Source organism: Neptunicella marina, assembly GCF_014270035.1.
In the GTDB taxonomy this organism is placed as follows: domain Bacteria; phylum Pseudomonadota; class Gammaproteobacteria; order Enterobacterales; family Alteromonadaceae; genus Neptunicella; species Neptunicella marina.
The window spans coordinates 54,906-95,602 of the sequence record NZ_JACNEP010000013.1 but is presented as its reverse complement, the minus strand read 5'-3'; the positions used below and the strand labels follow the sequence as shown (position 1 = coordinate 95,602).

Here is a 40,697-nt window from a genome sequence, read left to right as displayed (position 1 = left end):
TTGAGATGAAGAAAACAAACGGCTCAGTCTTGTGGGTTCGCGATAAAAAGAAAGCAAAGCAACTTAACAAGTCAAGGTAATGGACGCAGCAAAGCTGCGCCCCTGCTTGAAGCGTTAGACAAATATGATTCAAAGTCCCGAGTTATTGCGCAGATTATTGCGAGCGAAAGATTGTATTGACGGTGCGCCCCATGAAGATTGGTCAATAAAGCGGTTGGCTCAAGTAAGTTTTGTTTCGGTCGCTCATTTTGCGCGACAGTTCAAAAAAGCTTTCGGTTCACCTCCGCACCGTTACGTGCTCACCCGTCGTATAGAACGGGCGATGGCTCTACTCCGCGACACTGAACTACCCATTACTGAAATCGCACTGCAAACTGGCTGGAATAGTATTGGCACCTTTGGGCGCATATTCAGTGATATTACTGGTGAAAGTCCCGGGGAGTTTCGAGCACGAGAATGCTCGGTATCACATGCGCGGCAGGATATCCCCGAATGCGTTATTCGTGCAGTTGATCGTCCAAATCTCAATATAGCAGTTTCGGAGAAGCGCCGACTGGAGGTTGCTGGCAAGCTAAAACTCCAATCTAAATGAGGAAGTTTTATGACTACAGGTATTAATACGGCTGGATTGTATGTGCGAGATCAAGATGAGGCACTCTCATTCTATGTCGAGAAGTTAGGGTTTGTTGTTCATACAGATGTACGTAATGGCGACTATCGTTGGCTGACTGTACAGCATCCAGATCAGCCTTCGTTCCAACTTGGCTTATTCAAACCGGGTCCTCCAGTGCATGACATCGCGACAGCGCAGACCTTGCATGAGGTAGTAGCAAAGGGAGCCATGCCTCCTTTAGTTTTATTGGTGGATAACTGTCGTGCTGCTTATGAACGTATGAGTAAATGTGGCGTGGAATTTACTCAGGAGCCCATGGAACGATATGGTACGGTGGATGCCGGTTTTCGGGATCCGTCTGGCAACGGATGGAAAATGATCGAAGTTGCACCCAATTCACAATCAGGGAGCTCTAAATGAACTGGAATTTATGGGTCCGACAAAGCCACCGTTGGTTATCGATTGTTTTTACGGTCACCGTAGTTGCTAATTTCGTAGCCAGAGCTGAAGATTCCGCTGAGCCTTCGTGGTGGATAACTTACTCGCCATTACCCCCGCTCCTTTTAATGCTATTAACTGGTCTATATCTGTTTGTGCTACCGTACATCACTAAACGAAAAGGTAGAACCATTGCCTAACAAATAACTCCAGCGGAAAATCAAAAGTGTCGCTTCACTCTGCTTTTGATTTTCCGGTGAGTAAAGCGTTAGGGCAATAAGGGAAATTATGCTAGGTAGCTGTCTATGTGGTTCAATTCAATATCGAGTAAATGAATTTGAGCCAAATATCGCAAATTGTCATTGCTCTATGTGTAGAAAGAGTAGCGGCGCTGCATTTGCCACTTTTGCTGGGGTAAAGCCTGAAAACTTCACATGGCTAAAAGGTGAGTCACACATAAAGGTGTATGAGTCATCTGAAGTTGCAGAGAGAGGTTTTTGCGAGAAGTGTGGTTCAAGTTTATTTTATAAGGTAAAAGGTAATAATACCGGTTATGAAATTGCGCTTGGCACATTAGATGAAGAGCCAAATCATAAACCTAATGCAAATATATATTGTTCTTATAAAGCCCAATGGCCTACTAATAGTGAGCAACTAAAAGAATATAAAGAGGGGCGGGGTTAGCCCTAACAAGGCTGTCAAGTTGACAACTTTTTCGTTCCGGCTTTTGTGGATTGACGCTACGCTACCACAAACCCTCCACTACAAAGTCAAAACTTACAGCGGCGTTATAAATTTATCTATTCCGTCTTTCGCCTTTGTACTAACATGTAATACAAATGGTTACAGTTGGATGAGAATATGAGTATTACAAGTGTTCGCCTTAATGACGATGTGGATAAGCCTTTAGATTATCTCGCGAAGAAGCTCGATAGGAGTAAAAATTACCTTATAAATCAGGCGGTAAGGGAATTTTTGGCAAGGCAGTCACTTGAAGAAACCAGATGGCAAGATACGCTGGAAGCTCTGGAGTCTATAAAATCAGGTCAGTCTGTAGACGAGGCAGACGTTAATGCTTGGCTTAATAGCTGGGGTACTGGCGCGAGAACCTCTGCTCCTAAACCATGAATGTCAAATATTCACCAGAATCGATTGGGGATCTCCAGCGAGTTGTTGAATTCTTAGAAAACAAGAATCCATTTGCTGCTCGCAGAATTGCCATAGACCTTCAAGAGGGCGTTCAGAAACTTAAACAATTCTCTCAGATTGGCTTGCCCGTTTTAAAAGCTTCTGATCCAGAAAGAATTCGTGATCTCTATGTTGGTCAATATACGGTTCGTTATCTAATTACCGATGAGATTATTTATATTTTAAGAATTTGGCACGGAAAAGAGAATGACAAAAATGTATAACAAACAGCTCAAATTGACGCCAAAAAGGCGGCGGAATGTAGCGTAGCGTTATACACAAAGGAGTGTGATTTGAATTGCCCAGTTTGCGGAGAAAATGGAGTTTCATTATCTCAAAGATTTCAGCTTATTTTTAAAGTTAAGCCTCGATGTACTCTGTGCGGATCTGAGCTAAAACCTACAGCCGGGTCACAGCTTATTGCTACGATATTATTCGCTTTATTTTTTGCTTTGGCTTGTATGATCTATCCAATAACAAATTCAGTTTCTTTGGGGTTGAGTACCTTTCTACTTTCTTTCTTGCCTCATGCTTTTGTGAGCTTGGAATGTAAATCACAAACTGGTATTGGAAGACGGAAAGGGCGGCACAATAATCTTGTATAACAAGTTAAACGATCGAAAAACCACTCGCTGCGCTCGCGTTTTCCGTCGTTAAAAGGGGTATGCTTATTGAAAGTGTTGCGCAACATGCTACACTTTGGCGATGATAAAATCGTTTAAGCATAAAGGCCTTCAGCTGTTTTTCGAAAGCGGTAGTAAAAAAGGTATACAAGCCAAACATGCGAGTAAGCTTCGCATGCAGCTGGCCGCTTTGGATACTGCGCATGTCATTGAAGATATTGATATCCCTGGCTTCAGGCTGCATCAGCTCAAGGGCCAAAGAAAGGAAACTTGGTCAATTACCGTCAATGGAAACTGGCGCATAACCTTTGAGTTCGAAAATGGTGATGCTTATATCGTAAATTACGAGGATTACCACTAATGACTATGTATAACCCACCACATCCAGGAGAGTTTATCTCTGCAACTTATATGGAGCCATTTGGCGTCAGTTGTCGAAACCTGGCAAAGCACTTGGATGTTGCAGCCTCCACCCTAAATCGTATTCTCAGAACTCAGAGTGGCGTCAGTCCAGAAATGGCACTGAGGCTTGCCAAAGTTCTTGGCCGAACCCCGGAAAGCTGGTTAACCATGCAAGACAATTATGATCTTTGGCAGGCAAAAAGGACGGCTAAGTTAGGCAATCTACACAAGTTAGATCTAACTGCAGCATAACAAGTTAAATCATCGGAAAGCCACTCGCTACGCTCACATTTGCCCCTTCGCAGAGCGTTAGTTGCCAAGTGAAAAATATGAGTAAAACTGAAATAAAGAAAGCTGAACCTGGCCATGCCAGTGAAGCGTTAAAACTACTTTCGCAGCTTGGCTATGACAGTACGTTGGAAGATTTAAAGCGAGTATTAGCTCAAACCGACAGAAGAGATGAAATTTACATTGCCAAAAGAAGCGATAAGGTTGTCGGGTTAATGAGCGTCATTTATTTCGATTACTTTCCGTCTCAAGAAAAAATTTGCAGAATTACGGCAATCGTTGTTGATCAAAATTCCCGAGGCGCTGGGGTGGGAAGCCAGTTAATTGATTTTGCAAAAGGTTTGAGTAAGAAACGACTTTGTTCAAAACTAGAAGTAACGACATCTTTAGCTCGTCAAGCCACACAGCAATATTATGAAAAAATAGGCTTTACTAAAACGTCCTATAGATATGTCCAAGAAATCGGCAACTAACAAGTGCCTGAACCAGAGGACGCAAAAAAGCAGGTTGCGCTCCTTCATCGCTAATTTTTGCCTGCTATTTTACGCCGGTTAGGCAAGTGTTAGTTTCTATGAAGCTCCAGTTGATAAAAGAGAACGCTAGAAAACTCAAGGCACAAACTCTGGCAATTTACTATGCAGCCAGGGATCCGCGTATGCCTTTCCTGGTTCGGGTTTTAGCAATCCTCGTAGCTGCTTATGCATTAAGTCCAATAGATTTAATCCCTGATTTCATTCCTATCATCGGCCTCCTGGATGACATCATAATTATTCCTGCTGGCCTGGCTCTTATCATGTGTTTAACCCCACCTTCAGTAATGGAGTCCGCCCGGCTTCAGGCACAAGAGGTAGCCGGAAAACCTGTCAGTTATTCTGCGGCAGTAATTATCATTATTATATGGCTTGTCCTGCTTTGGGTGTTTGCCCGGTGGGTATTGACTGCACTTAACTCCTCACAATTTGTTCAAGTGCACCCCGGGCCTTTGGCTCTTATTAGGTCGTTAGGCCAGCGTAAGATTTAAGCCTGTTTACATATTCATTTACGTGCTGTAATGGAAAAGGACTGGGACATGCGAGGACAATCCATAATGGTTCAGGCAATAAGAATATCCATACTCTATTTCTTATGTGTTTTTGCAGCCGGTTTTGTGCTTGGCACGGTAAGAGTTTTGTTTGTGGTAGATTTTATAGGTGAGCGCAATGCGGAGCTAATGGAAACGCCAGTTATGATGATTGTTTGCTGGGTTGTAGCGCGCCATCTGGTAGCTAAAAATAAAAACGTGTTAAATCCATCTGGCGCTTGGTTAGTTGGTATTGTTGCGCTGCTTTTACTGTTGTCGGTCGAATTTACTGTAGTGTTAACGTTAAGAGGGCTGTCATTAAATGAGTATTTTGCTAACCGTGATGTGATTGCCGGAGCCGCATATCTGGTTGCACTGGTTTGGTATGCTTTAGCTCCGGTTGTCTTCTATAAGGCTGGATCTCATTCTACACGTTAAGTCATGATGTGAATTTTTGTTCCGGATGCAAGCTAGCACCAAAATTGGCGGGTGTCTGGCGGGCGATGGCGGCAAACTGACGTAGATAATTGCAGAAAATTTTTCGATAGTAAGTTCCTCTGCTAAAACTTAGGGGAATTGAAAATGGAAAAGGAATTAATGGTTAATTCAGATGTTGTGAAAACGCTCAGGAAAAGATCTGGTTGGTCTCAGGAGCAGCTAGCGAAGGCGTGTGGATTAGGTTTACGCACAATACAACGTGTCGAATCAGAAGGGAGAGCATCACTGGAAACAAAAGTATGTCTGGCCGCGGCGTTACAAGTACCTTTAGAGAAATTAGACACGCCTTCATCAGTGTTATCCAGTAGAAGTCTTAAATACAGTAAACCATTTTTAGCTTTACTTGTTTTGTCCGTGTTTTTATCGGTTGTGGGATTATTTATTAACGGTCCTAAACCTATTTTCTTCGTTTCAAATATTGTCACAGTGTTCGGTGTTATTTACTGCGCATTTAATTGGTATTTTTCTACCAACTCACCGCGGCCGCTCACAGTTAAGTCGCAGGTTGGCGCAGGGTTTATTTACGTTGGTATCTTTTCACTTTTCGCCATATTCGGAAATTTGGGAACCGCAATAATTATTCCCATGCTGGTCTCGCTAGTTCTGTTTAGTTTCATTTTCAACCTGGTTAGTAAAAAGGTAAATTGAAATCGGCGGCTAAAAATGCGCTATTGTCAGTTATGTCGTTTGCTGGAATGTATACATGCGGCTGCCTCGCGTATGCGCCGTAAGGCATAGCAGGATGCAGTATCAATTTGGTTTACAGGGAGATTTAAAAATGAAACATGACTCATCAGAACATCCTCAGTCGAAAGTGCGATATCTGGCTTTACTTGGCTTATTTGGCCTTCTGGGATTTTACGATCCTGCTTTTTCCGGGTTCGGAGCGTTTGGTGCTTTCTCAGTTTGGGGCAGTACAAATACATATCTTAAGCTGGCGTCTTACTTGGGGTTTCTTGGTTTTTTTGGTTTTTCAGGTTTCTTAAACCTGTTTGTCTAGGCTAGGTTTGTATGCTAACCACAAACCAATCAAAGCTGTGACAGTTTTTCCATCGAGCATTATGTCGTGATTAAAATTAAAGGCTCCACATTCAAATGGTCGCCTGTTGGCGGCGTTAGCTTTACTGAGAATTAGCCATGGAATATGTAAATTTTGCTTTAGATAACTGGTTCTTTATTCTTTCGAGCGTAATTATGGTCCCTGTCTTGTTAAAGCATTTGATTGGATACCATATAAATTGGCATTCATGGAAGCTGATTTCGGAACGGGACTGGGATGGAATAAAAAAGCAAGAATATGAGTGTAGTAAATGTAAGATAATTCAACGAAAGGAAACCTGGTAGTGTGCAGCTAACAAGGTGTTGAGTTTTGCCCATTAACAGGGCGTTATGTGTCAAAAAAGAGAGGAACATGGATCAAATATTATTAATAATTGGGGTTTCAATATTTGGTGTGCTTGGCACTGTTCACTTGATCTATACCTTTTTCACAGAAAGGTTTAGTCCTTATGATCCTGCAGTCGCCCAAGCTATGGAAAGTACGTCTCCACAACTTACAAGAGAAACAACGATGTGGCGCGCGTGGGTAGGATTCAATGCCAGCCACAGTTTAGGAACAATGTTGTTGGCCGCTATTTATATTCCGTTGGCTGTCTACCATTTTGAATTGATACAAAATTCGCTGTGGTTTTCTGTTCTTCCAGTCGCTGTTGGTATTGCGTATTTAGTTTTAGCTAAAAAATACTGGTTTAAAATACCGTTTATTGGTGTCCTAATTTCCTTAGTGTGTTTTATAGGGTCAGCATGGATAACCAACACATAATAATCACAACCACGATAGCCCCCGGGGCTGAAACTCCGTTCTCGCACTTCCATTCCGGCTTGTTGTGGGCGTTATGGTAAGTACCCGACTATCAACATAGAGCAGACAGATTTTGAATTTTAGAGAAGCAAATATTAATGATATTGCGCAGTTTCCTGAGCTTGAACAGTGTGTTATTGAAGCTGAAGGGCCCTATTTCTCCAACTTGGGAAACAGGGACGAATAGTCGAAAATGGTTATCGAAATTCCCGGGCCAGTATTTAAGTGCAGTGAAGATGAAAACATCTTTTTTGAGCGTATTTATGCTCTTCCAGGATATGAAATGGTTGTTAGCAGAGGACTGAATCTGTATCTAACCATTAAGGACATGTCAGGCAAAGTCGCTGCCGAGGAGCTTCAGGAAATTTGTAATATATGGAACACCACATTTACTGTCATTGGCGATTGAAGCGGTATCAAAAATAATAATTTTTAAGTGCCAAATCTAAATCAATCTGTGCATGATGTTTTATAAATATCGGGGCAGTCAACAAGCAGGGCAAATTAACTACGTCAGCAAAAAAATCGCTACCTGCGTGCGACTTATTACATGTTTTGACTCCTTTGCCGGGGTATTAAATGTAAGGAGAAATAAAATAAACCTGGAAAATCCATCAACCTTATTAGTTGTATATAACCTTCAAATTTCAAAAGACTTTTATGTCAATGTACTCGGTCTGGAAGTAATTGAAGAATTTGCAGGTGGAGTAAAATTAAACATTGGCAACCACGAAGTATATATGTTCCAGGGGGGCATGGAGTCAATCGAATATGAGCATGGATATAATGCAAATTCAACATTGGTGTTCACTGTTGAGGATCTGGATAAACAAATTGAAGAGCTGAAGTCTAAAGGTGTTGTTTTTGTGCATAAGTCGCCAAATCAGAATAAGTGGGGGCGCTATGCAGCCTTTAAAGACCCGTCTGGCATTGTTCATGAACTCATGGAGTTCTTTACCCGACAGGTTGTTTAAACGAACTAAATACAGCTGGTTTTGTTCGCTTCACTCGACATTCTTACCAGTCACATTCTGCCCATAACTGGGTATTAGCAGTACGGGATAAATCGGAGTATGCATGAACATTGAAGTACTGGAAAATCCACAACAAGAACTTATTGACTATCTTAGTCACAAAATTAGTGAATTCAATTGGGCTAATTGGGAAGTCAGTGAGAGGTTACCTTTAGCAGTACAAATCAAAAATGATCAGGGTGAAGTCGTTGCTGGTGCTGCAGCCCGTTCATTTGGTGATTGGTTATTATTAGATACTTTGTGGGTTTCAGATGAACTGCGCGGTCAAAATATAGGCAGTAAAATCCTGACAGAAATTGAAGCATCCGGTAGAGAGCGCGGTTGTATTAAGTGTCTTTTAGACACATTAAACTTTCAGGCAATGCCTTTTTATCAAAAACATGGTTATAAAATTGAATGGGTGCAACAGGGGTATCCTAAAACAGGCTGTAAATATTTTATGGTCAAAGAGCTATAGCTGATATTTGTGTTTTGGAATGCTTACCGTATGTTCGGTTTCGCGTCGCTGCACATACATAATAAATACGACCAGGCCGATTAAAGCGACGTTATATGAGAAGGGTAAATTGGGATCGATGAAGACTCAAAAAATGACGTTTCATCATGTGGGTATTCCTGTTAACGAGAAGCTGCATGGTGGTGTTTATAACGAGGCATTGAAAATGAGTGCCCAGGGCTATTTTGATACGCCTTATGCTGTTGAGTGGATGCAGTTTGATGATGACAATGATTTGCCAGAAATAATAAAAACGCAGCCCCATGTCGCATATGTTGTTGACGATTTACTGGCCGCATTAAAAGGAAGGGAGATTATTTTGCAACCAAACAGTCCTTGTGATGGCGTTAAAACGGCATTTATAAAAGACGGTGCAAATTTAATTGAATTAATGCAGTTTGATAAGCCTGAACAGCAAGTCTGGCCTCATCCCAATAAATTCCTGCTGGAATGCAAATAGCGATCAGGCAGATAGTGTAGCCAGATTTTATTTGCCCGTTATAGAGATAAACATGATGGCCGGTCGGAAACCGGAAACGCAAAAAAATCTCATTAAAGCGCTATTTCAAAACATTGGATCGCAGCTTTTAATATCTCCGGTAGACGTTGAAATTACCATCAAAGAGCAAGCTCCCTATCAATGGGGGTTCCGTGGTATGACGGGTGATGAGGCAAATGATCTTAAATACAAGATCAAGGTGTAACATGTTGCTCAAACCCGTTGCGGCCATAAAAATGATGTTGGCAATGTTCGCTAATATTCACCCTTTAACAAGGCACTAGGTAAATATGAACACAACAGCACTCATGGTTGGTGTTTTAGTTGCGTGGTTAATCATATATCGGTTTAACAAGGCAGGTTATGAGAAACGACAATGGGCGTATTCTCTGCTGTTGGCTACTTTTCCTGTTTATTATTGGGTTTTTGCTGTCTACGCGAAAGATGGCAGTGCTCTGTTAAATGAAATTCTTACCGGTGTGTTTTTCATTGCTACCGCTGTGGTAGCCTGTAAAGCTAGTCGTGTTTCAGGTCTGTTATTACTGGCTTTAGGTTTTATAGGCCATGGTGTTTACGATGTAATACATCTCAGCTTATATCGTGATTCTGTTGCCCCTTCCTGGTGGCCGGAGTTTTGTGGCTCTATCGACGTTTTACTCGGAGTATATATGTTGTATCTGCTGCATAAATACACACCCAAGACCAACACATCCTGATGATCACAATTGTGATTTTGCCTGTCTCTGGCGTTATTTGTAGGGAGATAAAATGGAGCTTATTCAGTTACAAAACACAGATTCACTTTATAAAGATGCATTAGATTTGCGTTATGAACTGTTTTTTCGGGAGCCAGATTTACCAAGAGAGGTACTGTTTGATGATCTCGAAAAAAATAGCCTGCATTTTGCAATAAAGGAGAGAAATTCTCTTTACGCATACGGGCGATTAAGTGAGGAAAGTCCGGGAGTATTTAAAATCTCTCAAATGGTTGTTCGTCCCGATATGCAAGGACAGGGACTGGGGACACGAATTCTTGCGAAGCTTACTCACACGGCTTGTGAAAATGGTGCACAAGTGATTTATTTAAACGCCAGATTGCACGCCGTCACCATGTATCAAAAACTCGGTTTTAAAACCTCAGGTGAATCCTATGTAGCCGGGCGTACAGGTGTTCCACATATTAAGATGATTAGATGCGTTTAAGTTAGCCATTATTATTCGGTGCTTATTGACTCACCCCAACGCCGAAAATCTCATAATAAAAACCGATATTTCGCTAACTCTCTCACACTTGCTGGTTTTAATGTTGTTAACATCAGATTAACGTTAAAGTTAATGGTAAAGGAGATTTTCCGTGACTGAGTTAAAAAAGAGTCAGCTTGAGCAGCATTCGGCTTCGCGCCGTGAGGTGCTAAAACAATTAGCGATTGGGGCGACCGGTATTGGACTTGCGGGCCATTCTGCCAACTTGTTAGCTGATGATGCCAATGTAAACTTTGCGCCCAAAAATACAGCGCTTAAAGGCAATATTCATCATTCGGTGGCGCGCTGGACCTTTGGCGATTTAAGCGTTGAGGAGTTGTGTCAGGTTGCGAACAAACTCGGTTTTTCTGCCATTGATTTGGTGGGGCCAGACGACTGGCCAACGCTAAAAAAATATGGCATTAACTCCTCCATGTGTAACGGTGCTGAGCTTAATCTGACCGATGGTTGGGGCGACTCGCAGTTTCATGACGAATTAATAAAACGTTATCATCGTCATATCGATTTGGTTGCCGATGCCGGTTACGTCAATCTGATTTGTTTTAGCGGTAATAAACGTGGCATGGCTCCGGAAGAGGGATTGGATAACGCGGTAAAAGGCTTGCGGCAGATTCTGCCTCATGCCGAAAAACGTGGCGTGGTGCTGCAAATGGAGCTGTTTAACAGCAAGGTGGATCACCCCGATTATTTTGCAGATAACTCAGCCTGGGGTATTGCGCTGTGTAAGCGCCTAAATTCACCTAATTTTAAATTGCTGTATGACATTTATCATATGCAAATTAGTGAAGGCGATATTATCCGTACCATTACCGACAACCATCAGTATTTTGGTCATTACCATACCGCGGGAGTACCGGGCCGTCACGAAATCGACGACAGCCAGGAGCTGTTTTATCCGGCCATTGCACGTGCGATTCTGAACACTGGATTTAAGGGCTACCTGGCGCAGGAGTTTATCCCCACGCCTGATTCAATGGCCGATAAGGTCACATCATTACAAAATGCGATTCATATTTGTGATGTTTAAAAGTGAATTTATATGATCAAAAAACTAGAGCATGTGCGCGACCAGATAGCGCAACAAATTCATCAGGTATTCCAACGCTCCTATAAGATTGAAGCCGATATCATTGGCGTGGAAAATTTTCCGCCTTTGTTGCGGTCTATTGAAAATATTCAGCAGTCAGATTCACAGTTTTATGCATATCTTGAAGATGGCTGTGTTGCCGGTGTTATTGAAATTGTGTTTGATGGCATTCAGCTGGATATCGATAGCTTGGTAGTGGATCCCGATCATTTTAGAAAAGGCATTGCCGGTAAGTTAATTCGCTTTGTGCTGGATTCGTATGAGCATCAAAAGGCAGTGGTTGAAACGGCTGTTGTAAATATACCTGCAATCGACTTATATAAAAAACACGGCTTTGTGGAATTTAAACAATGGGTGCCGTCGCATGGTATTCCCAAAGTGGCGTTATCGATAGAATAAAACGAGTCTTTGCAGCATAAATAGACTCTATAGGAGCTGTTATGCAAAACGACATTATTTTGTTCGATATCAATGAGACTGTGCTGAATCTGGCGTCATTGAAACCTAAGTTTGAAGCGGTTTTTGGCAGCGACGCGGCGATAGCTTTGTGGTTTTCAAAGTTGCTGCATTCCTCTACGGTGTGTATCGCGACAGAGGTTAAAACCAATTTCGCCGAGCTGGCCTCCACCATGCTGGATTCGGTTGCCACCCATTATGGTTGTCGGTTAACTGATGGTGCCCGAAGTGAACTACTGGCAGGATTTGCCAGCTTGTCTGCTCATGCTGATATTGAGCCGTCATTAAAGCAGTTACGGTCAAATGGTTTTAAAACCGTGGCGTTTTCTAATTCTTCGTCCAACTTGATTGCATCACAAATTGAAAACGCAGGTTTAACTCCATTGTTTGACTAGATTATTTCAGTAGAACAAACCGGTAGTTTTAAACCCAACCCGGCAGTATATAAATTTGCTGCTCAACAACTGAGCCAGCCTGTGGAAAACCTGCGTTTGGTGGCAACCCATGACTGGGATACGCATGGAGCGTTAACCGCCGGTTTAAAAGCGGCCTTTATTAATCGTAGTGGTGCGCCTTATCATCCGCTTTATTTAAAGCCAGATATTCAGTCAACATCCATGCATGGAATCGTCGATCAGATTATCGCCAGGAGTACATAAAGTCTTCGTTATCTGAGCTGATTAACCGGGTATTAACTGGATCTGGCTGGTTTGGGTGATTAAAAATATTCTGCTTTGGAAGCCTTGTTTTCGTTCAATTTGACGCAAGATTAGCCATTCAACCACGTTATTATGCTCATGCTTCAGGTTCTGCCTGCATAACTGTTTAAACTGCTTAAGGAAAAGGTATGCATCTCGCTCAGTTAAATCTCGCTAAAGCTAAATATTCACTCGACGCACCTGAAATTGCTGATTTTGTAAATAATTTAGACATCATTAATGCGCTGGCGGAGAGCAGTGAAGGTTTTATCTGGCGTTTAAAAGATGAAAGTGGTGATGCAACCGCGATAGATGTTATGAATGATCCCGACATGCTGGTAAATATGTCGGTATGGAAAAGTGTTGAAACGTTGAAAGATTTTATGTTCCGCACCCATCATAAAGACTTTATGGCGCGTAAAAAAGAATGGTTTCACCCCATGCTAGAAGCTAATTATGTGTTGTGCTGGATTGCGCCAGAGCATACTCCCACTGTCGAGGAAGCCATTGAGCGACTTACACATTTGCGTGCCAATGGTGAGAGCCCTTACGCGTTTAGTTTTAGGCGTGTATTTCAACCTTAGTATTTATGCTTGGTGAGCAAGGTAATTAATATGCAGTCATTGAGTTCACAGCAAGCCAGATTACGCGTCATGCTATTGAGTACGCTGGCCATGATTGCGTTTGCGGCGAATTCGTTACTCTGCCGTGCGGCACTGAGCAACACCAGTATCGATGCTGCCAGTTTTACCACCATTCGTTTAGTGTCGGGGGCGTTGGTACTGTGGTTATTACTGCAAGCTAAGCGACAACCTCAAGTCTCAAGTGGAAACTGGTTGTCTGCCTTAGCATTATTTACTTATGCGGCAGGCTTTTCTTTTGCTTATATCAGTTTATCCACCGGAACCGGTGCATTGATACTGTTTGGTGCGGTGCAGGCTACCATGATTGGTTACGGTATCTGGCAAAAAGAACGTTTTACTCACTGGCAAATTCTGGGGCTGTTATTGGCTTTTTCGGGTCTGGTGGGATTGCTGTTGCCGGGATTATCGGCACCACCACCTGGTGGGGCATTATTGATGATGTTAGCGGGTATGGCGTGGGGTGTTTATTCCTTACGTGGAAAAGGAGCCGGCAATCCAACTCAAATTACTGCCGGTAATTTTGTTCGCTCATTGCCGTTGGCGCTGGTATTAAGTTTATTCATGTTAAGCGATTTGAATCTTGACTGGGCAGGGATAATTTATGCCATTGCCTCGGGGGCGTTGGCATCCGGCGTGGGCTATGCCATATGGTATGCGGCGTTACCTGCTTTAAAAGCCACCTCTGCCGCGACGATGCAATTGAGTGTTCCTGTTATCGCTGCCATTGCCGGTATCGTTTTTCTTAATGAGCCCGTTACTTTGCGCTTAACATTGGCGTCGTTAGCTATTCTAGGCGGTATCGCCCTGGTGATTTTGGTTAAGCCTAAGCTAAAGTCAGCCTGAATCATGCGGAGTGATTATGAATCTTAAGTCTGTGTATTTAGTGTTGTGCTTGTTGGGGATCTTGTTGCCATTTTCGCGGTTTATTCCCTGGTTAATGCAACATGGGTTCGATATTCACCTTTTTATGCAGGCGCTGATGACATCTGCTATTGCAGCTTTTTTTGCTTTGGATGTGGTGGTGTCGGCAATGGTGCTGGTGGTGTTTATTGTATATGAAAGTCGCCGAATCAGCATGAAAGGAGCAGGGCTGCCAATCGCCGCAACTTTTCTTGTCGGTGTTTCATTGGGATTGCCATTATTTTTGTATATGAGGCAACGCTGTTTGGAGAATGAGCAAATATAGCGTTGCCTCTTGTTAAAATTGCAAAGGCAGATAGGTTAGGAGCTGACTTCTATTGTGTTACCAGCGCAATGGCATCGGCACCCGCTGGAAAATGTGTGACGTCAGATTGCTCATTTATTGCCTTTAAAATGGTTTCAGCAACGTCTGTCTCTAAGGTGTAATCCGTCGCCCTGGCAAATTCCGCAAAAAGCTTACTGGCGTATTCTATGTAGGGTTCAGGCAGTAAATTCTGCATTCGCTGTTGTCCGTTGGCGGCAAAAGCGGTGGTGGGGCCATAACCCGGTTCCACTTGTTTTACCCTGATATTAAACTGCTCTAACTCATGAGCTAATGAACGCGAAAACCCATCAACAGCCGTTTTACTTGCGGTGTAAACCGCCACCAGAGGATGGGCTTTTAATACCACCGACGAAGTCACATTAATAATGGTACCGGCTCGACGTTCGCGAAATTGCGGGATAACGGCCTGACACATCGCCATTACACCAAATGTATTGGTATCGAATACCTCGCGTATTGTATTAACCGGCGTCGCTTCAAAGGCGCCCAGTAATCCAATACCGGCGTTATTGATTAATATATCTATTGGCCCGCATTCTTCGATTGCTGCATGGATACTTGCATCACTGGTGACATCCAGCGCCAGTACTCTGACATTATTGCTGTCAGAGAAAAGTGATAAATCCGGTTTACGCATAGTTGCAATGACATTGTAACCTTGTGCCTGAAGGTAACGTGCCGTTTCCAGTCCGTAACCTGACGAACAGCCAGTAATTAATACAGTTTTCATATTGTAGTTCCTTAGTTGATTGACCCGGAGCAAACGATATGCGATTGTTTTTGGACTTACGATAACTAAAAGTGCTAAATAATTTAGTCAAAGTCCATTTATGCATGATCCCCTTTCACAAGTTGTTGAGTTACTTCGCCCACGTGCGGTATTTGCCAATATCATCAGTGGAAAAGGACACTGGTCGGTGCGTTACAGTAAATTTGGCGAGCCCAGCTTCTGTATTATGCTTGAAGGTACTTGCGTACTGGCCGTGCAGGGACATGAGCCTGTTAGCATCTCTGCGGGAGATTTTGTGTTATTGCCAGCCACTCCTGAGTTTTCAATTTCCAGTCAGGTAGGAGCGCCTCCGGTTTATATTGATCCCAATCAGGTCGCCGGAGGCGTTAATGAGTTACGCTATGGTGATCCTGATGGTCTACCCGATATGCGTTCGCTTGGAGGGTCGTTTAAGTTTGAATCGGCTGATGCAGAACTTCTGGTTTCATTATTGCCCGATATCGTGCATGTTAAAGACTCACAACGTCTGGCGTTATTGGTAGAAATTGTTGGCGAAGAGGCCGCTGAATCCAGTCCCGGCAGTGAAGTAATGTTATCCAGACTGGTGGATCTAATGCTGGTTGAGGCCATGCGTTCAACTATAACAAGCTTAGCACCTCCCGGTCTTTTACGAGGTCTTGGAGATAGCCGGTTATCGATAGTACTCAGGAAAATCCATGCAGATATTGCCTATGGTTGGACAATCGCAGAGTTGGCCAGTATTGCGTCGCTTTCGCGTTCCGCATTTTTTTCACGCTTTTCAAGAGAAGTTGGTGTATCGCCTATGGAATATATCTTGTTATGGCGCATGCAAGTGGCTAAAGAACAACTATGTCGGCGTGATAAGTCTGTGGCACAGATAGCCGAATATGTGGGATATGGTTCATCCAGCGCATTCAGTGTGGCTTTTACCCGTTATGCCGGCGTGTCACCGGGACGTTATTCCCGAAAAATGGAACCCGGCGCTGATGGGGTTGGCAATACATAACGTTGAATAATGGAAGGAAATAATGGCGGGAAATAAACCGTGATAACAAAGTTGCCAAAGTGGATTGAGTACGGGGCGTTTGTACTGGCCTTGGTGGCGGGAAGTATTAATGCCATAGGTTTACTCGGATTTGAGCATCAGTCTGTGTCGCATGTATCGGGGACTGCAACCTTGTTTGCTACCAGCTTTTTGTCTTCTACTACGCAGAACATGCTGCATTTAGGCGGTATTTTGTTTTCATTTTTTATTGGTGCGGCGATTTCCGGTTTTTTATTGCACGGCACTACCGCCAAACTGGGACGTCATTACGATACCGCGTTAGTACTGGAAGCCCTGTTAATATTTCTGGCATTTTATTTATTATCGCAAAACGCCTTTTATGGTCATTATGCCGCGTCTGCCGCATGTGGATTACAAAATGCGCTGGCAACCGCTTATAGTGGTGCCATTATTCGTACCACTCATCTAACGGGGATCTTTACTGACCTGGGGATTATGCTGGGTTCATTGATGCGCGGTGATGCTTTTGATAAACGCAAAGCCATCCTGTTTCTACTGATTATTGGGGGCTTTATTGTGGGTGCTTTTTGTGGCGCTTACTGGTTTAATTTACTCAGATTTAATGCATTACTGATCCCCGGTTGTATTTGTTTAGGACTGGCGGGTTGTTACCGTTTATATTTCAGACACGCAAATAGCTGAGCTGGCAGCTCATTAAGGAGATTAATATGGATATTAATAGCGTCATTACCTTTATCGCAGTCGCAACTTTACTGGTGATTTCACCGGGGCCAAATGGATTTTTAATTGCTAAAACGGTGCCTCTTTCAGGTAAACAGGCTGGCTTTGCCAATGTGTGGGGGTTTGTCACCGCTTTTTATGTGCACGGTACATTGTCGATTTTTGGTATTTCGATTTTGTTGGTGCAATCGGCTTTGGCATTTTCCATTTTTAAATTACTGGGGGCTGCGTATTTAATCTGGATAGGTGTAAAAGCGCTGGTTAACGCTTACAAAACCCCGGCGGTAAATTCAATAAACCAGACCAGCACTACAAAAACATCCGTCTCATTAAAACGTGCTTTTACAGAAGGCTTTTTAACTAACGTATTAAATCCTAAAGTGTCGATGTTCTATTTAGCGGCGTTCCCACAGTTTATTTCCATTGAGGGTAGCCCTTTAAGCGCATATGCACTGGTCACCGCCCATTCGCTGGTGAATTTGTTATGGTTTTCCGCCATGGTGATGATGATGTCTAAGGTGAAAACAGTTGCCGCTAACGCCCGCTTTAGACGTTGGTTGAACTCGGTAACCGGTGTTGTATTTATTGGGTTTGGCAGCAAACTCGCGTTAATGAAAAACAGTTAAACAATAAAAATACAAGGAACAAATATGAATAATAAAATTGTAGGTTTAATTTTAATTGCGGCTGGCGTTGCGTTGGGGCTTTGGGGATATGATGTGTATGACTCAGTGAGTGCCGAAGTCACCCGTGTGTTTAACGGTGATACACCCATTGAAGCTTGGGCAGGCATGATTGGTGGTGCTATTTGTATATTACTGGGAATAATGCGCATTAAATAAACGTTGCCATTGTAATGTGATTCAGAGTTAAACGCTGTACTGCCGAATCATAGTGATTGGGGAGCAGTGATATGAAGTGTTTTAGCTTTATCTTATGTTTTGCTGTATCACTTTGTGTGAACAAAGCGGTACTGGCTAAAGAACAAAATCTGACTAATGCCAGAGTGATGGTTTGGGATGAAACGCGTTCTTCACCCGATGCCAGCTTAGATCTGGTGCAGTGGCTAACCGGCAGTTGGCAAGGCGGATTACCGGATGGCATGCAGCAACATATTGTGCTGGAAAAACAGGCGCAGCAAATTGCCGGATTTGCCCGGGGCTGGAGCAATGAAGGCGCTGTGTTGTTTTACGAGATTAATCTGTTTGTGCAGACAGGCAAGTCGATAGAATATCAGGTAAAACATCTGTCACCCGGGTTATCTGCGTGGGAAGGACAACACGGATTTGTGCGTCACCGCCTGATTGCTTTTAATGATAATGCGGTTTTTTTGATGGCATTACGTTTGTCAAAAATGGTCCGGATAAACATATTGTGTATTTCCGCATACCCTCAGGTGACATTATTGTCATTAACCAGCAGCGCATGCGATGAGCTCTCAAAACTCATCGCTGCTTGATTGTTTAACCGAACCCTCAGTGCTGTTAAGCGAGTTATGCGGTTAACGGCACCACATTGTATTCTTCGCTTACTGCGTCGTTTACCACCACAATTTCCGCTTTACGGAAAAAGTTGAAATCGGTAGCGGTGGCTGAGGTATAGGCACCCATCATGCGGCCGACGATGAGTGCACCACATTCCAGCTCTGGCAGCATAATGTTATCTTCAATCACATCCACGCTGTCACAGGTTGGACCCGCTAATACACTTGAACTGCGCTCGCCAAAAAAGTCGAGGCTATCAATCGGGTAGTGGGTGTAGTCGAAAATTCTACCGCTGTACGAACCGTAAATACCGTCGTCCAGATAATACCACCAGCGACCTTCACGTTTGGCTTTACCCATCACTGATGACACAGCCGTCATTGAGGGTGCAGCAATAAAACGCCCCGGTTCTGCAATTAATCGTGTGCCCGCAGGTAAACCTGCCAGTGCGTCACGAATAGGCGCACAGAATGTATCAATCGGCTGCACTTTGTCCTGATAATCCACCGGGAAACCACCACCGATATCCACAATCGATAACGCAGGTAAACCTAATGCTTCCGCTTGCATAATGATGCCGCCACATGAACGGATAGCTTCCACATGTTTCGTCGGTTCAGCACACTGCGAACCCACATGGAAAGATAAACCCAAAATGCGGATGCCCCAGTCTGCCGCTTGTTGCAGTAATGCCATGGCAACAGCCGGGTCGCAACCGAACTTTTTGGATAAGTCGATTTTGGCATCCGGACTGCGGAAACTCAGGCGCAACAACAATTGCACATCAGCCGCATATGGGATGAATTTTTTCAGCTCATCCGGGTTGTCGATCACAAAAGTACGACAGCCGTAATCCAACGCATGACGAATATCGCTGTCACGTTTAATGGGATGCGTGTGAATGGTACGCGCAGGATCTAAACCCAGTTCCGCAACCATATCCACTTCACCATTGGTGGCTAAATCAAAGCGCGCACCTTCCTGCATCAAGGTAGAAATAACAGCAGGATGTGGCAGCGGTTTGATGGCGTAGTGCAATTCAACACCTGGTAGTGCATCACTCAGTGCACGGTACTGACGACGAACTGCATCGCAATCCAGAATCAATAAAGGTGAACCATGAGTTGCAACTAAAGAACGAATACGCTCAGCTTCGCTGGTGAAATCAATGTGTTCGATAACAGATGGTTGAGATGAAATCATCTCAAGAATAGCAGGTGCCATTAAGGGTCCTCACGTAACCTCGGGTTACTGTGTAGTGGGCCAACGAGTACCGTAAAACAGGTTAATCTGAACCTGAATTTACAGCGGTTAATCAGTTCTGAATAGTTACTCGCCGGCGCTCGGAGGAGCCCAGACGCTGATTGGCTATCAGCAAAGTGCGCGCATATTACGCCTGATGAATTTCTGCGCAAGTATTTTTTATCAATGCATGAAAATAATTTTTCTGACTATATTTGACCGATTCTGTAGAGTGAGTGGGTGGTCGCTTTTTTAGCAGGTTCCAGGCAAGGCTTGTTGTTATTGATGAATAATATTGTGCTGATAACCACAAAGGACAGATAGCTGAACTCAATTTGCGTGTGTTGATTATTTGTCCACATCTTGTCTGGTATACCCTATTTCTATATTGACACTTCTCAGGTTGTATAGAAATATAACCCCATGAAAACTAATCCTTATTTGTCATTTTTTCGAATTATCATCATTCCTTAGGAATGGTGGGATTAGTCATGTAAATCGTTTAATCAACCCACCGCGTAAGGTGGGTTTTGTTTATCTGCCTTGGTGGAATATAAAAAGGAGGCAGTATGCAAAAAGTCGCAGTATTTGGTAAACCCGGCAGTGGTAAATCAACCCTAAGTAAGGCATTGGCGAAGGCCAGGGATTTGCCTTTGTATCAACTCGATTCTCTGGTTTATCAGCCCAATGGAGAGCTGGCGCCGCAAGATCTTTTTGAGCAACAGCATCAGAAAATTCTGCAATCCGAACATTGGGTTATGGACGGCTTTGGCCCTTTATCAGCATTTAATCAGCGCCTGGCAGCAGCCGATACACTGGTTTATATTGACCTACCTTATGCAATCAGTTATTGGCTGGTGACCAAACGCTTGTTAAAAGGCTTGTTTGTAAAACCGGAAGGTTGGCCAGATGGCAGTTCTGTTCTTAAAGGCAGCATACAAAGCTACAAAACATTGCGTATGTGCCCCAGGTTTTGGAACGAAGATTTTGTTAAAAACCTAAAACAGCTCGCTGCTGGTAAGTCACTTTTTATCATTCGCTCACTTGATGAGCTTAATCACTTTGCAGAAAACGTCACCCATCAATGACTTATTCTAGATAAAGGGTTAAGGTAACCAGACAATAAAGATATATAAATTCAAGTAGTTACGAAGGAACTGTAATGAATAAAATTCTGATATTAATGCTGTCCCTAGCGAGTTTCTTTTCTATCGCCGATGAAGCTCCCATCACGCCAACCAAATCGGGAATGTACGATGTGGGTGGTTTTAAGTTGTATTTGGAATGCTTTGAAAATGACAAACCGATTTTAATTCTTGAACAAGGTTTTGGGCGTTCTGGTTCTGATGGCGTGTGGTTAAATAATATTGCGCGGTTACAAAGCGACTTCAGTATTTGTTTGTACGACCGCTCGGGCCTTGGTAAAAGTGAAAAAGGGCCGGTACCTTTTACTGTCAATGATATGGCAAGCCGTTTACATACCTTGCTTGAAAAAGCCGAAGTTAAACCACCCTATTATTTTGCCGGTGGTTCATACGCTATTTATATCATTAGTGCTTTTAATAATTTGTATTCCGATGAAGTACTGGGTGCGGCATTTATCGATCCCAGCCCTATCGGCTATTTCCATACCATGGGCACACGCTGGCCAGCGAATTTTAGCAGCGACAATCAGGAGCTTATGGGATACATGCAGTTTGAACAAAGTGTGCATGATCCTATGTTTAAACGTGTTCCAGAAAATGTTGACCATATGCAAAGCTATCAGCAATTAAACCACGCCAAAAATTTTGGTCACAAACCTGTGATTGTGGTGCGTGCCGCAGACAAAGGTGAACGTTACGATCCGCCGTTTGTACCAGGTGAGATTGCTAAAAAAATGGATGAACTTTTTGCCGGTGCAGATGCACAATTTAAATCATTATCCACCCATTCTAAGGTGGTGTATTCAACCTCAACCCGCCACCATTTGCACATTACAGACCCCGATTTGGTGGTAAAGAGTATTGAGCAACTATTGGACTCATCTGCGCCTCATTAGCAATGTATCTAGTGAATAAATGTGAGCCACAGCTATGCGTATCGGTTTTTATTTAAAAAACTCACTGATTAAGTCTGTGATTGTTAGCGTTTTGATTGCCGCTGTGGTCACATTATTGGAGTGGTTTAACAATCCTTCGGGGATTTTTCATGATAACAATGGCACCCACTGGTCTTTTGTAATGGATACCTTTAGCAGTTGGTGGTGGCCGCTTATGTTGTGCCTTGTATTGATAAATGTGTTTGTAAATATTCTTCACACCAGCAAAGGTAATAAAGTAGATGATTAACGGTATTAATCAGATAAAGGTAATATTATTTTTGCTGAGTGCAGCCATATATAAAGGGGGCTTATGTTAATTCCAGAATTAGACACCTATTCCAGCTTTGATACAACATTGTTATGTCCTAAAAACATGGGTGATGAAGCACCCTGGGCATTTGTAGTGTTGCCGTTGCAAGTCAGCGAAAAGTTACCCAGACGCGGCAGAATGACTGTTAATGTATTACTCAACGGACATGCTGCGCAGGTGTTGCTTGAACCGGATGGGCAAAAAAGTCACTGGTTTAAAGTGGATAATGATTGGCTAAAAGAAACCGGTTGTGAGTTTGATCAGCGAGTACAGATTGAGCTGGATATGATTAAACCCGAGCCAGAGCCTGAAGTGCCTCAAGATTTAAATCAGGCATTACACAATGCCCCTGACGCCTTAAATACCTGGCTGGCAACCACAACAATAGCGCGAATAGATTGGATCCATTGGATCGTAACCGCTAAACAGGCTAAAACCCGCGACAAACGTATTCATGATGCGTGTGATATGCTGGCCAAAGGTAAAAAACGCGTGTGCTGTTTTGACCCGTCGGGTTTTTATAGCAAGGCATTTGGCGCTCCCAAAACAATGTAAATCAACGGATTAAAAAGGATAGAACGTGGAGTTAAAACACATAAATGGATTTAGCGTCACTGGCATTAAAGTGCGTACAACCAATGCCGCTGAAATGGACACAAGCACAGCTAAAATCGCCGGTTTATGGCAGCATTTTTATCAGGACGTGATGCCGCAATTGCCACCAGGTAGCAAAATTTATGGCGTATATTGTCACTATCAGTCTGATTACCGGGGTGAATACGATATCTTTGCGGCTGCCGATACTCTGTCTGCAGACCTTTTGGAGGAGAGTGAATCGACGAATATTCAATCCGGTCAGTATTTAGTGTTTAGCAAAACCGGCGAAATGCCACAGGCTGTCATTAGTTTGTGGGGCGAAGTGTGGGAATATTTCAACCAACCGGATTGTCCACATCATCGTGCTTACACCAGTGACTTTGAGTTTTATAAAAGTGCTAATGAAGTGGAAATCGCCATTGCAGTCAAATAGCGTTTATCAGCATTAACGCTCCAGTCAGGAGGGAATGATGAAAGCACGCGAGCTGGAAAAAATTTTATCGGTACTTAATACCTATTCGCCGAAAGGCGTTGGTATCTTTACGCTGGCCAAAGAAACTCAGATCGGGCCTAATAACTTGCGTAATTTTTTGACTCAATATCCAGAGTACTTTGTGCAATTACCTGATGAGCCTTTGTACCAGATTAATCGTTTTGGTCAGTTCCACGGTGATAAAAGGTTGATGTTGGAATATCATCAGAAACAATTTTGCCTCCCAAAAGCTCACAGTAGCTGGCTGTTATTTATGTTGTTAATTGGCGTGTTTGTATCTTTAAGCGCAGTGTTTCTGGATTGAGGAGCGGACTAAAAACGTTCAGGCTGACAGCTCAGAGTTATTTTTAAGGCAAAGCTGAACGCTGCACGGACGCAAGCTTTTCTTGGTTATTAAAGGACTTGATTTAAATGAAAGTATTAGAGCGTGTTGATCTTTGCTGTATGAATTTTGTTCTAACTAAACGCTTTTTAATCGCGACGCTTATTTGTAGGCCTAATGGATTAAGTCAAAAATAAGCAACAAAGAGTAAAATGTGTTTAGGACGAACCCTTCGGGCAACGTTTGCGCGGCATTTCTACTGCTTCAGCACTCATTTATGTAGAACAACTACACTACATTCGTGCTTCATGGTTTAAATACCGCGCAACTCGTTGCAAAAATATACAGCAAAGATCAACACGCTCTAGCACCAGCCATCCTTTATTTATGTTTATTGTTAACCACAAAACTGGTACAGGCGGGAGACATTGATTCGGCATTTGGTAAGAAGCTGAGTGATGTTCAGGTGAATGGCAGTGGTACGGTAGTCAGGGTGTTGGCTGATGATAATAAAGGCTCGCGCCACCAGCGCTTTATCTTAAAGCTTCATAATAATCTCACAATTTTGATTGCGCATAATATCGATTTAGCCCCACGAATTGCCAACTTAAAACAAGGTGATGATGTTGCCTTTTATGGTGAGTATGAATGGAATGAAAAAGGGGGTGTGGTGCACTGGACGCATCATGATCCTTCCGGCCGCCATTTAAATGGTTGGTTAAAACATCAGGGGCGAACCTATCAATAGTTTTACAAGAGCGATGTCAACAGCAAGTTGGCGCGTCATTACTTGTCATTTGGTGGTAAAGTAAAAATTGCCACCACCGCCGTAAAAAAGATGAGCCAGTAATGAAAAAAGTCGCACTGTTTGTTGATGTGCAAAATGTGTATTACACCACGCGTCAGCGTTATCACTCTAATTTTGATTACAACCGTTTTTGGCAACAAGCCACACACGGCTGTGAAATAGTTACCGCTATCGCTTATGCCATTGATCGTGGGGATAAAAAACAACAGGAATTTCAGAATATTCTGCGAGCCATTGGTTTCGAGGTAAAACTCAAACCCTTTATTCAACGCTCAGATGGTTCGGCCAAAGGTGACTGGGACGTGGGGATTACCATCGATGCCATGGATTATGGACCGCAAGCTGATGTGGTGGTGTTGGTCTCCGGTGACGGCGATTTTGATTTACTGGTGAATAACCTTAAAAACGAAAAAGGCAAACAGGTACAAGTGTATGGTGTGCCTGATTTAACCGCGGTATCGTTAATCAATGCCGCGAGCGAATATATTCCGATTGAAGGGCCCTTATTGTTAGGTCATTAAAATTAATTAATAGCTAGCTGGCTATCGGGCAATTCAAATTGACTGCAAATCTAACTTAAAGGAGCAAACAACGTGGGCCAGCAATTTTCCGCCATGAACGATAAACACATCGAGTTTATCCAGCAGCAAAAATTGTTTTTTGTCGGCACGGCAACCGACAGCAGTAAAGTGAACATTTCTCCCAAAGGCATGGATTCATTCCGTGTTCTTAACGACAAACAAGTGGCCTGGCTAAACGTTACTGGCAGCGGTAATGAAACTGCTGCACACGTGCAAACTCATCCACGCATGACCATTATGTTTGCTGCCTTTGAAGGTAATCCGTTGATCCTGCGCTTGTATGGACAAGCCAGCGCCATTCATCAAACCGATAAGCAATGGGCACAACTTTATAGTTTGTTTCCGGCGCATCCGGGGGCCCGGCAGATATTTATTCTGGATGTCGATATGGTGCAAAGTTCCTGTGGTATGGCAGTGCCCTTTTATGATTATGTGGGTGAACGTGAACAACTTACTGACTGGTCGCATAAAAAAGGTGAAGATGGCATCAGGCAATATTGGGAAAAGAAAAACCAAACCAGTCTGGACGGGATCGCCAGCAACATTCTGCAAAAAAACTTAGGTGACGAGATAGCATAAATGCAGCAGTATCAATTTGATGTTTTTGGTATACCCATGTTAGTGAAACGGCGCGAGTCACAATGGTTACTATTTACCAAAGCACAAGGGTTAATGGCACCTGTTAACGATGTGGTTATTCCAAATGAATTTACGGTCGGTGAATTGCCGGTGTTTCTGGCGGATATGTATCATGAACTGGCAACGTCACTTCACCCTGACGTCACAAAAATCAGTTAGGGTGTTGGCAGGAATAATCAAAACATAAGGAATGTTTAAATGTTACAACAACGTTTATGGGCTGGATTCGCCCTGTTTATTTGCCCGCTAATTATCATTGCTGCAATCTTTAATGCTGGTCATTTGTTAGGAGTGGTGGCTTACACCTCTAAACCAATGGTGGTACCTCAGTTGTTATCTCAACTTGCTATTATTGCCGGTGGTATCAGTTCCGCTTCGGTTTTTAATAGTCAGATTAAACAGATGAAAAACCAATGAACTCTGTCGATCGGATCTATGCGCTAACCTTTGCCAGGGTTTATCCAATGTATGTGCAAAAAGCCGAGCGCAAAAATCGCACACAACAAGACGTGGATAAGCTTATCTGTTGGTTAACCGGCTACGATAAGACTGCTCTGGAGCAGCAAATTGCTAAGCAATCTTCCTTCGAAACATTTTTTGCCGAGGCACCGCAATTACATCCTAATTGCCAGCTAATTAAAGGCGCGATATGCGGTATCAGGGTGGAAGAGATTGAAGATAATCTGGTTCAGAATGTGCGTTATCTGGATAAAATTATCGATGAACTTGCCAAAGGCAAGGCGATGGAAAAAATAATGCGTTAGCCGATACTCGCCGGTTAACACAGTCAATAATGAATATGCGAACAAAACAAAGGAAGGAACAATGCAATACCCGGTTGAAGGTTCATGTCAGTGTGGCGGGGTTAAATACACATTAAAAGCCGCGCCATTAATGGTTGTGGCCTGTCACTGTAAAGAATGTCAGAAATTATCCACCAGCGCCTTTAGCATTACCGCTATGGTCAGAACCGAAGATGTGCAATTTGATGGTCATATGGCGCATTGGCAGCGTACTGCGGACAGCGGTAATGTGAGTGGTGCCAAATTTTGTCCCACCTGCGGCAACCGTATTTATCACTTTAATCCGGCTGAACCTGATACGTTAAAACTCAAGCCTTCCAATTTATCTGATACCAGTTTAATTCAGCCCACTGCACATGTGTGGGTAAGTGAAAAACAGGACTGGTATCAAATCCCGGAAGGGGTAAAAGTATTTGATAAACAGCCGTAATAAGCCAGATATTAAATACGAAACCAAAATGGATTATTTAAGCGTAAATAAACAAGCCTGGGATAAAAGAACTCAGATACATGTTGAATCTGAGTTTTATGATGTTGAGTCATTCATACAGGGTAAGTGTTCATTAAATCCAATTGAACTGGAACAAGTTGGCAATGTACAGGGCAAGTCTCTGCTGCATTTACAATGCCATTTTGGTCAGGATAGCTTGTCCTGGGCTCGTCGGGGGGCGTTGGTTACCGGGGTTGATTTGTCTTCTCACGCTATCGAACAAGCTAATTTACTCAATCAGTCTTTGGGTCTGAATGTAGATTTCATCCAAAGTGATGTAGTGCAGTTTGGACACGGAAACAGACAACAATTTGATATCGTCTTTACCTCATATGGCGTGTTGTGCTGGCTACCTGACTTGCAGGACTGGGCGCAAACGGTTTCCAGCACGCTAAAGTCTGGCGGTGAGTTTCATCTTGTTGAATTTCATACAGTTAACGATTTGTTATCGGGTTATTCGTATTTCCCAACTGGGCAGCCTGATATTGAGGAGGAAGGCACTAATACCGAAAACTGTGATGGGTCGAAATCTACAACAGTGACCTGGTCCCATTCAATCAGTGAAGTGATAAGTGCGTTGATTGCTGCCGGATTGACAATTGAGTCTTTCTCTGAATATCCCTTTAGCCCATATAATTGTTTTGATGGGTTGGAGTTTGTGCCAAATTTGGGGTATCAAATGTTGTACAAAGGACAGCAAGTTCCCCTGGTGTATTCAATCAAAGCGCGAAAAATATAATCGGAAGTTGAAATGAAAAAGTTAACTACTCAGTTTGGCAAGGCAGAAAAGCCAGTCGTTGTCGGTATAGGCGTAGGAGTGGCTATTGGTGTGGCGTTAGGTGTTGCTTTGCAAAATTTCGTTCTTGGAATTGGCATTGGTATTGCTATAGGTGCAGCAATGATTACGACGCAAAATAAACAGAAAAAGAATACGGATCCTAAAGAATAATTGACGCTTTATTCAGCTATGGTGGCTGCTGCACGCAAGTAATCAATTTGCAGATCTTAGCCATATATTTTTTACTGTTTTAAATCCATATCTATCCTACCCCTCCTCTTTGATAGATTTTAACTATCAACTCTTTCGTTATAAGCGATTTAACAAATCCAGTTATCTGTCCAATACTTAGGGCGTGTTGATTTTTGGTATGTGTTTTTGCAGCAGTTTGTCGCGACTTTAAACAATGCAGAGCGAATGACGTGTAGTTATTCTACATGAATGAGCGATAACGCCGCAGAAATGCGCGACAAACACTGCCCCCACGGTTTTAAAGAAAGGGGTTCAACTCAAAACCTTCTGTTCTTTGTTACCGGGTTTTGACTTAGACCCACTAGGTCTGCAACCCGGCGTCGCGATCAAAAGGCTTTGAGCTTGAACAAAATTCATATACCAAAAATCAACACGCCCTAATTTACAGATTTTCACGGGCTTTGCCTTTATTACTCTACTAATGTAAGGAATTCGTTTATGTCGCAAAATAAATGCCCCGTTATGCACGGAGCCGCTACTCAGGCTGATATGTCGCAAATGCAGTGGTGGCCAAAAGCGTTAAAACTCGACATTTTGCATCAGCATGATGTCAAAACCAATCCAATGGACAGCGATTTTGATTATCGCCAACAAGTTAAAACTCTCGACTTTGAAGCATTGAAAAAAGACTTAACCGCCCTGATGACAGACTCGCAGGAGTGGTGGCCAGCAGACTGGGGTCATTATGGTGGTTTGATGATCCGTATGACCTGGCATGCGGCGGGTTCGTATCGTGTGGCCGATGGTCGTGGTGGTGCAGGTACCGGTAATCAGCGTTTTGCGCCCCTTAATTCATGGCCGGATAACGCCAACCTGGATAAAGCGCGTCGTTTGTTATGGCCAATTAAAAAGAAATACGGCAATAAATTAAGCTGGGCCGATTTAATCGCTTATGCCGGAACCATTGCCTATGAATCGATGGGTTTAAAAACCTTCGGTTTTGGTTTTGGTCGTGAGGATATCTGGGCACCGGAAACTGATATTTACTGGGGTTCTGAAAAAGAATGGTTAGCCCCAACGGGTAGTGAAGGTACCCGTTATTCTGGTGAACGCGATCTGGAAAATCCCTTGGCGGCGGTAATGATGGGTTTGATTTACGTGAACCCGGAAGGGGTAGACGGTAATCCTGACCCGCAAAAAACCGCCCACGATATTCGTGTGACCTTCGAACGTATGGCGATGAATGATGAAGAAACCGTTGCTTTAACAGCCGGCGGTCACACCGTGGGTAAAACACACGGTAATGGTGATGCGGAATTGTTGGGTAAAGAGCCAGAAGCCGCAGGTATTGAGGAACAGGGATTAGGCTGGAATAACCACACTAAGCGAGGTATTGGTCGCGATACTGTCACCAGCGGAATTGAAGGTGCCTGGACCAGCAAACCGACGCAGTGGGATAACGGTTATTTTGAAATGCTGTTAAACCACGAATGGGAATTAACCAAGAGCCCGGCCGGTGCATGGCAGTGGCAGCCGGTGGATATTAAAGATGAAGATAAACCGGTGGATGTGGAAGACGACTCAATTCGTTGTATGCCGATTATGACCGATGCCGATATGGCGATGAAGGTTGACCCCGAATATCGCAAAATTTCTGAACGTTTTTACCAGGACCCGGCGTATTTTTCCGAAGTTTTTGCCCGCGCGTGGTTTAAATTAACCCACCGCGACATGGGGCCTAAAGCTCGTTATATCGGCCCGGATGTGCCTAAAGAAGATTTAATCTGGCAGGATCCAATTCCGGCGGGTAACAGTAACTACGACGTGGAAGCAGTTAAACAAAAAATTATTGCAGCCGGATTGTCGGTTAGCGATATGGTAACTACCGCCTGGGACAGTGCACGTACTTACCGTGGTTCGGATATGCGTGGTGGTGCAAACGGAGCACGTATTCGTTTGGCCCCACAAAAAGACTGGCAGGGCAATGAGCCAGAGCGTTTAGCGCGTGTATTGGCTGTGTATGAAAAAATTGCAGCAGACACCGGAGTGAGTATTGCTGATGTGATTGTACTGGGCGGAAATATTGGGGTGGAACAAGCAGCAAAAGCCGGCGGTTTTGACGTCACAGTACCATTCACTCCAGGTCGCGGTGATGCCACACTGGAGCAAACCGACGTGGAAGGCTTTGAATACTTAGAGCCGGTGCATGACGGTTTCCGTAACTGGCTGAAAAAGGACTATGCGGTCAGTGCCGAAGAACTGATGCTGGATCGCACTCAGCTAATGGGCTTGACCGCAAACGAAATGACAGTACTAGTTGGTGGAATGCGTGTTATCGGTACCAATCATGCAGGCTCGAAGCACGGTGTCTTCACCGACAATCTTGGTGTTTTAAGCAATGACTTTTTTGTTAATTTAACCGACATGAAATACAGCTGGCGCCCCAGCGGCAATGGCGTGTATGAGTTACGCGACCGCACTACGGGGGAAGCAAAGTGGACAGCAAGTCGTGTGGATTTAGTATTTGGTTCTAACTCAATCCTGCGCGCTTATGCCGAGGTTTACGCACAGGACGATAACCAACAAAAATTCGTTAACGATTTTGTTGCGGCATGGACCAAGGTAATGAACGCTGATCGATTTGATGTTGCTTAAGGTGACGTTGCACTAAACAGCTTGTTTTACGGCTGATAAAACCCCAGATTGTGTTTATCTACAATCTGGGGTTTTTGTATATAAGTCAGTGACGTGGCTGGATGAAAAGGGGAATTGGGTGCAAATAATCAGAAGTAAAAGTTTTACCGGTAAAAAGGCCTGGGATTCGTTACCCATTGCCAATATGAAGGGTATTACCACCAAATTACACTGGACGGATAAACCCTATAAATGGCATATCAACGATGGAGAGGAAGTTTTTGTCGTGCTCGACGGTCAGGTTGAAATGCACTACAAACAGCAAGCAAAAGAACAAATTGCTTTGCTCAATACCGGTGATATTTTTTATGCATCGATTGGTACAGAGCATGTCGCTCATCCGTTGGGTGAAGCACGTATATTAGTTGTTGAACAAGAAGGCAGTATTTGAGTTTTTGTTAAAAGGAAAATCCAATGAAAAAATTGATGTTAGCTATGGCAACATTGCTGTTCAGTACGTTTACTCTGGCGCAGGCTGTTTGGGTAGATGTGCGCAGCGATGAAGAATATGCACAGGATCACATAAAAGGGGATATTCAAATTCCCCATGTACAAATAGTGGAAGAGTTAGGCAAACTCTACCCGGATAAAAATACTGAAATCCATTTGTATTGCCGCAGTGGCCGTCGTGCCGGTTTGGCATTAGAAGCCCTGCAAGAAGCGGGTTATACCAATGTGCAGAACGCCGGAGGTATTGACGACGCCAGACAAGAGAGAAAGCTCAATACCGATATTTCATCCCAACCCTGAAGAGGTCATTTATGTGGGATCAACGATACGCGGATAAAGACTATGTTTACGGCACTGAACCCAACGATTTTTTACGTGAATATGCCGGACAAATAAAAGGCCCTGTGCTGTCATTAGCCGAAGGAGAGGGGCGTAACGCAGTCTATTTAGCCAGCTTAGGTTTAGATGTATTAGGGGTGGACAGTTCAGCCGTTGGCTTGCAAAAAGCGCAAGCGCTGGCCACAAGTAAACAACTGACAATCCAAACTGAAGTGGTTGATTTGGCTGATTTTATGCCAGCATCAAATCTTTATGGTTCAGTGGTTTCAATTTCGGCACATTTGCCCAGTGTTATTCGTCACCGTCTGTATCCATTGATTGAACAAAGCTTAAAGCCGGGTGGATTGTTGATTTTAGAAGCTTATGCTGAAGAACAATTAGAGCGAGAGACTGGCGGACCAAAGGATATCGATATGTTGATGTCGCTGGAAAAAATACAAACCGAATGGCCAACACTAACACCTGTTGTGTTGCAGGAAGTCACTCGCAATATTGTTGAAGGTAAATTCCACACGGGGGAAGCCTGTGTCATCCAGTTTATTGGTCAAAAACCGCTTTAACGCCGTTTTTATTGGTTTTCAGTTAGAGATAATTTTAAGGACTGTCGGTTAAATGGATTTTACTCAATGGGCACAGAGCACCATGCTGATGGATGAAAATGCATGGGCTCGTCATGCCAATCCCAAAAGTGTCTATTCACGTTTTTCTATTTTACCGCTGCTCAGTCTCGCTATATGGTCACGTGAATGGATAGGCTGGTATTGTGTCATCGCTATCGCTTTATGTTTGTTGTGGACTTGGCTAAACCCTCGATTGTTTGGGCCACCTAAAACAACAAATAACTGGGCATCCATGGGCACCTTTGGTGAACGGATTTTTCTGGCTACCGATAAAAAAGACTTACCAACACATCATCAGCATGTTTGCCTGTTATTACAGCTTTTTACTGCCATTGGTGTACCGATTTTATTTTATGGTTGGGTTACCTTAAATATTTGGGCTGTGGTGCTGGGGAATTTATGGGTGATGTTATTTAAAGCATGGTTTGTTGATCGTATGGTGTGGTTGTACCTGGATTTAAAAGACACACAGCCAGAATACGCAAGTTGGTTAAAAAGAGGTTGATGTGATTATTGTTGTTGCGGATATTTTTGGTTATACCAATGCCTTGCAGTGCATCGCAGATAGTATTGATGATGATGTTGTTATTGTTGATCCGTATCAGGGGCGAGATATGCAGTTTGCTGATGAAGCGCAGGCGTATGACTATTTTAGCCGGAATGTGGGTTTAGCGCGTTATCTCACCGAACTAAAATGTCAGGTTCAACAGGCCGGTGATAATTGCCAACTAGTTGGTTTTAGCATGGGCGCGTCGGTGACCTGGTGTTTGTCATCTGATCCTCAAGTTACCAATATTGATAAAGCGTTAGGTTTTTATGGCTCTCAAATTCGGCATCACGCTGACGTTGAGCCTGAGTTTCCAGTCAGATTAATTTTTCCGGCTTCGGAGCAACATTTTAGTGTGCCTCAGCTTATGCAAAAACTGCAACGTAAAGCGTTGGTGCAAGTGGCGCAATGTCAGTATCAACACGGTTTTATGAATCGCTATTCCGCCCACTTCAATGGGCAAGGATATGATCAATATATGCAGCAAATTCAGTCCTTTGTTAAAAGCTAAATGTGTTGAGTTCATGGATTACGATTTAAAACATACTGTTACAGCTTATTAGCCCGCTTAATGCCAAACTTAATTTTATTGATTATGTTTGTAACGCCGTGCAGGAGGCAATTGTGACAAACCATTCCCATCGTCATCTTTCTATTTTGCTTGTGGTTTCTATGCTGCTGTTAAGTATTTTAGTCCCCGGCGGACCGATAGAAATTCGCGACTTCTCGCATATTTCGCCAGTAATTCTGGGACTGTTTAATGCGTTTTTGACTATTCTAGGCATGGGCAGCTTGTTTGTTGCTTACGGAGTGTACCGTAAGCGCCACTGGAGTTACTCGCTGGCACTGGCATGTGGCATTAGTTATTTGCTGGTGTATCTGCTTGATTTGGCAAAAATCTTTCCTGTGTCACCTACACCAATGTCGTTACCATTACTGGTGATTGAATGTGCTGGCAGCATAGTTGCGTTACCTGTCATTGTGATGAGTTACAAACGACTGAGTAAAGTACAATCCTTTGTATCAGGCACCAATCCGTACGGGGAGACTGCAGCTCATAAGTCCATTGGCTTATATGTTGCGGCGTCAGTGATTGGAATCGGTATTATTATCTTCGCAACGTTATCGGCTATGGGACGCTAGGGTCTGTTGAACTTTGCTGTATGCTTTTGCAACGAATTGCGCGGTATTTAAACAATGAGGCACGATTGTGGTGTAGTTGTTCTACATGAATGAGTGCTGAAGTAGTAAAAATGCCGCGCAAACGTTGCCCGAAGGGTTCGTCCTAAACGCTTTTTACTCTTTGTTGCCTATTTTTGACTTAATACATTAGGCCTGCAAATAAGCGCCGCGATTAAAAAGCGTTTAGTTAGAACAAAATTTATACAGCAAAGTTCAGCAGACCCTAATTTAAACCTGATAAAGGGCGGGAGAAACTGCCCGCTGGTAACACCGTTATAATCAGCAACCCTTTGTCAGGATGGCGTAAAGGAAATCTTAAGGAAAAGTGCGCTATGCTTAAAAAGCTGTTTATGGTGATTGTATTTGGTGTTGCTGGGGATCAAATCAATTAGAGAACAGGCAAACGGGGCGAGGTTATGCCTTTGCCGGAGCGGGACGTAAAGCGGCAGTTTGGCACAAACCAGAGTACATACCGTTACGGAAGTCGGTTTAGCACAACAGATCAATGTTGTCGCCGTATTCAAGGAGGAATCAATGTACAAGTTTAGTTCAAAAAAAGACCTGTGGTTAATGGTGATTATCTATGGCACCGCGGTTATGAGTTTTGGTGCAGTGTTAAAAATTGTTTCCCAGTCAGCTGATATTGTGTCGTTGGGCATTGCGCTGTTTGTTTTTATTATGGGCGTTGTCGCGCCAATGTGGCTGATTCGTTCAACCCGTTATTTAATTAATCACAGCCATCTGTTAATTCAGAGCGGTCCATTTAAGTGGACAATTCGACTGGCAGATATTTACGCGATTAAACCGTCCAAAAATCCTGTTTCCAGCCCGGCTTTGTCACTCGACCGTCTCGATATATATTACGCAGATAATAAACATGTGCTGATTTCTCCTGCGGATAAACAGGCCTTTATCAAAGCATTAAATGTAAAGTTTCGTCCTTAGCTGTGAAAAAGTCATTCAGCTGACTTGAAGGCAGAACTGCGGCAAGGCAATATGCCTTTCGTATTTATTCACCAGACATATAATGACCTTTTCAATTCGACCCTATCACCCGCAGGACTGGCCTCCTCTTTGGCGGCTTTTACAGCCTGTATTTGCTGCTGGTGAGACCTATGCATTTGCAACAGATATCAGTGAACAACAAGCCAAAAAAGTTTGGGTGGAGATGCCTGAATATTGCTGGGTGGTGGAAGATGCTAACCACAATCTGGTCGGTACTTATTATCTGAGAACCAATCATCCGGGGCCGGGATCCCATGTGTGTAATTGCGGATATATTGTGTCACCAGAAGCCCGTGGACGGGGGTTAGCATCACAAATGTGCGAGCATTCTCAACAACACGCGCTGTCGCTTGGATATCGTGCGATGCAGTTTAATTTTGTGGTGTCCAGCAATCAGGGCGCCATACGTATATGGAAAAAGCATGGCTTCGATATTGTGGGCACTATACCTAACGCTTATAACAGCAAATCATTAGGTTTTGTTGATGCTTACGTGATGTTTAAAACATTGATGTAAGAAAGCATATTTAGCATGAAAAAAGCCGCATTGTTGCGGCTTTTTATCACAGATGATTTATTGAGCTGAGGCGGCCACCGCATCTAACCGGGCTTTCCATGGATCTTCACCATGTACAGCATTACCCTGAGCGCTGAAGTTCATTATGTTCGCTCTATCAGGTTGAAATGCCTGCCATTCAGGTAAACCACCTCCATTGGGATTAGCGGTTTTAATAAAGTTAACCAGATAACGGAATGGTAATAGTGCTGCTTGTTTATCCTGCGCGGTAAGTGCTGAATATTTACGTTCTATGGTGTTAAAGAAAAACGGGATATCGGTGGCGTGTTGCGCACCCTGACCATCACGAATTTCATTCGCCACATAGGAAAAGCGATACAGATAAGCGGGCTCACCCAGTCTGGTCATTTGTGTTGCAAAAAAGCGAGCTGGTTCCTGCATGCTGCGATCCTGCCCAACCTGAGAACTCAATAACTGCAGTGGTAAGTTATTATCCGGATCATAAGCTTGTTGCGCTTGCTGCGCATGTTCACTAAAGGTATCAAACAGTCCGGCTTTACTGGCTGCATATTGATAACCGATATCCTGACTGGTGGTGCCAACCATAACCGGAACATGCGCCACCTTACCTGCGGTGACCATTTGTTGAGTACTACCCCGAATAATCTCACCATCTAACAGCGGACCACCAACATAGGTGGGTTTACCCTGAGTGGGGGTGAATAGTGCAGTTAAATTTAAACCATCCACAACCTGCTCCGCAGAAAGTGCGCGCAACTGGCGAAGGGCTTTTTCATCGTTACCTTCAATCGCGTATTTTGCCGCGAAGTTTATGCCGATTTGTTCGGCAGAAGGATTTTGCTCTGTACCTTCGCTTATACTGCGTTCACCCATTAGGGAACGCCCTCCACCAGACATAATCACCGCGCTCTGGAATAAATCCTTGCTGGCTGGCGCCTGCATTAAGGTGTGCACTGATCCTCCACCTGCTGATTCACCCATAATAGTGATCTTTTCAGGATTACCACCAAAGGCTGTTATATTGTTTTTAACCCATTTCAGTGCGGCAATTTGATCCATAAAAGCGTAATTTGCTATCGGACCTTGCTGTGACGCTGTTAACGCCGGGTGCGCGAAAAATCCAAAACGCCCCAAACGGTAATTAAAGCTGACAAATACCACACCTTGTCTGGCAAACTCGCTGCCATCATAAACGGCTGGTGAGGCGCCGCCATTGACATAACCACCACCATGGATCCAAAGCACCACTGCGGCATTTTGTATGTCGTTAGGTGTCCATACATTTAAATATAAACAGTCTTCGGCCGGTGTCTGACCCAAAGGTGCCGCATCACTGGGAAAGGGTTTCTGCATGCAGTCATGGCCAAACTGAGTCGCATTACGTATGCCCTGCCAGTCGGCGGCAGGTTGAGGTTCACGCCAGCGATTACCTTTTACTGGAGGCTGCGCGTAAGGAATACCTTTAAAAACCGTGATATTTTGCTGTGTGATGCCCTGTAACTTTCCATTAGCAATTTCCACGACATCATGTTTTGAGCCTGTGCCGGGGGAAACGTCAGGAGATGATGTTTGATTACAGCCCCCAATCAACAGTGTGCTTAACACCAATGCATGACTGGCTGTTGTGAACTTGGATCTTCGACTCATATTCCCTTCTCGCAAATAGTTTCTGACCTGATGATTTTTATCATTACATAAAACATATTTTAAATGCCAACCATGATAGTAAGTACTCAATATTAAATAGAAAAATGAATGAAAAATATAAATATCTGGTCTTTTACAACACGTTGACCCGGGCGTACTGATATTGCGATATGAATTTTTTCAGACGCAACATTTTCTGGTGCGCGCGTGGTTTTTTGTGAATGAAAAGGAGTAAAAGTTGCAGTCTGTTGTTACTGTTTTGGTGGATTATTTAGCGCAAGCGCTGCCCTTGATAAAACAAGAGTATAACTGGAGAATTCCGGTTGTTGCAGGATTCGGTAAAAGCGGTGAAAAAGGTTATTCAGCCAATATTGCATTAAAACATTTTCTGCATCAGCAGTGGTTAGAAGCCGATATTGCTGGTAAACAAAAACTGGCGAAAGTGATTGTAGCCGACTGGGGTGGTGTTAAGGGCAACAAAACAGAGACGTTACACCAGTATGTTGAACGTTTATCTGTGCTTAATCCACCGACTCCGTTAAAGGGGATTGCGAGCTATTCAAAGATATTTGCCGTAGCTGATTTGTATCGGTTTGCTATTTACGATGCCAGGGTCGCGGTGAGTTTAAATGCGCTGCAATGGCTTCATGACCCTCACCGGGGCTTTGCATTTAGTTACATTTCCGGGCGCAACAATGTGACTGGCCATGCGACAAAACGCATTGGTTTTGTTTACACTGATACATTCAAAATCAACAATTTGGTCAAAGCCGGTTGGCAACGCATAGCACGGGACGATACATACCGTAGCTACATGCAACTGCTTAATGATTGTTTGCAATATTTTCCGGATTATAAATTGTACGATTTGGAAATGGCACTGTTTGCCAATGCCGAGAGGCTGGCGCTTGAGGCGATGAAACGAGCCGGCTCCATATCGACAACATAACATCTGGCCAATATCAGATAACCGCACAAAAAGGAGGGAGTGATGCCGGTTAAAAAGTGGATTACCCAGTACAGTATTGCATGGCCACTATTGGTTGTGCTTTTAGGTGGGATTCAGTACCTAAAAGGAAGATCAACAGAATATTCAATAGAGTTTGGACTTATCTGGGCGTCAGTGTCGCTGGCGATTTTTGCCTATGTGCGTGTTAAAAACTTTCGTCGTGGGACTGACTGTGCACTGTGTAATGATTTACCCGCCAGGGACAATAAACAATAGCCCAAGGCTGGTCATCGTTTGTTAAAAACCGATATGATGTAGCATGACTAGCTTTGGTATAAAACAAATGATGAACAGGATTAAACAACTGACTCTGGCCTGCGCTGCTTCGACGATAATGGCGGGCTGTAGTTCTACCTCTGGTGAATGTTCCAAACCGGGTGCGGCGCTAAATCAGGTTAAAGCGCAGGTATTTTTTATCGAAAATGCCAAGCGCGAGGGAGTTAAAAAATCTCCACACGGCTACCAGTATAAGGTGATTAAAAAGGGACGGGGAACCCGGCACCCTGAATCCGGAGACAAGGTGCTGGTGTATTATCAAACCCGTAAACTGGACGGTACCCTGGTTGATGCGACTCAACCCAATGCACCAATGGAAATGAACGTCAAAGATGTGATTAAAGGCTGGCAACTGGCGTTGGCGGATATGGTTGAGGGAGACAAATTCACATTGTATGTGCCTGCCGATTTGGCCTATGGCTGTAAGGCCAATCCTCCTGCATTTGGTTACGATGAAGCGCTGGAATTTGACATTGAGTTGCTAAAAATCAAATAAACTTTTCCGGTGCCTGAGACAGTTCAGGTACTTGCCGCTTTATTCTTATTAGACTCGCGCTGCTGAGGAGGTGGATATGCAAGGATATTTATTAAAGAAACAGCAGATTGATCAGATGCCGGGACAAGATAAATCGCATTATCTGAACCCCGAGGCACAACGTAACAACAAATCGCTGGGCGATTTAACCGGCTTGAGCGGATTGGGTTTCCACATTATTCGTGTCGCTCCGGGCAAATGGTCAACCGAAACACATGTGCATTATTACGAGGATGAATGTGCTTATGTGTTAGAGGGAACAGGACAGGTGCGGATTGGTGAGCAACTGTATGCCATTGAAGCTGGGGATTTTATCGGTTATCGCGCCAATGGTTTACCACACAATATGCAAAATACCGGCAATCAGGATTTGGTCTGTATCGTGGTTGGGCAGCGATTACCTCATGAAGTAGCGGATTACCCTGTGTTGAAAAAACGTCTGTATAAAAATGTCAGTCGCGACTGGGAACTGGTTGATCTGGAACAGATTGATTATCCGCCCAGAGGTAAAGTGTCAGATCAGGAGAAGTCGTAGATGCTCAGTATTCGCCATGCCGGGATTGATGACCTGGATGCCGTATTTGAATTAATACAGGCCATCGCAGCCCATCATAATCAGCAACAATATGTCACTACCTGCAAGACACAGCTATTGCAGGATGGTTTTTCTGAACAACCCAAATTCAAAGTGTTGCTGGCCGAAATCGACAGTAAGATTGCCGGGTATGCATCTTACAGCTGGATGTATTCTATCTGGCGTGGCAAAACGGTAATGAATCTGGACGATTTATTTGTGTGGGAGCAATACCGGGGGCAAAAAATTGGCCAGCAGCTTATGCAGGCATTACGTGAAGTCTGTTCTGAGCAGCATGCTGTGCAAATTCGCTGGGAAGTGGAACAAGACAATCATGGGGCGATTCGTTTCTATCGTGAACTGGGTGCGGATGTATCGATCAAAGGCTTATGCCGTTGGCAGTTAAGCTAAGATGAGTCGTATGCAAAAAATACTGGTTTTACTATTGTTGTGCAGTTCCTACTGCGGCGCCTCTGGCAAAACGTTGGAAATCAAGCAACTCAATGAGCACTTGTATCAACACATTTCTTTTAAAGAAGTATCGGGTTTTGGACTGGTTTCATCCAATGGTCTGGTGGTGAGTGACGGAGCGGATGCCTATTTGGTGGATACGCCCTGGTCCGAAAGCGATATGCAGATCCTGTATAAATGGATCAAACATAAAGGTTTAACCCTTAAAGGTGCAGTTTCAACACACTGGCATGAGGACAGAACTGCCGGACTGGCTTTTTTAAACCGGCAATCTGTTCCAACTTATGTATTTGAACGTACTAATCAATTACTGGCACAACATCAAAAAACACAAGCAACGCACTCTGTGAAAGGAGATAGTTTCTGGTTAGTGCAGAATAAAATTCAGCTTTATTTTGCTGGTGGCGGGCATACCGAGGATAACGCGGTAGTGTGGCTGGCGGATGATAAAGTGTTATTTGGCGGCTGTTTGGTGCGAGCAGCTGAAACCGGTAATCTGGGGTATACCGGTGAAGCGGTCATGCAGCAGTGGCCTGAATCGATTAAACAATTGCAGCATCAGTTCCCTAAAGCTAAACAGGTTATTCCCGGACACGGCGATGTTGGTGATCAGTTCTTGTTGCTGCACACATTGCACATGGCCACAGACAAACAAAAAAATTAAAGGACGTTCAGATGCAAAAATACCATGGAAGTTGTTTGTGTCAGTCGGTTAAATACTGTGTTACCGGTAAATTTGAACAGTTTTATCTGTGTCATTGCCAGTATTGTCAGAAAGATACCGGTAGCGCTCATGCTGCAAATTTATTCTCATCCAGCGCCCGTCTGGAATGGTTAGAAGGGAAAGACAAGGTCACTCAATTTCACCTGCCGGCCAGTCGCCATGCAAGAGCATTTTGCCAGCAATGTGGTTCGGCTTTACCCTTTGAGAATCATGATCTCTCATTGTTAGTCGTGCCCGCCGGAAGCCTTGATCAACCGGTGGATATTAAACCTACTGCTCATCTGTTTACCCAGAGTCAGGCCGGTTGGGAGCAAAATCTCGCTGCGACTGAACGTTTTAAAACCTTTCCTCATCTCAAATAAAAAACACTTC

At 43.7% G+C, this 40,697-nt stretch carries 65 protein-coding genes; 62 read left to right on the top strand and 3 right to left on the bottom strand.

Annotated features, from left to right (window positions below):
* Positions 1-124 precede the first annotated feature (124 nt).
* The 26 genes from H8B19_RS14785 (at position 125) to H8B19_RS14665 (ending at position 14,334) form a co-directional block, all read left to right on the top strand.
* Positions 125-592, top strand: coding sequence for a helix-turn-helix transcriptional regulator (locus H8B19_RS14785; protein ID WP_186507658.1), 468 nt, complete (start codon positions 125-127; stop codon positions 590-592).
* 9 nt (positions 593-601) lie between these two features.
* The gene (locus H8B19_RS14780; RefSeq protein ID WP_186507657.1) at positions 602-1,033 is read left to right on the top strand and encodes a VOC family protein; all 432 of its coding nucleotides are present in this window, start codon (positions 602-604) and stop codon (positions 1,031-1,033) included.
* A gap of 306 nt (positions 1,034-1,339) precedes the next feature.
* Positions 1,340-1,735: a GFA family protein gene (locus H8B19_RS14775; RefSeq protein ID WP_186507656.1), complete on the top strand. Its 396-nt coding sequence runs from the start codon at positions 1,340-1,342 to the stop codon at positions 1,733-1,735.
* Between the two features lie 177 nt (positions 1,736-1,912).
* Positions 1,913-2,179, top strand: a complete 267-nt coding sequence (locus H8B19_RS14770) for a CopG family ribbon-helix-helix protein (RefSeq protein ID WP_186507655.1) — start codon at positions 1,913-1,915, stop codon at positions 2,177-2,179.
* Complete coding sequence (locus tag H8B19_RS14765) at positions 2,176-2,463, top strand: type II toxin-antitoxin system RelE/ParE family toxin (protein WP_186507654.1); 288 nt, start codon at positions 2,176-2,178, stop codon at positions 2,461-2,463. The genes H8B19_RS14770 and H8B19_RS14765 overlap by 4 nt, the downstream gene beginning before the upstream one ends.
* A 481-nt stretch (positions 2,464-2,944) precedes the next feature.
* The gene (locus tag H8B19_RS14760) at positions 2,945-3,223 is read left to right on the top strand and encodes a type II toxin-antitoxin system RelE/ParE family toxin (protein ID WP_186507668.1); all 279 of its coding nucleotides are present in this window, start codon (positions 2,945-2,947) and stop codon (positions 3,221-3,223) included.
* On the top strand, positions 3,223-3,516 hold the full coding sequence (locus tag H8B19_RS14755) for a HigA family addiction module antitoxin (protein WP_186507653.1): 294 nt from the start codon (positions 3,223-3,225) through the stop codon (positions 3,514-3,516). Before H8B19_RS14760 ends, H8B19_RS14755 begins: the two co-directional genes overlap by 1 nt.
* A 77-nt stretch (positions 3,517-3,593) precedes the next feature.
* Entirely contained in the window at positions 3,594-4,025 is a 432-nt protein-coding gene (locus H8B19_RS14750) for a GNAT family N-acetyltransferase (RefSeq protein WP_186507652.1), read from the top strand.
* Positions 4,026-4,111: 86 nt separating this feature from the next.
* The gene (locus H8B19_RS14745) at positions 4,112-4,573 is read left to right on the top strand and encodes a YkvA family protein (RefSeq protein ID WP_241737624.1); all 462 of its coding nucleotides are present in this window, start codon (positions 4,112-4,114) and stop codon (positions 4,571-4,573) included.
* 48 nt (positions 4,574-4,621) lie between these two features.
* A complete protein-coding gene (locus H8B19_RS14740) occupies positions 4,622-5,050 on the top strand; it encodes a hypothetical protein (RefSeq protein WP_186507651.1) in 429 nt (142 codons plus the stop codon).
* Between the two features lie 144 nt (positions 5,051-5,194).
* Entirely contained in the window at positions 5,195-5,758 is a 564-nt protein-coding gene (locus H8B19_RS14735; RefSeq protein ID WP_186507650.1) for a helix-turn-helix domain-containing protein, read from the top strand.
* A 94-nt stretch (positions 5,759-5,852) separates the two neighbouring features.
* Positions 5,853-6,110 (top strand): hypothetical protein, encoded by a 258-nt coding sequence (locus H8B19_RS14730; RefSeq protein WP_186507649.1) that lies wholly within the window; start codon positions 5,853-5,855, stop codon positions 6,108-6,110.
* Positions 6,111-6,521: 411 nt separating this feature from the next.
* Positions 6,522-6,932 (top strand): LIC_13387 family protein, encoded by a 411-nt coding sequence (locus H8B19_RS14725; RefSeq protein ID WP_186507648.1) that lies wholly within the window; start codon positions 6,522-6,524, stop codon positions 6,930-6,932.
* A gap of 500 nt (positions 6,933-7,432) precedes the next feature.
* Entirely contained in the window at positions 7,433-7,945 is a 513-nt protein-coding gene (locus H8B19_RS14720; protein ID WP_241737623.1) for a VOC family protein, read from the top strand.
* 103 nt (positions 7,946-8,048) lie between these two features.
* Complete coding sequence (locus tag H8B19_RS14715; protein WP_186507647.1) at positions 8,049-8,462, top strand: GNAT family N-acetyltransferase; 414 nt, start codon at positions 8,049-8,051, stop codon at positions 8,460-8,462.
* Positions 8,463-8,580: 118 nt separating this feature from the next.
* The gene (locus H8B19_RS14710; RefSeq protein WP_186507646.1) at positions 8,581-8,961 is read left to right on the top strand and encodes a VOC family protein; all 381 of its coding nucleotides are present in this window, start codon (positions 8,581-8,583) and stop codon (positions 8,959-8,961) included.
* Entirely contained in the window at positions 8,900-9,205 is a 306-nt protein-coding gene (locus H8B19_RS18895) for a tautomerase family protein (protein ID WP_186507645.1), read from the top strand. Before H8B19_RS14710 ends, H8B19_RS18895 begins: the two co-directional genes overlap by 62 nt.
* 85 nt (positions 9,206-9,290) lie before the next feature.
* Positions 9,291-9,716: a hypothetical protein gene (locus H8B19_RS14700; protein WP_186507644.1), complete on the top strand. Its 426-nt coding sequence runs from the start codon at positions 9,291-9,293 to the stop codon at positions 9,714-9,716.
* Between the two features lie 52 nt (positions 9,717-9,768).
* Entirely contained in the window at positions 9,769-10,203 is a 435-nt protein-coding gene (locus H8B19_RS14695) for a GNAT family N-acetyltransferase (RefSeq protein ID WP_186507643.1), read from the top strand.
* 151 nt (positions 10,204-10,354) lie between these two features.
* On the top strand, positions 10,355-11,290 hold the full coding sequence (locus tag H8B19_RS14690; RefSeq protein WP_186507642.1) for a TIM barrel protein: 936 nt from the start codon (positions 10,355-10,357) through the stop codon (positions 11,288-11,290).
* A 12-nt stretch (positions 11,291-11,302) separates the two neighbouring features.
* On the top strand, positions 11,303-11,749 hold the full coding sequence (locus H8B19_RS14685; RefSeq protein WP_186507641.1) for a GNAT family N-acetyltransferase: 447 nt from the start codon (positions 11,303-11,305) through the stop codon (positions 11,747-11,749).
* Between the two features lie 41 nt (positions 11,750-11,790).
* Entirely contained in the window at positions 11,791-12,201 is a 411-nt protein-coding gene (locus H8B19_RS18890; RefSeq protein ID WP_206683194.1) for an HAD family hydrolase, read from the top strand.
* A gap of 81 nt (positions 12,202-12,282) precedes the next feature.
* On the top strand, positions 12,283-12,465 hold the full coding sequence (locus H8B19_RS18885; protein WP_206683193.1) for an HAD family hydrolase: 183 nt from the start codon (positions 12,283-12,285) through the stop codon (positions 12,463-12,465).
* Positions 12,466-12,653: 188 nt separating this feature from the next.
* Positions 12,654-13,088: a DUF3291 domain-containing protein gene (locus H8B19_RS14675; protein WP_186507640.1), complete on the top strand. Its 435-nt coding sequence runs from the start codon at positions 12,654-12,656 to the stop codon at positions 13,086-13,088.
* 30 nt (positions 13,089-13,118) lie between these two features.
* Positions 13,119-13,991, top strand: coding sequence for a DMT family transporter (locus H8B19_RS14670; RefSeq protein ID WP_186507639.1), 873 nt, complete (start codon positions 13,119-13,121; stop codon positions 13,989-13,991).
* A gap of 16 nt (positions 13,992-14,007) precedes the next feature.
* Positions 14,008-14,334 carry a DUF2834 domain-containing protein gene (locus H8B19_RS14665; protein ID WP_186507638.1) on the top strand — a complete coding sequence of 109 codons (327 nt, stop codon included), beginning with the start codon at positions 14,008-14,010 and terminating at the stop codon, positions 14,332-14,334.
* Positions 14,335-14,383: 49 nt separating this feature from the next.
* Here the strand turns inward: H8B19_RS14665 and H8B19_RS14660 are convergent, their stop codons facing one another.
* On the bottom strand, positions 14,384-15,124 hold the full coding sequence (locus H8B19_RS14660) for an SDR family oxidoreductase (RefSeq protein ID WP_186507637.1): 741 nt from the start codon (positions 15,122-15,124) through the stop codon (positions 14,384-14,386).
* Positions 15,125-15,224: 100 nt separating this feature from the next.
* Here H8B19_RS14660 and H8B19_RS14655 point away from each other — a divergent pair, with 100 nt between their 5' ends.
* From H8B19_RS14655 to H8B19_RS14635, 5 genes are all read left to right on the top strand, one after another.
* Positions 15,225-16,151 (top strand): AraC family transcriptional regulator, encoded by a 927-nt coding sequence (locus H8B19_RS14655; protein ID WP_186507636.1) that lies wholly within the window; start codon positions 15,225-15,227, stop codon positions 16,149-16,151.
* Between the two features lie 39 nt (positions 16,152-16,190).
* On the top strand, positions 16,191-16,853 hold the full coding sequence (locus H8B19_RS14650) for a DUF1275 family protein (protein ID WP_186507635.1): 663 nt from the start codon (positions 16,191-16,193) through the stop codon (positions 16,851-16,853).
* Positions 16,854-16,879: 26 nt separating this feature from the next.
* On the top strand, positions 16,880-17,518 hold the full coding sequence (locus tag H8B19_RS14645) for a LysE family translocator (RefSeq protein ID WP_186507634.1): 639 nt from the start codon (positions 16,880-16,882) through the stop codon (positions 17,516-17,518).
* A 24-nt stretch (positions 17,519-17,542) separates the two neighbouring features.
* Positions 17,543-17,734: a DUF3185 family protein gene (locus tag H8B19_RS14640; protein WP_186507633.1), complete on the top strand. Its 192-nt coding sequence runs from the start codon at positions 17,543-17,545 to the stop codon at positions 17,732-17,734.
* Positions 17,735-17,805: 71 nt separating this feature from the next.
* Entirely contained in the window at positions 17,806-18,351 is a 546-nt protein-coding gene (locus tag H8B19_RS14635; RefSeq protein WP_186507632.1) for a DUF6265 family protein, read from the top strand.
* Positions 18,352-18,385: 34 nt separating this feature from the next.
* Here the strand turns inward: H8B19_RS14635 and H8B19_RS14630 are convergent, their stop codons facing one another.
* Positions 18,386-19,600, bottom strand: coding sequence for a type III PLP-dependent enzyme (locus H8B19_RS14630; protein WP_206683192.1), 1,215 nt, complete (start codon positions 19,598-19,600; stop codon positions 18,386-18,388).
* Between the two features lie 587 nt (positions 19,601-20,187).
* On the opposite strand from H8B19_RS14630, the gene H8B19_RS14625 reads away from it, so the two are divergent.
* The 24 genes from H8B19_RS14625 (at position 20,188) to H8B19_RS14510 (ending at position 35,068) form a co-directional block, all read left to right on the top strand.
* Positions 20,188-20,706 carry a P-loop NTPase family protein gene (locus H8B19_RS14625; protein ID WP_186507631.1) on the top strand — a complete coding sequence of 173 codons (519 nt, stop codon included), beginning with the start codon at positions 20,188-20,190 and terminating at the stop codon, positions 20,704-20,706.
* A 74-nt stretch (positions 20,707-20,780) separates the two neighbouring features.
* Complete coding sequence (locus H8B19_RS14620) at positions 20,781-21,659, top strand: alpha/beta fold hydrolase (RefSeq protein WP_186507630.1); 879 nt, start codon at positions 20,781-20,783, stop codon at positions 21,657-21,659.
* A gap of 34 nt (positions 21,660-21,693) precedes the next feature.
* Positions 21,694-21,948, top strand: coding sequence for a hypothetical protein (locus tag H8B19_RS14615; protein WP_186507629.1), 255 nt, complete (start codon positions 21,694-21,696; stop codon positions 21,946-21,948).
* 63 nt (positions 21,949-22,011) lie between these two features.
* Positions 22,012-22,566, top strand: coding sequence for a YdeI/OmpD-associated family protein (locus H8B19_RS14610; protein WP_194362732.1), 555 nt, complete (start codon positions 22,012-22,014; stop codon positions 22,564-22,566).
* Between the two features lie 25 nt (positions 22,567-22,591).
* A complete protein-coding gene (locus tag H8B19_RS14605; RefSeq protein ID WP_186507628.1) occupies positions 22,592-23,041 on the top strand; it encodes an effector binding domain-containing protein in 450 nt (149 codons plus the stop codon).
* A gap of 34 nt (positions 23,042-23,075) precedes the next feature.
* Positions 23,076-23,405, top strand: coding sequence for a hypothetical protein (locus H8B19_RS14600; protein WP_186507627.1), 330 nt, complete (start codon positions 23,076-23,078; stop codon positions 23,403-23,405).
* Between the two features lie 412 nt (positions 23,406-23,817).
* Positions 23,818-24,171 carry a DUF3465 domain-containing protein gene (locus H8B19_RS14595; protein WP_194362731.1) on the top strand — a complete coding sequence of 118 codons (354 nt, stop codon included), beginning with the start codon at positions 23,818-23,820 and terminating at the stop codon, positions 24,169-24,171.
* Between the two features lie 101 nt (positions 24,172-24,272).
* Entirely contained in the window at positions 24,273-24,752 is a 480-nt protein-coding gene (locus H8B19_RS14590) for an NYN domain-containing protein (protein WP_186507626.1), read from the top strand.
* A gap of 72 nt (positions 24,753-24,824) precedes the next feature.
* Positions 24,825-25,391, top strand: a complete 567-nt coding sequence (locus H8B19_RS14585; RefSeq protein ID WP_186507625.1) for a pyridoxamine 5'-phosphate oxidase family protein — start codon at positions 24,825-24,827, stop codon at positions 25,389-25,391.
* Positions 25,392-25,610, top strand: a complete 219-nt coding sequence (locus H8B19_RS14580) for a DUF7661 family protein (protein WP_186507624.1) — start codon at positions 25,392-25,394, stop codon at positions 25,608-25,610.
* A 39-nt stretch (positions 25,611-25,649) separates the two neighbouring features.
* A complete protein-coding gene (locus H8B19_RS14575) occupies positions 25,650-25,868 on the top strand; it encodes a hypothetical protein (protein WP_186507623.1) in 219 nt (72 codons plus the stop codon).
* The gene (locus H8B19_RS14570) at positions 25,865-26,215 is read left to right on the top strand and encodes a DUF2200 domain-containing protein (RefSeq protein WP_186507622.1); all 351 of its coding nucleotides are present in this window, start codon (positions 25,865-25,867) and stop codon (positions 26,213-26,215) included. Before H8B19_RS14575 ends, H8B19_RS14570 begins: the two co-directional genes overlap by 4 nt.
* A 61-nt stretch (positions 26,216-26,276) precedes the next feature.
* A complete protein-coding gene (locus H8B19_RS14565; RefSeq protein WP_186507621.1) occupies positions 26,277-26,684 on the top strand; it encodes a GFA family protein in 408 nt (135 codons plus the stop codon).
* 28 nt (positions 26,685-26,712) lie between these two features.
* On the top strand, positions 26,713-27,483 hold the full coding sequence (locus tag H8B19_RS14560) for a class I SAM-dependent methyltransferase (protein ID WP_186507662.1): 771 nt from the start codon (positions 26,713-26,715) through the stop codon (positions 27,481-27,483).
* 12 nt (positions 27,484-27,495) lie between these two features.
* A complete protein-coding gene (locus H8B19_RS14555) occupies positions 27,496-27,693 on the top strand; it encodes a hypothetical protein (protein ID WP_186507620.1) in 198 nt (65 codons plus the stop codon).
* 519 nt (positions 27,694-28,212) lie between these two features.
* Positions 28,213-30,369: a catalase/peroxidase HPI gene (gene katG, locus H8B19_RS14550; RefSeq protein WP_186507619.1), complete on the top strand. Its 2,157-nt coding sequence runs from the start codon at positions 28,213-28,215 to the stop codon at positions 30,367-30,369.
* A 118-nt stretch (positions 30,370-30,487) separates the two neighbouring features.
* Positions 30,488-30,799, top strand: a complete 312-nt coding sequence (locus H8B19_RS14545) for a cupin domain-containing protein (protein ID WP_186507618.1) — start codon at positions 30,488-30,490, stop codon at positions 30,797-30,799.
* 23 nt (positions 30,800-30,822) lie between these two features.
* Positions 30,823-31,158, top strand: coding sequence for a rhodanese-like domain-containing protein (locus H8B19_RS14540; protein WP_186507617.1), 336 nt, complete (start codon positions 30,823-30,825; stop codon positions 31,156-31,158).
* Positions 31,159-31,169: 11 nt separating this feature from the next.
* On the top strand, positions 31,170-31,757 hold the full coding sequence (locus tag H8B19_RS14535; protein WP_186507616.1) for a class I SAM-dependent methyltransferase: 588 nt from the start codon (positions 31,170-31,172) through the stop codon (positions 31,755-31,757).
* 52 nt (positions 31,758-31,809) lie between these two features.
* Positions 31,810-32,322: a DUF6653 family protein gene (locus H8B19_RS14530; RefSeq protein ID WP_186507615.1), complete on the top strand. Its 513-nt coding sequence runs from the start codon at positions 31,810-31,812 to the stop codon at positions 32,320-32,322.
* 1 nt (position 32,323) lies between these two features.
* Positions 32,324-32,875: a dienelactone hydrolase family protein gene (locus tag H8B19_RS14525; protein ID WP_186507614.1), complete on the top strand. Its 552-nt coding sequence runs from the start codon at positions 32,324-32,326 to the stop codon at positions 32,873-32,875.
* Between the two features lie 113 nt (positions 32,876-32,988).
* Positions 32,989-33,507 (top strand): DUF8051 family protein, encoded by a 519-nt coding sequence (locus tag H8B19_RS14520; RefSeq protein ID WP_186507613.1) that lies wholly within the window; start codon positions 32,989-32,991, stop codon positions 33,505-33,507.
* A 573-nt stretch (positions 33,508-34,080) separates the two neighbouring features.
* Positions 34,081-34,491: a PH domain-containing protein gene (locus H8B19_RS14515; RefSeq protein ID WP_186507612.1), complete on the top strand. Its 411-nt coding sequence runs from the start codon at positions 34,081-34,083 to the stop codon at positions 34,489-34,491.
* 82 nt (positions 34,492-34,573) lie between these two features.
* Positions 34,574-35,068, top strand: a complete 495-nt coding sequence (locus tag H8B19_RS14510) for a GNAT family N-acetyltransferase (RefSeq protein ID WP_186507611.1) — start codon at positions 34,574-34,576, stop codon at positions 35,066-35,068.
* A gap of 57 nt (positions 35,069-35,125) precedes the next feature.
* Here H8B19_RS14510 and H8B19_RS14505 read toward each other — a convergent pair whose 3' ends face one another.
* Positions 35,126-36,736 (bottom strand): carboxylesterase/lipase family protein, encoded by a 1,611-nt coding sequence (locus tag H8B19_RS14505; RefSeq protein WP_186507610.1) that lies wholly within the window; start codon positions 36,734-36,736, stop codon positions 35,126-35,128.
* 238 nt (positions 36,737-36,974) lie between these two features.
* Here H8B19_RS14505 and H8B19_RS14500 point away from each other — a divergent pair, with 238 nt between their 5' ends.
* From H8B19_RS14500 to H8B19_RS14470, 7 genes are all read left to right on the top strand, one after another.
* Positions 36,975-37,685 carry a hypothetical protein gene (locus H8B19_RS14500; RefSeq protein WP_186507609.1) on the top strand — a complete coding sequence of 237 codons (711 nt, stop codon included), beginning with the start codon at positions 36,975-36,977 and terminating at the stop codon, positions 37,683-37,685.
* Between the two features lie 42 nt (positions 37,686-37,727).
* Positions 37,728-37,961, top strand: coding sequence for a hypothetical protein (locus H8B19_RS14495; protein ID WP_186507608.1), 234 nt, complete (start codon positions 37,728-37,730; stop codon positions 37,959-37,961).
* A gap of 67 nt (positions 37,962-38,028) precedes the next feature.
* Positions 38,029-38,517 carry an FKBP-type peptidyl-prolyl cis-trans isomerase gene (locus tag H8B19_RS14490; RefSeq protein WP_186507607.1) on the top strand — a complete coding sequence of 163 codons (489 nt, stop codon included), beginning with the start codon at positions 38,029-38,031 and terminating at the stop codon, positions 38,515-38,517.
* A 76-nt stretch (positions 38,518-38,593) separates the two neighbouring features.
* The gene (locus H8B19_RS14485; protein WP_186507606.1) at positions 38,594-39,091 is read left to right on the top strand and encodes a cupin domain-containing protein; all 498 of its coding nucleotides are present in this window, start codon (positions 38,594-38,596) and stop codon (positions 39,089-39,091) included.
* On the top strand, positions 39,092-39,541 hold the full coding sequence (locus H8B19_RS14480) for a GNAT family N-acetyltransferase (protein WP_186507605.1): 450 nt from the start codon (positions 39,092-39,094) through the stop codon (positions 39,539-39,541). It begins immediately after the preceding gene.
* 1 nt (position 39,542) lies between these two features.
* Positions 39,543-40,265: a subclass B1 metallo-beta-lactamase gene (gene bla, locus H8B19_RS14475; protein ID WP_186507604.1), complete on the top strand. Its 723-nt coding sequence runs from the start codon at positions 39,543-39,545 to the stop codon at positions 40,263-40,265.
* 11 nt (positions 40,266-40,276) lie between these two features.
* Complete coding sequence (locus H8B19_RS14470) at positions 40,277-40,687, top strand: GFA family protein (RefSeq protein ID WP_186507603.1); 411 nt, start codon at positions 40,277-40,279, stop codon at positions 40,685-40,687.
* Positions 40,688-40,697: the final 10 nt, after the last annotated feature.

Coding starts and splice junctions, on each gene's coding strand:
- H8B19_RS14785 (WP_186507658.1), top strand. CDS start 125: ATGATTCAAAGTCCCGAGTTATTGCGCAGATTATTGCGAGCGAAAGAT.
- H8B19_RS14780 (WP_186507657.1), top strand. CDS start 602: ATGACTACAGGTATTAATACGGCTGGATTGTATGTGCGAGATCAAGAT.
- H8B19_RS14775 (WP_186507656.1), top strand. CDS start 1,340: ATGCTAGGTAGCTGTCTATGTGGTTCAATTCAATATCGAGTAAATGAA.
- H8B19_RS14770 (WP_186507655.1), top strand. CDS start 1,913: ATGAGTATTACAAGTGTTCGCCTTAATGACGATGTGGATAAGCCTTTA.
- H8B19_RS14765 (WP_186507654.1), top strand. CDS start 2,176: ATGAATGTCAAATATTCACCAGAATCGATTGGGGATCTCCAGCGAGTT.
- H8B19_RS14760 (WP_186507668.1), top strand. CDS start 2,945: ATGATAAAATCGTTTAAGCATAAAGGCCTTCAGCTGTTTTTCGAAAGC.
- H8B19_RS14755 (WP_186507653.1), top strand. CDS start 3,223: ATGACTATGTATAACCCACCACATCCAGGAGAGTTTATCTCTGCAACT.
- H8B19_RS14750 (WP_186507652.1), top strand. CDS start 3,594: ATGAGTAAAACTGAAATAAAGAAAGCTGAACCTGGCCATGCCAGTGAA.
- H8B19_RS14740 (WP_186507651.1), top strand. CDS start 4,622: ATGCGAGGACAATCCATAATGGTTCAGGCAATAAGAATATCCATACTC.
- H8B19_RS14735 (WP_186507650.1), top strand. CDS start 5,195: ATGGAAAAGGAATTAATGGTTAATTCAGATGTTGTGAAAACGCTCAGG.
- H8B19_RS14730 (WP_186507649.1), top strand. CDS start 5,853: ATGCAGTATCAATTTGGTTTACAGGGAGATTTAAAAATGAAACATGAC.
- H8B19_RS14725 (WP_186507648.1), top strand. CDS start 6,522: ATGGATCAAATATTATTAATAATTGGGGTTTCAATATTTGGTGTGCTT.
- H8B19_RS14720 (WP_241737623.1), top strand. CDS start 7,433: ATGATGTTTTATAAATATCGGGGCAGTCAACAAGCAGGGCAAATTAAC.
- H8B19_RS14715 (WP_186507647.1), top strand. CDS start 8,049: ATGAACATTGAAGTACTGGAAAATCCACAACAAGAACTTATTGACTAT.
- H8B19_RS14710 (WP_186507646.1), top strand. CDS start 8,581: ATGAAGACTCAAAAAATGACGTTTCATCATGTGGGTATTCCTGTTAAC.
- H8B19_RS14700 (WP_186507644.1), top strand. CDS start 9,291: ATGAACACAACAGCACTCATGGTTGGTGTTTTAGTTGCGTGGTTAATC.
- H8B19_RS14695 (WP_186507643.1), top strand. CDS start 9,769: ATGGAGCTTATTCAGTTACAAAACACAGATTCACTTTATAAAGATGCA.
- H8B19_RS14685 (WP_186507641.1), top strand. CDS start 11,303: ATGATCAAAAAACTAGAGCATGTGCGCGACCAGATAGCGCAACAAATT.
- H8B19_RS18890 (WP_206683194.1), top strand. CDS start 11,791: ATGCAAAACGACATTATTTTGTTCGATATCAATGAGACTGTGCTGAAT.
- H8B19_RS14675 (WP_186507640.1), top strand. CDS start 12,654: ATGCATCTCGCTCAGTTAAATCTCGCTAAAGCTAAATATTCACTCGAC.
- H8B19_RS14670 (WP_186507639.1), top strand. CDS start 13,119: ATGCAGTCATTGAGTTCACAGCAAGCCAGATTACGCGTCATGCTATTG.
- H8B19_RS14665 (WP_186507638.1), top strand. CDS start 14,008: ATGAATCTTAAGTCTGTGTATTTAGTGTTGTGCTTGTTGGGGATCTTG.
- H8B19_RS14660 (WP_186507637.1), bottom strand. CDS start 15,124: ATGAAAACTGTATTAATTACTGGCTGTTCGTCAGGTTACGGACTGGAA.
- H8B19_RS14655 (WP_186507636.1), top strand. CDS start 15,225: ATGCATGATCCCCTTTCACAAGTTGTTGAGTTACTTCGCCCACGTGCG.
- H8B19_RS14645 (WP_186507634.1), top strand. CDS start 16,880: ATGGATATTAATAGCGTCATTACCTTTATCGCAGTCGCAACTTTACTG.
- H8B19_RS14640 (WP_186507633.1), top strand. CDS start 17,543: ATGAATAATAAAATTGTAGGTTTAATTTTAATTGCGGCTGGCGTTGCG.
- H8B19_RS14635 (WP_186507632.1), top strand. CDS start 17,806: ATGAAGTGTTTTAGCTTTATCTTATGTTTTGCTGTATCACTTTGTGTG.
- H8B19_RS14630 (WP_206683192.1), bottom strand. CDS start 19,600: ATGGCACCTGCTATTCTTGAGATGATTTCATCTCAACCATCTGTTATC.
- H8B19_RS14625 (WP_186507631.1), top strand. CDS start 20,188: ATGCAAAAAGTCGCAGTATTTGGTAAACCCGGCAGTGGTAAATCAACC.
- H8B19_RS14620 (WP_186507630.1), top strand. CDS start 20,781: ATGAATAAAATTCTGATATTAATGCTGTCCCTAGCGAGTTTCTTTTCT.
- H8B19_RS14615 (WP_186507629.1), top strand. CDS start 21,694: ATGCGTATCGGTTTTTATTTAAAAAACTCACTGATTAAGTCTGTGATT.
- H8B19_RS14610 (WP_194362732.1), top strand. CDS start 22,012: ATGTTAATTCCAGAATTAGACACCTATTCCAGCTTTGATACAACATTG.
- H8B19_RS14600 (WP_186507627.1), top strand. CDS start 23,076: ATGATGAAAGCACGCGAGCTGGAAAAAATTTTATCGGTACTTAATACC.
- H8B19_RS14590 (WP_186507626.1), top strand. CDS start 24,273: ATGAAAAAAGTCGCACTGTTTGTTGATGTGCAAAATGTGTATTACACC.
- H8B19_RS14580 (WP_186507624.1), top strand. CDS start 25,392: ATGCAGCAGTATCAATTTGATGTTTTTGGTATACCCATGTTAGTGAAA.
- H8B19_RS14575 (WP_186507623.1), top strand. CDS start 25,650: ATGTTACAACAACGTTTATGGGCTGGATTCGCCCTGTTTATTTGCCCG.
- H8B19_RS14570 (WP_186507622.1), top strand. CDS start 25,865: ATGAACTCTGTCGATCGGATCTATGCGCTAACCTTTGCCAGGGTTTAT.
- H8B19_RS14565 (WP_186507621.1), top strand. CDS start 26,277: ATGCAATACCCGGTTGAAGGTTCATGTCAGTGTGGCGGGGTTAAATAC.
- H8B19_RS14560 (WP_186507662.1), top strand. CDS start 26,713: ATGGATTATTTAAGCGTAAATAAACAAGCCTGGGATAAAAGAACTCAG.
- H8B19_RS14555 (WP_186507620.1), top strand. CDS start 27,496: ATGAAAAAGTTAACTACTCAGTTTGGCAAGGCAGAAAAGCCAGTCGTT.
- katG (WP_186507619.1), top strand. CDS start 28,213: ATGTCGCAAAATAAATGCCCCGTTATGCACGGAGCCGCTACTCAGGCT.
- H8B19_RS14540 (WP_186507617.1), top strand. CDS start 30,823: ATGAAAAAATTGATGTTAGCTATGGCAACATTGCTGTTCAGTACGTTT.
- H8B19_RS14535 (WP_186507616.1), top strand. CDS start 31,170: ATGTGGGATCAACGATACGCGGATAAAGACTATGTTTACGGCACTGAA.
- H8B19_RS14530 (WP_186507615.1), top strand. CDS start 31,810: ATGGATTTTACTCAATGGGCACAGAGCACCATGCTGATGGATGAAAAT.
- H8B19_RS14515 (WP_186507612.1), top strand. CDS start 34,081: ATGTACAAGTTTAGTTCAAAAAAAGACCTGTGGTTAATGGTGATTATC.
- H8B19_RS14510 (WP_186507611.1), top strand. CDS start 34,574: ATGACCTTTTCAATTCGACCCTATCACCCGCAGGACTGGCCTCCTCTT.
- H8B19_RS14505 (WP_186507610.1), bottom strand. CDS start 36,736: ATGAGTCGAAGATCCAAGTTCACAACAGCCAGTCATGCATTGGTGTTA.
- H8B19_RS14495 (WP_186507608.1), top strand. CDS start 37,728: ATGCCGGTTAAAAAGTGGATTACCCAGTACAGTATTGCATGGCCACTA.
- H8B19_RS14490 (WP_186507607.1), top strand. CDS start 38,029: ATGATGAACAGGATTAAACAACTGACTCTGGCCTGCGCTGCTTCGACG.
- H8B19_RS14485 (WP_186507606.1), top strand. CDS start 38,594: ATGCAAGGATATTTATTAAAGAAACAGCAGATTGATCAGATGCCGGGA.
- H8B19_RS14480 (WP_186507605.1), top strand. CDS start 39,092: ATGCTCAGTATTCGCCATGCCGGGATTGATGACCTGGATGCCGTATTT.
- bla (WP_186507604.1), top strand. CDS start 39,543: ATGAGTCGTATGCAAAAAATACTGGTTTTACTATTGTTGTGCAGTTCC.
- H8B19_RS14470 (WP_186507603.1), top strand. CDS start 40,277: ATGCAAAAATACCATGGAAGTTGTTTGTGTCAGTCGGTTAAATACTGT.